Here is a 53,400-nt window from a genome sequence, read left to right on the forward strand (position 1 = left end):
CCTGAACTCCTCCTTTAGCTTGTTTACGTCCTCGCCCTCATGAATCCTCAGGAGGAGCTTTTTAAGCTGCTCTTTTTTATATTCACGGTTGTTCAGTAACTCAGTCATCTTTATCACCCTCATGACAGATGTCATAGGTGGCGCTTATAAGTATTTCTGGACATATTTGAGCATAGAAAACTGAACAACTCTGACCAGCAAAGCTTATATGTCGAGTGTCATACATTCGAAAGGTGAGCGAAAATGATGCTCGATGTTAGGGGTTTGAAACCACCCCAACCAGCGGTTATGATCCTCGAGAGTCTCGGGAAGCTCAAGGTTGGTGATACCCTTGAGGTGATAGGTGACAGGCCCTTTGTTGACCTGATTCCCAAGTTAGAGGAGGCAGGATACAACATTGAAGTTGGAGAAGTCGGCGGTTTCTTCGTCCTCAAAGTTACGAAGACCGAAAGCTCAAAGGAGCTTAAGATGGAAGTTAAAGAGTGCGACGATAACTTGGATGAGATAACAGAAGACACCAACGTGGCCAAGCTCCTCAAGGCATATCCTCAATCCCTTGAGATACTCGTCAAGTATGGCTTCTCTCCGCTCCAGAACCCGGTAATGAGGAAAACCTTAGCCCGGACGGTGACCCTTAGGCAAGCCAAAAAGCTTCTCGGTATGAGCGACGAGAAGTTCGAGGAGATGATGGAAGAACTTAAAAAACTGGAGAAGAGAGATTAATCGAGCTCTTCTACCAGAGCCGCCCCTTCTTCAATCTTTATCCCTCTGTTGAGCATATCCTTTAGATCCTTTTCTGGGTCTCCGATAAGCCTAAGGTCAAACTGCTTCCTCAGGATTTCGAAGACAGCCGGGGTAAGGAACTCCGGCGGTTTTGGACCGATGTAGATACCCTTTATTCCGAGGTAGAGCAAGGAGTAGAGGATGGCTATCGCCTTCTGCTCCATCCAGCTGAGAACTATGCTGACCGGGAGCGAGTTCACGTCCGTTCCAAGCTCGCTCGCCAGGGCCACGGCTATCTCGATTATGGAGTAGACGTTGTTGCACTGGCCGAAGTCGAGGAAGCGCGGGATTCCGTCGATGGTGCCGTAGTTCCTTGCGTTGTAGCGGAACTTGCCGCAGGCGGCGGAGAGTATTATGGCATCTTCCGGAATCAGCTCGGTGAGCCTCTCGTAGTACCCCATGCCCTTGTGTGGCGTGTCACAGCCGCCAACCACGAATATGTGCCTTATCCTGCCCTCCTGGATCAGCTCTATCAGCTTGTCCTTCATCGCCAGCACGTTGGTGTGGTGGAAGCCCGTGAGGAGCTTTCCTCCATCTATTTTCTCCATCTTCGGCGTTTCAAGGGCGCGCTTGATAAGCGGCTCGAAGTTGTAGTCCTCGATGTGAGGAACTCCCTCAAGGCCGGCTATTCCAACTGTGAATATTCTGTCCGCGTAGGCCTTTGTCGGCTGCTGCACACAGTTGCTCGTGCCCAGTATGACCCCCGGAAACTCCGCGAACTCCTTCCTCTGATAGAGCCACGAGCCACCCCAGTTGCCGTAGAGAGACTTGAACTTCCTCAGCTCTGGATATGCATGAGCGGGAAACATTTCGGCGTGGGTGTACACCTTAATTTCATCTTCCAGCCCCATCTCCTTTATCTGCCTCAGGAGCTCGTAGAGTGCCTTGTAGCTGTGGCCGGTGACTAATATACCATGTCCCTCAGCAGTTCCAGCGGGGACCTCCACCGGCTCCGGCCTGCCGAAGGTCTCCACATAGGCTCTGTCTAGGAGCTTCATGGCCTCTAGGTGAATCCTTCCATTCTCAAGGATGAGTCCAAGGAAGCGGTTTTTGTCGAAATTGACGTTCGTCAGGGTAGAGTATAGTGCCTCGGCAAGGAAATGGCCAATCTCTGGATTGTCATAGCCAACCTCGAGCGCGTGGTAGTAGTAGGCGGCGGTGCCCTTTATTCCATAGAGCAACGCTTCCTGAAGGGAGTTTAAGTCCGGATCTTTCCCGCACACGCCTCTAACGGTACAACCACCACTCAGACTCATCGAACACTGGTTGCAGAGCATCCCAACACCTCCAGACAACTTCATCACAATCCCCTCCTATGACACTTGTCATATGCTTCGAATTATAAATGAAGATACCTTCATAAAAAGTTTGTGGTTTCTTAACCTAAAAGCCAATATTTGCATAGCTAGAAAGAAAATATTTGAAATATATATTGTACTAGTTGTTACATTATGTTCTATTTTATGAATTAAATGTTTCCAACTTCTCCCCTATCTCAGAGCATATATGACATTTGTCATTATATTGTAACTTCCAAAGAATCACAAGTTATGACAAAGAAAATGTTCGTTTAATCCAACCAGAGGATTGACCAAAATTCGACCAAAAATCTTAAATATTCCATACGTCATATAGGGATCCATGAAAACGAATGCTTTCGAAGTTGCTTCACGCTATGTTTATCCCTCACTGAGGCGCAGACTTGTAGAGATACTTAGGGAGAAGGGACTTAAGCAGACACAGATAGCGGAGCTTTTGCACATTACCCAGTCCGCAGTTTCTCGCTATCTACGGATGGACAGGGGAGGTTTAATAGACGTCGTCCAGTTCCAGGACATAGATGAGGACCTCAAAAATCTCGCCGAGGAGATAATTCGGAAGAGGCCTACCGAGTACGAAATCCACTCAAGGCTAGTTCAAATCTCGCTGGAGATGCTGAGCAAAGGTTACGTCTGTTCTTTCCACTCCCAAATTGACTCCGAGTTGAGCTCTGCCCAGTGCAGGGTCTGCCTGGAGCTGTTCGGTTAGCCGAAAGTTTACAGCCGAGACTAACACAACATTTAATATGTTTCGACGTGTATCTTAACTGGGTGATTCTCATGAAAAGGGCACTTGTAACCCTCACTCCACCCGAGAGCAAAAGGTTGATAGCCAAAGCGGTAGTGGCCATGGAAGAAGTCCAGCACGCCCTTAAGCACGGCTTTGTCTACATCGCGACCGGAACAACCGCAGCTTATATAGCCGAGGAACTCCTCGGGGAGAAAATCGAAAAGGAGAAGTGGACCGTTGGGATAATAAGCAAAGGCAGAACGTGCGTTACCCCCAAGGATACCTGGCCGAAGCATCTCGTCCTCTACAAGGGGAAGCCCTTTGAGGGCGAGCCGATAGAAGCCCTGAAAGAGATGGGACCAAAGGACGTCTTCATCAAGGGCGGAAATGCGATAGACGTAAACTGGAATGTGGCCGTCTTTGCCGCCGCCCCAGACGGAGGAACCATAGGTAAGACTTTCGGCTGGACGATAACCAAAGGAGTCTTTACGATAACGCCCATAAGCCTGGAGAAGTTCGTACCCACTCCAGTCGAAGAGAGCGCCAAGCTCACTGGCATATATTCCTTCGACTGGGGTACAGGCCTCTACGCGGCTCTCGTTCCAATCCCCCATGCTCACCCGGTGACGGAAGTTGAGGCATACAGAATACTTGCCGACGTTGAGGCAATACCAATCGCTGCCGGAGGCGCCGGTGGAGCCGAGGGCAGCGTAACGCTCGTTCTTGAAGGAGAGGACGAGGCCATGGAAAAAGCCAAGGAGATAACGAAGGCCGTGAAGGGTGAGCCCTACCTCAAGCCATACACAGAGGACTGTGCCGTCTGTCCCTTCGCGAAGATATGTGGGTTAGGAAGCGGAGCTTTCTGAGGTGAATCCTGATGAAGCGGGCCCTCGCTTTGGTTCTTTTAATTCTCCTTTTGGCTCCACTCGTTCTTGCCGACGAGTACGAAGGGGAAGAAGACGAATACGAGGCTGGCTACACCGCCTTCGCCGTAGTCGGTGTGGCGATGATTGCTACTGGAGTAGTTTATTACTCCCTAACCAAGCGGAAACTTCTGATAATTCACAAGAAAGCGAGCGAGTGGGGCTTCGAGATAAAGCCTGAGCAGCCTTACGTGACGGTGTTTGGGCCGATTTATCCCCTCACCATACACCATGCCCTCACGATAACAGGTACTCTTTTGGTGTTCGTTCACTTCTTCTCGTGCGATAATTACTCAGGTCTCGCTGGAATAACCGGTCTCAGCATGGCCATAACACTTGTTCTGCTGAACGTCAGCGGCTTTGTTGGACGCTATATTCACGGAAAAGTAACAATAGCTGCAAAGAAACACGACAGTACCATGGCCAAGAAGTTCGTCAAGATACTGGGGAACTGGAAGAAGGTTCACATTGCACTGGCGATAATATTCGCTATACTGCTCCTCATTCACCTCAACGCCGTTGATTGAAGCTTTTTTCAAGAATTTCTTTTTAAGCCCCCTTTTCTACATCTTTATTGGGGGGTGAGTTATGGACGAGCTGGAGATGATTAGGAGAAAAAAGATGCTCGAGCTGATGAAGAGGACTGGAATGATAGAGGTCAAGCCAAAGGGACCGAAGGTCGTCATTGAGGTTATTACCGCCCCAGGCTGTCCCTACTGTCCAATAGCAGTCCAGATGGCAAGGGAGCTCGAGAGGAAGTATAACGGCGTCGTTGCAAGAGAGCTGAGTGTTGCAACGCCAGAAGGACAGAGAAAGGCTATGGAGCACAACATCCTAGGAACTCCCACCATACTGATAAACAACAGAGTGGAGTTTATAGGCGTGCCGAACTTTGGGGAGTTCGAGAGAAAAGTAAGGATGCTGCTAGGCCTACAGTGAGGCCCCCGTGAGAACCCATATCCCTATAGCTATAAGCAGTATCCCTGCTATCACGGACAGCTCCCTGCTGTGCCTCACCATCGCCTGGGAGAAGTGCTTACTTTCTGTGACGCTTCCCATCGCCAGCAGTATGACCACCAGCGGGAGCACGAAGACGAGGTTGTAGAGCGCAAGCAGGAGAAAAGCGAGCGTTTTTCCGCTCTTTGAGATTATTATCGCATAGACGAGATAGCTCCCGGCAGAGCAAGGGAGGAGAGTCGTCGACACTATAACACCGAGGGTAAAAGCTCCTAAGAGTGTCGCGTCGCTGCTGAATATCTTCTTCCTGAGGCCGCTCTTGCCAAAAACCCTAGACTTCTCCATTAACCCAGTGACGATAGTGTAGAGGCCAAAGATTATGGCTGCAACACCGGCAACCCAGAGAGGCAGGCGACCAGCGAAGTATAAAAGGCCAACGCCCAGGAGATAATATGAGATGTAAACGGCTGTTATGAATGATGCCCCAATAATATAGAGCCTTCTCCTCGAAATCTCTCTAACAGAGAGTGCTATGAGAAGCATAGTGTATATCACGAAGGTGCAGGGATTTATGGAGTCGCTCATCGCGAGCGTGAAGAACTGGGGGATGAAGTGAGTTAAACCGAGTGCCCAGAGTGCTAAGGAGCTTATCCCAAAGGAAGTTAGTAGGATGATAGCCAGCGCTTTTACTTCACTCCTCATGGTAGTCACTCCATCCCATAACTTTTTGTGGATTTCTAAAACTAAAAGTTGAGAACAAAAGGTCAGTACCTTCTTCTCAGGAGAACAATGGGAACTATCACGAGAACGGCCATTATTCCCGGACCGCACACTTTGTCGTTGTTTTCGCTTGTGCTTGTGGTTTCATCTCCAGACGGCGTGGAGGTTGTAATCTCTGAAGTCTCAGTTGTATCGGCCTCGGGAAGCCTGTGCTCAACATATATAGTCTGGAGCTTCTGTATGATTGTCTCGTTCTTAATGATGTAAGCCTGGCCGGCAACAAAGAGGATAAGCCCGTTGTTCTCCATGGCAGCCTCTATTATCTTGGGCGTCGCCGAGACGTTAAACTCTCCCTCGATTATAGCGTAAAGAGTTCCGTTGTAGGTTATTGCTATCGCAGGAACTCCCATAATGCCAGTGTATTTGTACTGCTCGCCGAAGAGCTTCTGGTTCTCCTCATTGTTCACGAGTTCGTAATAGGTCAGACTTTCGGGGCCATAGATTTCTGGGATGAGCTTTTTCATGTTCTGGCAGTGCGGGCAGGTGCTCATGCCATACATGTAAAAGTGAACTTTGTTTGAATCTATCTGGGTTTCGGCCACTGCGTAGGAGAGCAGCGAAACTGTCAGGAGGAAAAGCAACAGTAAAGCAGTCCTCTTCATTTTCTCACCTGTCAGATAATTCTCGCGGAAGGTTATAAACCTTGGCCGCGGAAAGCTTAAATCTTCCAAAGCCCAAAAATTGTGGGGATAATCATGCAGGAGTGGTATCGCTCTCGGGCGCTCTATGAGGCGGTCCTCAAGCTTGTTGATTCCGGAAACTTCGAAGAAGCCGTCAAGATGACGGAAGATATACCCGACAAAGGCATCAGAGCGAAGGCCCTCTCACGCATTGCCGTCGTGCTGGCAAAGAGGGGGGCCGATTATAGGGAAGTCCTGGAAAGGGCCATAAAATCTGCCCTCGATATAGACAACCATGACGAAAGCACCAAGGCTTTAATGAGTCTCGCCTTTGAGTTTCTGAACCTTGACAAACCCGAGGAGGCCATGAAAATAGCCAACTACATAACTGACCTTTCAAACCGCTCGAAGATACAGGCTGAAGTTGCGCTAACCCTTGCCAAAGCAGGTAAGATCTCCGATGCAATGGAAATTATCAACAGTATCCTTGATGAAGACGTTAAAACATGGGCAATGTCTCGGCTCGCGAGCCAGCTTTAGCTTAGACTTGCCTATTTCGGACATTCTATTCCCGGGTTTTAACATGTATACATCCACAAGGCTTTTTTAGGCTCACCCGTTTCCCGTTCGGGTGAGAAAAATGAACGGTGGAGAGATAATAGGACTCCTAGGAATGCTACTGCTGGTCAGCTCGTGGTTGCCTCAAACCATCGAGACCGTGAAGAAAAAGCACTGTCCGTTGAACCTGAAGTTTATCATAATCTACGTCGTAGCGGCAACACTGCTGACAATATACTCTTACATAATAGGGGACTGGATATTCTTCACCTTGAACTTCCTGTCTGCACTTCAGAGTGCCATAAACCTCGCGGTGAAACTGCTCTACCCGTGACCTTTATTTTCTCTCGTAGAGTCCAACAAGTTCCCCACACTGGATAACATGTCCGTCCATGGATTTTTCCAATTCTTTCCTGCTCACTCCGGGGTTGAGATTCAGCTTTCTGTCAAGGATATAGACCTTAAAGTGATAATGGTGAATACCATGCCCCTTCGGTGGGCATGGGCCACCATAACCTATTTTCCCAAAGTCGTTCATACCTTGCATCACGTGAATCGGCTGCTCAACATTTCCCCGTGACGGGATTCCCCTCGGTATCTCCCCAAGTGGCGGAATGTTCCAAGCTACCCAGTGAGTAAAAGTTCCATCCGGAGCATCTGGATCATCAACTATTATAGCTACACTTTCGGCTTTCGGGTCTATATAACCGATAAAAATCGGCGGGTTCAGGTTCTCCCCATCGCAAGTAAACTCAACGGGAATGAATTTCCCGTCATGGAATATGGATCCTATCTCAAAAGTCTTCTCAAACGACATATCTGCACCTCCTTTCGAAGACAGGCACTCACCGCGAGCACCGTGAGGGTCACCAGCAAGCTACCTACTTCTATGGAAAGATATACGTTCTCATCCGTAAAAACGTTTCTTAGCAAAGATTTTAATGGTGGATTCCTCAAGTTCAATGATGAACCATGAGGGTGCTGTGGGAGAAAGAATTGAGCATTGATGGAATAGTCGTCTCGCCTAGGCCTGTCTGGAAATGTAGGGCATGTCCAATGTATGGCAAAAGGCCAAGCTGTCCGCCCCATGTTCCGGATTGGAGGGAAGCTAAGGACTGGGTTAGCTCCTTCAGACAGGCGCTCATCATCAAGTTTGAGATTGATTACAACAACTTTGAGGCTGAAAAAAGGAAAGCCCTTCTCTACCTTCTCAAGCGCGAAGAAGAGCTCTTCAAGGAGGGCAAGATGTACGCAATGGCACTCTTCCCGGGCAGCTGCAACCTCTGTGACGACTGCCCCTTTGAGAGGGGAGAGCCCTGCAGGGTGCCAACGAAAGTGAGACCGTCGGTAGATGCTATCGGCATAGAGATCAGCAGGCTCGTGGAGATAGACTTCTCCGAAAGCGTTTTGTACGGGATGCTGTTAGTTGAGTGAGGTGGAAGCATGGAGAATGAGAAAGGCTTCCCTCGAATGAAGTGGGGAGTGTCTATCCTGATGTCCCTTGTTTATTCCTTTGGAGCGGCCTGGTTCTACTACCTGCCCGCCAAGGGCGAGCCGCTGATAGATGTCACATTCGGGGAACTCCTGCTCCACTTCCTCGTTCTGGTTTTCCTCCTCTGGATTGTCGCGATCCCGGGCATAAAAGAGAAAGATAAGACCGCGGATTTGGTTCTCCTTACAGTACTGACACTCCCAGCGGGTGTTTTCGCAGCTCTGCTCATTCTCTTTATCCTCGGAGGCCTCGGGATAGAAACCTACGGCGTAGAGTATTTCATCCTCCCGCTTGTGCCATTCACTCTCGCCCATAAAGCCGTTGAGGGGAAGATAACCCTTAGACCATTCCTGATGGCGTTCGTCTACGGAGTAATCGCCTTCGCATGGGGGAATTTTGCATGATAAATCCGAGAAAGATAGCCTACGTAACTTTGCTCGGTCGCTCGGAATGGGCGCTCGTAAACACCTACTATGCCGTCGTTTCAAGGAACAGGAAGCCGAGAAAGGTCTTCATCTTCACGGAGGAAGTCTACCGAAAAAAGCTGCCCAAAGTGGTGGAGGCCATAAAGACTATCTCGCAGGCCTACAACTTCAACCCTGAGATAGAGACCGTCGTGATACCCAACAACAGCTTTCTCGAGGCGGATAAGAAGTTCAAGGAGCTCTTTCAGAGGCTTGAGGAGGAGGGATACACTATCGGGCTCGACATAACCTCGGGAAGGAAGGCCCTCGCAACGGCAGCGGTGGTTCAGATAAGGGACTTTCCGGTCGACAGGATAATTTACATGGCCCTGCTGGATATGGATTTTCCGGACAGGCCCTACATGATGATCCCGAAGCACATGCAGCGCCTCAAGAACTTCCTCGGTGATGGGAATGTCGTCGAGCTATGAAATAATCGAGAAGCCTGAGCTTCAGGTGCTCATCAATATCTTGCCAGAGATAGTGGTAAGCTACCCCCTCTACGAACTTCCCCTATTCAGGGCAGAACCAAGCGAGAAAGGATACGAACTGGACGTTTTGGTCGACCGCCATGAGTTCAACGATGCCGTTCCCGAGCACCTCTCCTACGAACTGCCGACATACAGCGACTTCTACGAGGCATTCATCTCGGCTGGAATCCTGCGCTATGACAACATAAACGAGTTCATGAAGAGCCTCGAGCTTTACAAGTACCTCCGCAAAGGGGTTGCCTTCGCTCCCGACACTAATCTCTTCTACCACCGCTTTATCTCGGGCTTCCGGCCGCTCGACGGCTACCAGATAGTCGTCGCAGAGGGTGTGCAGAAGGAGATAGAGAACTCAATGAACTACAAATACCGCCACGGTCAGCTGAGCGAGATGAGGAAAGCAGTCAAGAACGCCCACCTGCTCAAAGAGTTCAGCAACCGGCGCGTCAAGAAGTCTCGAAAGGCTGCATACATTGCCCTAAAAGAGTTTGAGAGGCTGAAAGACAGGATAATCATAGCAGAAAGCGTCAATGAGCTCGCCCACAACAACGACGAGATCATTATCAAGTCCCTCAAGCGCTACGACGAGATGACACCGACCCTCCTCGTCTTCCTGACGGCGGACATAGCGATAACGGATGTGGCCAAGATAGAAGGGCTGGAGTACTTCCTCTTCGAATACCCGACGGCAGCGCTCGGGAGGCACGAGGTCTCTGCCTACCAGCTGAGGACACTCATCTTCAACCTCGCCGCTGTTTTTGGCGTCGTCGAGGTAAACGGGGTTACAATCTTTGGTGAGTTTGGCGGCAAGCGGGGGCTCAACGAGCTGAAGGTAATCTTCCCGGAGCAGAACAGAACTTACCACGAGTTCATGTTCCACCTCAAGCTGTGCAGGAGGCTCATAGAGATAATGGGGGAGAAGAGAAGATAAGGAATCACTGGAGCATTCCTTCCAGCTTCTCGACGAACTCTATGCTCCTTCTGAGGTCGGCGAAGTACTCTTTAGCTTTTTCTACGTGTTCCCTCTCCACCCTTCCACCCCTCGCTAAGACGCTGGAGGGAGCGAGCAGTTGAACGGCATAGCGCAGGCTGGTCTTCTCGCCAAGCTCTGCTAGGTACTCTATCGCCTCCTCGCTTATGTCAATCTTCTCTTCCCTCGCACGAATCTTGACTATCTCGCGGATTTCGTTCCTCTTGTAGGGCTCGGTGTTGATTATAAGCAGCCTGTCGAGCATGTCTATCGGTATGCCGTGCGGGGCCTCGAGGTCCGTTCCTCTAATCTTCGTCCTTCCGCGGTTGGTGGCCAGTATCAGTATCGGTGCCAGCTCGCTCTCCATAGCCCTAGCCAAGAACGAGAAGGCCTCAATGTCGAGCATGTGAACCTCATCGATGAAGAGCACTCCCGGGACAAGCGTCGCCTTGCCGTCCTCAATCCACTTTTTGACCATCTCGTCGACCTTCTCCCTTATCTCGTCGCTTATCTCTGCCCCAGAGCTAAAGAGCAGTCCGAAAATGTTTCCCCTCGCGTTCGCAACATCGAGGTCGTGGAGTGTGACGGTGTAGGTGAACTCCTTTATCTTGAGCACCGGGCCGCTCGGCAGGTTGACCCTCCTCTTGAAGAAGATGCCTTCCTCCTCTTTAACCGTTCCGAGCTTTGAAATCCTGCCGGTCTCGGCGTCTATCTGTATGACGTCGCCCTCTTCAACGCCCAGATCCATGAGCTGGTAGGCTATCTCCCTGCCGGCCCTTATAGTCTTCTCGTCGTCCTTCGTGCGGAGCGTTATTATCACGCTCTCGGGAATCTCCACGTACGGGTTGAACGGATGCCTCGTCTTTCTGACTTCAATCTCCTTGACTTCACCCTCGTAAACCTTCCTTTCCTCGCTGATTCTAACGCCTATGGCCCTCCTCAGGGCCTGCTTGAGGAACTCGGTCTTCTTGACCTCGGCGGAGTAAATCTCGCTTCCGGCCATCTGGACGAAGGGGACATCCTCGCCGAGCTCCCTCGCTATTCCCATGGCTATTGCCGTCTTACCGCTTCCGGTCGGACCAACGAGGAGGATTCCCTTCCCGGCTAGCTTTCCGCGCTTGATGAGCTCGACGGCAATTCCAGCAGCTTCTCTCGCTTTAACCTGCCCCACCATACCGTCGGCCATGAACTTCGCCTTTCCGTTCTCGTCGAGGCCAAGGCCCCTTATATGGGAGTGCATGCCGACCCTCTCGAAGGAAACCTTCGCGACCTCCTCGATGACCGGCATGCTTTCACCTCCTCTAATTAATCTTCCCGTCGGTTACTAAAATAGTGGGGATTTAAAAATTTGACGGCTTAGAAGTGGGCCTTCAGGAAGCGCCTTATCGTACCAAAAGCCTCTTCCTCCGGAGCGAAATCCTCAGCGACTTCGCTCAAAAGCCTGTGCTCGCTGGCCTTCCCGTGGAAGCGGAAGGCTCGCTTTAAGGACGGCCACGCTCCGAAGAGCGCCGCTGCCATGGAGCCAAGAACTGCAGTGGCTCCATAGGGCATGAAGAACCTCCCAAAGAAGAAGCCCGATGCGAGGAGACCGAATCCGAGGAGGGCATTAACAATTCTCTTCGTGAAGGAGATGGGAAACTCCGCATAGGGAATTCTGCCGTCGGCGCCATCAACATACGCGCGATAGGTGAAGGGGCCGTACTTGTACTTCAGCTTCCAGATGGGATAGTAAACGAGGCCATCAAACTGGAGCTCGAAAGTCGGCATGCCCATGCTCACGCTTCTCCAGTGGAAATAGCGTTTGGCTTCCATCTTCAGCAGCTCGCGTATCTCCCTCTTCAGCCTCTTTTCAGCATCCCCCTCATTAAGGGTCTTCTCGACAAGCCTTCCCCTCACCTTTCTATCAAAGTAGCGCCTGCCCCTCGTCGGCAACGGGTAGTTAATAAGCTCGTCAAAGCCATCAGCGGCTGGAACGGTAACGTAGTTAAAGAACTCAACTCGCCCATCGGCCGTCGAGAGTCCACCGCTGTGGGCAAGCCCTTCGGCTTTCACAAAGAAGACGTAGAAGGGAATGTACAACAGTTCTCGCTCCAGGATTCTTGCCTTCCACTCGACGTCATTGGGCGAGAGCCTCTGGAGTCTGATGAACGAGCTTAAAGGCCTCGAGGGGTCTTCGACCTTTAGGTCGTAGGTGAAGGTCTTAGCTTCACCGAGCTTGATTTGGAAGCCGCAGTAGGGGCAGGTGACTATTCCAGCTTCCTCACTCTCAAACTCCGCTCCGCAGTTAGGACATTTGACCTTCATTTCTCAACCCTCACATCGCGCGCCATCTTCCTTCCGTACCCCCTCGCAAGCTCGTAGCCAAAGTAAGCCCCAAGACCCGGAAGGACCAGCATACCCAGAGCACCCTGTCTGGCGTGGGCAACCACGTCCCAGTAAGCTAAGTTTCCGTAGAACATGGAGAAGAAAGCCGCAATTCCAACCCCCAATAGGGCCGTGGCCAAGTAAGCCACCTTACGCCATATCCTGACGGGCTCCAGCGCTATAACTTCCCGCCCCTTGCCGCCGTCATAGGCCACGAAATACGTTCCACCCTCTAAGTCGTAGTAGACCTTCCAGAGCGGGTAGAAGACAAGGGCAACTTCTTCGACATCACCGCCAAAAGTGAAAGCCTTCAGAGGCTTGTCCTTGGGAACGTGTCTTTCCTTTGCAAAGTCAGATGCCCTGTCAAGCAACGCTGCTCTAGCCTGCTCCTTGCCAAAATCGGTGTTCAGGAACTCCAGCTTAAGACCCTCCCACTTCTCGGGCGTTAATTCTTTGATCGGTCTGACCTCCATCATATATTTGAGTGTGTTTCTGAGCTCCTTGAACGTAATGTATCCGCCGCGCTCGAATTTCTCTGCCAATGCCTCGACGGCTATGTCGTAAACGCTTCTCCTGGCAGGAATACAGACGACTGAATCGTCCTCGAACTCGTGGTACTTCACGACTTTCCTCTTTTTGTTGCCCTTTCTTTCGTAGTCCACGAAGCGGACGTACCCTCTTCCCTCCACCTTGCCGAACCAGAGGGGAACGTAAACTCCCTCAACCTTCGCAATCTTTATCTTTCTCCGGAGTCCGAGGAAGTCTTTGTCCTTCTCAATCCTCTCCCAGAATAGGCGCAGGATTTCCTTCTTTGGAAGGCTCTCCACGAAGAAGACGTTATCCTCTGCGAAGACTTCATCATAGGCGTTCGGATAGCCGCAGTAGGGGCAGACGACTATTATATCCTCCGGCGTCGTCTCGAGCGGGGCGCCGCAGTGCTCGCACTTGAGGACCTCGATTATTACCACCAGAGATTGGGAGGAAGTTAAAGGTTAAAAGTTTTTGGCTCAGGCCGTCGATCCCGGGCATCACTCACCCTAAAGGCCAATGTCATCATCGCCGGTGGAAGTTCGCGAGCGGACTTAAAAACTCACCTAAGTTTGAGGGCAAAGTACAGTGAAGCAACGCCTGTGATTATGCTCGCTGCGAGGATGAAGGTACCGATGGTTCTTACGAGATATGCATCCTCCTGAAGGGCGAGCCAGCCGAGGAGAAAGCCTGCCAAAACGAGCGAAATTAAGGAGAGCTCCGATTTCCAGAGGAAACCTATTCCGAGGAAAAGACCAGCGAGCAGGTAGAGCGGGTTCCCATAGTTCAGGAAGAGGAGAATGGGCAGCGCCAAACCTGCCCATGGGACTATCTTACCTCCCCTCTCGTCGCGGTTGATATAAACTGAGCCGACTATGAGGGTTAGGAGCGATAGAACAGCGCTTACCTGGGAAGCTGTCGGATTGGAGTTCTGAGTGTACATGGAGATGAGCACAAAAACTGCCGAAAGCCCCACGAGCGCGAGGGCCTTTCTCATGCCCCCACCTCACAAGACGTTGAGATACTTGTGCACCTGGAAGCTCAGCCCAACGTTCTCCCGACCCATTATCAGAGCCGCCTCGCGGTAGAACTCCATCAGTTTTAGCTGGGAGATGTCAATCGGCTCCCTCGGCTGGATCACAAGTGGTGCGAGGCCTTTCAGGAGAGAGGCGTACCAGCGGACATTCTCTATCTTTGTGTCCTTTGTCACCACGAGCTTGGCGTAGGTCTCTGCGCCGGCTTCCTTCAGGATTCTGATGCTCTCTACCTCACGGAGAACGAGAGCTTTCCAGTCGGCCGTAGCTTTAGCGGTCTCGTCCTTTATGTCGACGCTGGCGTAGTCCGTAAGATGAGCTACTTCCTTAATCAGCTCTGGAAGGCCGCCGTGGGTCTCAAGGAAGTTTGAAAAGCCGAGCTCGTGCATCCTCTCCATGAGGGCCTTGAGTGGCCGGACCTGAAGCGCTGGCTCGCCGCCAGTGTAGCTTATCGAGTGTATATCCCCCGTATCGAGCCGCAGGATGGCATCGACTACCTCATTCAAGCTCGCAGGGTTAGGTTTGTACTCGAATTTTCCGGTGAAAGGCTCGACCTCGTAGCGCCACCGCAATACCTTGGAAGCATCTATGAACTCCCTGCTGTCACACCAAATGCAGTTCAGGTCACAGCCTGCGAATCGGACAAATATCTGCCTCCGTCCAAAGGCAGAACCCTCAACGCTCCCTCCTTCCCCCTGCCAGCTGTTGAACACCTCTGCCATTATGAGTTTCATTCCGACACCTCACTGAGGTCTATTCCTTTCACCTTATCGCTCACGTAACCCTCGAGTATCTCAATCCTCACGCTCCTATCCTCGCCAGTGAGGTCAGCCATGAGCTGGACTCCTCTCGCGTAGTCCCAGAGGCGCCTCTTGGCCTCCTCGGCTACGCTTTCGGCCATGACTATTATCTCCTTGACATTCTCACTGCTCGCTATCTCTATGACCTTTCTCGCATCCTCTTCAGTGAAGACGCCCCTCTTTTTGAAGAGCACAGCCACCACCTCTATTCTGCAATTGCATAATTACATAATTCTGTAATCATTGAATCAAATATACTTCATGAGCATTTGAACAGCTTCCTCGAATATTTCCCGGTCCTTCCCGTCAAGAACGCTCTCGAGGTAATGGAGGCTCACAAGGTTGAGGATTACGTAGGCCGTGTCCCTGTCAAGGCCAAGATCGTAGGCTTCGTAGATGACAATGTTCCTACCAAGAGCCTCGTTCAGCATCTCCACGAAGTAGGCAATGTCCTCCACGCGGAGCTCGTCCCACTTGCTCTCCATCTCGTCGAAGTAGCGCTCCATGACGCGCAGAGTTTCAAGGTCGAGTCTCAGGGTGCCCTCAAAGTAGGGGAATTCGCCGACGCGGAATATCTTAATGCCTTCCTCGTCCTGAATTCCTATATAGTCCCAGAGGAGAATGCCCTCTATCGGGTTGTGGCCGTACTTGCTCGCTAGATAGGTAAAGCGCTCCATTATCTCCGTCATGTCGTCGAGAAACTCTTCCTCATCGCGAAAGTGAACTATCTTGCTGATCGTTCCACCCATACTTTCACCTAACCGAGGTTGGTGTAAGTGTTATAAGGCTTTATGCTAAAGTTGGAACGCCCGAGGAGTATTGGGTTGCGATGACCTCGGGACCCCCAGGGGGCCGACACTCCCAAAGGCCCCCTTTCGATACAAACTTCGCCTGCGCGAAGTTTGATCAAGGTTCGTGATTCTTGAATTGCCAAGTCCAATGAAAAAAGTGTATTTCCTCTCGAAATTCCTGTTCTGAATTCAAAACCTCTTAAAACCGCGTAATTTGCAGGGATTCACTCCATTGGCACCCTGCGGGCGCCTCAAAAAGAGCAGATCCATTTTAAGAGCACAACCCAACACAGTTTTTAACTCTTGAATTACATTCTTTGCTTGTGAAATACGTTTTACCGGACGCAACATTGAAAGGAATCACGAACTTTTGATGAAGCTTTTTCCAAAAGCTTCCTGATGAAACGTTGTTTGGCAAAGTTCCACGCGAAAGGTTTATTAGGGAGAAGTCCGCTCGGTGTCCAGGTATATGCAAAGGTTTATAAAATGTCCCCGGAAAAACCCTTCAGTCGTGAAAATTGCTGATAATTAGGGGTGATGCTCATGGGAAGGACTACTAAGGTCGGTTCAGCCGGAAGGTTCGGTCCGAGGTACGGTCTCAAGATCAGAAGAAGGGTCGCGGCCGTTGAGGCCAAGATGAAGCAGAAGCACGTCTGCCCGGTCTGCGGGAGGAAGGCAGTCAGAAGGATAAGCACCGGCATATGGCAGTGCCAGAAGTGCGGTGCCACCTTTGCCGGCGGCGCCTACCTGCCGGTTACCCCGGCTGGAAAGGTCGTCAAGCGTGTTACGGCCTCCAAGGCCTGACCTCTTTCCTTTGCTTAGTTTAGGGTGATAACTATGGTGATGGCCGTTTACCGCTGTGCGAAATGCGGGAAGGAGGTCGAGCTCGACCTCGAGAACACCAGAGAGGTTCGCTGCCCCTACTGCGGCAGCAAGATACTCTACAAGCCCAGGCCCAGGGTGGCCAGGCGCATAAAGGCAATCTGATTCTTTCAAATTTCGAAAGGCTTTTATCCAATCAACCGAGTTTTGAGTGAGGGCCATGATGCTGATAACGACTTCACACAGACCCACCAGAAGAACGAGGAGCTTCGGGCACGACCTGGAGAGGGTGTTCCCCAACTCTCTCTACCTGACGAGGGGTAAGAAGACCATCCAGGACCTTCTCATGGAGGCCTACGACAGGAACTATGAGAGGCTCCTTATTGTCAACGTCTGGAAGGGCAACCCGCTAAAGATGACCTTCATCAAGGTCGACCCCGACGACTGGGGCTATCTCGGCTACCTCTACCTCCACGGCATAAAGCTCCAGCGCGAGATAGGCTTCAGGAACATAAGGCCCATACGCGAGGAGATGCCCTTCATCGTCACCACCGCCAAACGCGTCGGCCTCGATCACGTCGCCTTTGCGCAGGCTTTCGCCGAGCTGACTGGCGGGAAGTTCATTCCCAGAAAGGAGCGTTCCCTTCTCGGTATAGCTGACAAATACAACACAGATGTCCTTGGTGTCATTGAAAGGCATCCGCGCGGAATGGCGGTCAACTTCTATCGCCTCGACGTGACGAAGGAGAGGGCAGTTGGCCCGCTCATAAGCGTCAAGATATGGATAATGGAGGACGGCCGGAGATGGGACTACAAGGAGGCCCTAGGAATAAAGAGGAAACCTGGCCAATCGAGGGAGTGATAGAGCTCTCCTTTCCCGACGAGGAGACGGCTAAGATAGTTTATGAGAGTGTCCTTTACGAGCACGAGAGCGTGCCGTATAGAAGGAGCAAAATCTATTTTCTCCTCGAGGGAAATAGAATCATTATCCACTTTCTTGCGAGGGACAACTCGGCTTTGAGGGGAACCCTCAACTCATACCTTCGCTGGATTAAGGTCGCGATGGATTCTCTGGAAGTTTAGCCTAAACTATTTAAAGCCCCGCCCTTATTCTAACCCGGCATTACGATTACGGAGGTGTTTGTCATGCAGAACATCCCGCCGCAGGTTCAGGCTATGTTGGGGCAGCTTGAGGGCTACCAGCAGCAGCTCCAGCTCGTCATCCAGCAGAAGCAAAAGGTCCAGCTCGAGCTCACCGAGGCAAAGAAGGCTCTGGAAGAAATCGAGAAGGTTGAGGAGGGAACCGTCATCTACAAGACCGTTGGGACGCTCATCGTTAAGACCGACAAGGCCAAGGCTCTCGAGGAGCTGAAGGAGAAAGTCGAGACCCTCGAAGTTAGGCTCAACGCCCTCGAGAGGCAGGAGAAGAAGCTCAACGAAAAGCTCAAGGAGCTCACCCAGAAGATACAGACTGCTCTAAGGCCGACCGCCGGCTGATCTCTTCTCTTTCCTTTGGGGTGGTAGCGATGGACAAGGGAAGCAGCGGAAAGAGGGTTATCCACATAGGTCTCCCAGAGCTGAGCGAAGAGCAGCTCATCAAGATAGGCGAACTGGCCCAGGAGACGATAATAGACTACGTCTTCGACCACCTCACGAGGAGCGAGGTCAAGGACATCGAGGTCACGATGAGGATAAACAGGGAGGAGACCCTCGACCTTGAGATTGAGGTTTATCTAGAGGTTCCAATCTTCGTCAAGGTGGACGTTGATAAGCTCATCGACGAGGCCGTCGAGAGGGCCTACGAAGTTGTTGAGAGGAAGCTGAGGGAGATAGCCAATGAAAGGGAAAATCAAGCTTAAGCGCTTCCTGCAGAGCTCAAGGGACAAGTCCTTCCTCCTGCTCTGCCACCACAACGCTGACCCGGACTCCCTCGGCTCGGCAATAGCCTTTGCCCTCTACCTTAAATCCACTGGAATAGAGGATGTCAGAATCGGTGTTGCTCAAAGCATATCCTCATACACCAAAAGGCTTCTGACTCTTTCTCCTGTCCCTATCGAGAAGGATCCACAGGTTCGTGAGGACGTCGTGGTGATATTCGACACATCCTCCATGGAGCAGCTCGAACCTATTGAAATTCCCAAGGACAAGTTCATAATCGTGATAGACCACCACACCGAGAAGGAGAATCCGATAAGGGCCGATATAATGATTGTTGATTCCTCAAGAACTTCGACCGCTGAAATCGTTTGGGAGCTTTTTAAATATCTCGGCTTTTATGACGAGACCTCAGCTAAGGCCCTCCTGGCGGGAATAGTCACCGACACCGCGACGTTCCGATATTCCAATGCTAAAACCTTCAAAGCCGTGAGCGAGATTCTGGAAAGGTTCCCAATTCAGATGGGCGAGATATTCCAGCTTGTTGCCCCGGTTAGCGATGAGAACATTGACCAGGCCAAGAGGATGGCCGTGTTAAAGGCCTGTCAGAGGCTGGAGATAAGGAAATTCCGGAAGTATATAATCGCTGTCTCCAAGGTTTCGGCCTACGAGTCCCTAGCATGCAAGACATTTATCCAGCTCGGGGCAGATATAGCAATAGTTGGAAGCGAGAAGAAGGGCGTTAGAATTTCTGCGAGAGCGAAGGAGAGCCTCGTGAAGAAGGGCCTACACCTAGGTAAGATCATGGAGAAAGTCGGTCCGATTATAGAGGGTTCCGGTGGCGGTCACGCCGGGGCCGCGGGAGCCAACGGCAAAGCCAACCTCGATGAGGGAATTAAGCTGATTTTGAAGGAGATTGAGAAGTTTTTGAGGGAAAGAGGGTAACTCCATTTAGTGCTTATTGGATGTGTTTTCCCTATTTGGGCACATGTACCTAAGTGTCCACTCTTTTACTTGGGCTTCTTTTGGTTTGTTCTCTCTGTAAAACTAAACTCTGAAAAAATTTATACTCGGAAAAAAGGAAGAAAATTTACTTATAATAAATGGAAAAGTTTATAAGAGTGAGTTGTCCAAGTGAGAATGCAGAACTTTGTAGGGGGTGTCAACTTGAAGTGGAAACCATTGTTGGGGATCCTGTTAGGACTGTTAGTAATATCCAGCATGGCTACGGCCTCCTTAGAGGAGCCCGCATCTCCTAAGACAATGGAATCAATAGAACCTCCAACGAACTTTAAGAATATCGTTTTGACAAAAGTTTTTTCCGGAAAAGATGCGTCACTGGAGGCAATGAACTTCCTTGCCAGATATCGTGGACGGCTCACTCTTGAAGTAGATCTCAGAAATCTTGAAAACATTACTTTCATAGGTATATCACTAAGACCCACCAAAAATGGATATTACATTCCCGCATATTATATTGTGGACAAGAGCGCTCCTATGAGCAGGCAAGAGTTCCAAAAGAGGTTCGATGAGATCACTGCAACCTTGGCCAAGGAGCCTCTCATAATGCCGGGAGATGTTCTAAATGTGGAACCTAAAGTTAATTGGGAATATGCTGGGAGAATAGATTATGTGACATCTCATGTCACAAGAAATGGAAGGACTGGCACAATACAACAGACTGGATGGTACTACTATTACTTTGTAGACAATTACAGAGTAGAATATTATGCAAAGATTAAAATCCGTGGGGACATGAACTCTAAGGATGTGGCACTCAAAGAACTAAACCTTCACGTTGATAGGAATGGATATACCCATGAAACTCTTGGCGATTTCTTGCCTGATGGTCATATAGGGCCCACAACGAGCTACTCTGAGTCACTCATGATTGAAGTCGACTCCGGAAAAACTCTAAGGATATCAGCCCATGGAGGATACACAAAAGATACCAACGATGGGATATACTTTAGGGGAGATACCCACACATTAAACCCCAATGATTACGTGGACTTTCACTTCTATGACTTCAAGCGTAACATAAGGTTCTTCCCAGACCCTCCCGCATGGGGCGAGTCCTTTTACATGTACCTAGCAGTTACTATGAGTGCAAGTTACAAAAATATCAAGTATGGAGTACTGAGGCAGAAACTTAGTGGGTCATTCTACTTTAATGGACAACATATAACTGTAAAATCAGCCCCAACAGTGGATATAGTAGTCTATATAAAACCAAATCCCAAGAGCGTCTGGTACATCAGAAGATGAGTATTTTCTAGTTCTCTTTTATTCTCTTTATATTTAATTAATTTTAGAGATGTCCTTGTAGTGTCCAAATATACCTCGTGATATTCCAAGTGGTGAAATGTGCTAGGAAACATTTAAAATAGTCATTTTATCAGTGAATCTAAGGTGATTAAATTGGCTAAGTGTCCACTCTGTGGGACAACCTTAAACTGGGCCGAGCTCATCGAGCAGATGCTCCCTATAGATGACGCTCAGGCCATTTTCAAGGACAAGGAGCGCTTTATGGGGGCCTTTGAGAGCTTCGTCTTCAAGTGTCCAAACTGCGGGGAGGAATTCTACGGGGGAAACCTTCCACGGAAGGAAGCTGAAAAGGTCTTCGACCTTCTCAACGAGTTCAAAGGCTCAATAGACTGGGAAAACAGGAGGGTAAGGCTCAGGCTAAACAGTCTTCTGGCCCTTGACATGATGCTGGAGCAGTGGGACAAAAAAGTAAAGGGTTAGCGATACTCTTTTTTACTTTGGTTCCACATCTTTTAGCGGTCGGTGGTTCTTGTGGCGGAGGTGGTGGAGCTTCACATATCGAAGGGGGATTACAAAGGCGCCCTCAAGAGCGCGTTGAGGATAGATACTCCAATAAAGAGACTCGTTGCTCTCACGGAGATTCTGACGGCTTTTCCAAGGGACGAAGTCCTTGCCAACATGCTTGACACCCTGGAATCCATAAGCGCTACTCCCGAGAGGGCACTGGCCTACTCGCTCCTCGGTAGGGCCCTCTACACCCTCGACAAGGACAGAGACGCCGAGGCTTACTTCGAACGGGCCCTCGCACTGGCAAACTCCATAGGCTCCACGAGGATAAGGGGGGACGTCTTCGCAGGGATAGCGAGGAATCTCGTCCTTTCCGATAGATACAAAGACGCCTTGGAGCTTTTTAAAAGGGCCGTCGAGCTCCTTCAGACCTCGAGGGGACTGTCCTCTGCCGCGATCTCATCGTTGATAAGGATAGCAAGGCTCATAGAGAAGAGCGCGGATGAGATTCCTAATCCGATAGCCATCGAGTTCTACGAGCTGGCGAGGGATGTTTACTCGTCCATCTGGTTCAAGCTCCAGGCGAAACATCTCGAGGAAAAAATAGAGCTCGTAAGGGACGTCCTCAAGCGCGGCAAGGCTGCAGTTGAGGAGCTTCTTGAGAAGGGTGAAGTCGAGCTGGCGATAGAAATGATGCGCTTCCTCCCGCTGGAGAGTCGGGCCATTTCGATGCTCGAGCTTGCCTACTGGCTCTTCCTCCACGAGCAGCCGAGACTCGGGAGGAGGGTCTTCGACGACGCCTTTGAGATAATCTTCGTGGGCAAGTTCAGGCCGACAGATGTTGAGCTGGAGCGCATCGCAAGGAGGTTCCTTCGCATAGGCTTCCTCGAGGAGCCGCTGATAATCGCGGGGGTCATTCGAGACGATAAAAAGGCCTCAGAGCTCCTCGGTGAGATTGCGCTTTCCTACGCACGCTGGGGAGACAAAGCGAAGGCCCGTTCTATAGCTGAGGGAATAAGGGACGAAAGCGTTAAGAACCGCGTTCTGAAAGCTCTGGAGGGTGAAGAAGATGTGGGACACGAGCAAGGACTACCGCTTACTGGTGGCGGAGAAGAGCGTGGAGCTGTTCCTGAAGACGATTGAGGGAGCAAAGTTCAAGGGCAAGTGGGACAAGAAGAAGGCCATCCAGCTTGCCAAGGAGATGATCCCCGAGATACAGGCCATGCGCTACTCCTATATCGAGCCGAAGGAACTCATAGAGACTCCGCAGATGCAGGCTCTGAAGGAGAAGGCCAACGGCATAATCGAGGCTCTTGGTGGAGACGACTGGCACCACAAGTTCCTCAGCCTGGCCGACAAGAGCGAGCGCGAGAAGGTTGAGGAGGCTGTAGCAAAAATCAGGTTTTTCCTAAACACTATCCTCAACCTTGACAAGCGCCTAGCATTAGGTAAGATAAACGATCCGGTCATAGCGGTGGACATAAAGGTCGGCGAGGTCATGAGCGTCGGGAAGCACCCCAACGCGGACAGGCTTTTGGTTACGAACGTCAACATCGGCGAGAGGGCAATAACTGTGGTCACCAACGACCTCACCGTTAAGGAGGGCAACCGCGTTGCCGTTGCCCTGCTCCCGCCGGCGAACTTCCGCGGAATAGTCAGCGAGGGAATGTTCCTCGGCGCTGGTGAAGGCGTCCTCAAGGACGTGAAGGGAGAAATAGGCGGCCTGCCGAAGGGAATTCCGCTTGAGGCCTTCAACGAGACGAGGAACCTTGTAGAGGCGTTTTTGAAGGGGTGAGATTTAGCTTTTGTTTTGTTGTATTCATTAATGCAGTGGATTACTCTTCTTTCTTTTGACCCGTTCACTTCATAAAACCCAATTCTGAATAAATTTATACTTGAAAAAAGAAGGAAGACATTTTACGAATAGTAAAAGGAAAAGCTTATATATCACAACGTACATAAATGTTGTGGAAATTATTAGGATGTGAACCATATGAGATGGAGGTATCTGATAGCAGTCCTTTTGGGACTGCTGATGATTGGAGTGACAGCAGTAACCACCACAGCATTGCCGCAAGATACCCCAGGCATATCAGCTGAGATCACTCCTCAGATTGCGGGAAAAGTTGCTCTGACTTATGTTGAGTGGATATCAAAAAACATCCCCCCCGTATAAAGAATGGGAAGGCTCGGAAGTGTCAAAGACACCTCAGCCCTATTATTTACCCGATGGCAGTAAAGTTGCATACGAATTCACAGTCCTTAAAAATGGTAAGGTAGTAGGATACTTGATGATAAGTACCAGAAAAGATCTTCCGCCAGTTCTTGAATTTGGAAAGTCTAAGCCTCCAAGCATGAACATTGAGAAAGTTAATGCCAGGTACAGGGTTAAAAGACTCTTGTATCTTGGAGCACTCCTTTATGTTGCAGATATCGGAAACGGTAAGGCAGTACACCTTAGAGACATGAGACTCATGAACTATCCCCTGAAAGTGACTTTCAACGTGAATCGTAAAGCAGCTGAAGCATCATGGGAAGGCATTCTGAAAAACGTGAACAACGATGTGTTTTCAAAGTCCGATGTTGGGATTGAGTCCTCGACGCCCGTTGTCTCAGACTGGGGGTACATATGGGGAGTCCCTTCTTGGACCTCAGATGATGCTGGAAATGCTAACATTCAGTATCCAGACAACGTTGGGGACCTTCCTGATCCATGGGACACATGGGATGGCTGTACTCCGATAGCAGCATCAATGGTTCTCGGGTATTACATAAGTTATCCTGACAAAGAAAGTATAATTGACATTCTTCACCACACAATGAATACGAATGATGATGGGGTTACTATGTGGTGGGGATATATCGATGATGGAATTGACAACTTTGCAGAGGAGTATCATAGGATATCTGGACAAACCATTCCCTACGACTTCGACGGAAGCAACGACTATTATGTTTCAATGGATGATGTAAAACGCCAAATCAAAACATATGGACGCCCCTTTGTTCTGTCTATTAATGGGGGCCCCTATGGATTAACTACAGGCCACAGTGTTGCAGTCGTAGGGTTTACAGAGTGGAAAAACTTGGAGAGCGGTGCCACGTGGATGTACCTGACAATTCACAACACGTGGTACAATGGAGAGGAAGGCGTGGATAGTATCCTGTTTGGAGATTGGACAATTGCAGTTGCAACCTACGTAACGGCGAATAGTTAGGGGATAGTCCATGAAAGACTCTGACATCATTGTAATACTACTTTACGGGATTTTTCTCTTTATTTCATCTTTATATTTTATCCTCGCAGGCTCGGCCCTTGTTGACAACCTTGGGATTAATAGGCACGTACCTTACCCATTGACCCCCGTTATTGTGACATTTATCTCATCCCTCATGTTTACGGTCCTGTCCTCGGTGCCTCTGGTGTTCACAAAGAGAAAAGGCATAAGAAAAGCCGTTTTCATGCTGTTTTCGGCGAGTTTTGCTTTCTATTCAATTATCGTCTGGTTCTTTCTAGGTTTCAAATAATCTCCTGAAAAATCCGAAGGTGGTTTAGACGAAGACGGAAAACATAGGTATGGTAATTGCATACGGAGTCTTTCTCCTTGTTTCCTCCCCCTTCCTTCTCTACGGGAGCTATGCATTTGTTGACGGCTTTGGAATTGATAAACATTTACCCAGTGGTTTAACCACCCTGCTCATACTTTTCCTTCCTGCTGTGGCCTTCACGCTTCTGGGCTTGGCGCCGTTAGTTGTCCTAAAGAATGATACAAAGGAGATCAAAAAAGTAGCCGTTATATTGTTCATGGCAAGTTTTACCTTCAACGTTCTATTGCTATTTCTTGGCTTCATGGTTGCGGGGTGAATCGGTTGGGATGAGAAAGGAAAATCTAAACTCCAATCCTCTTCCTCACCGTCTCAAGGGCCCTTTCCGCATCGCTCTTGAACTCCGGATAGCCAAGCTCTTCCATCGTCTCAGGTAGCGGGACGCCAAGCTCCTCGTGCCAGCCTCTCAGCCTGTAGAACTCCCTTCTGGCCTCAAGAAAGTCGTTGTAATCAATGAAGGCCGCGTTGCCTTCCGCTGGCCCCTCTGGCTCGGGCTCCCACCAGCGCGGCGGTATGGTGTCGTCGTACGGCGGCGTGACCCAGTCGAGGGCGTCGTGGATTCTGGCGATGCTCTCCACCGCTTGGGCAACTTTCCTCAGCCTCTCGACCGTCCACTCCTCGCCGGTGACGATGCTGTAGAGCCTCGCTAGGTCTTCCATCTTGTAGGGCACGAACTTACAGACGCCAAGCATGTCGGTGATGTAGCTCTCATCCCTGCCCTCGATAAGGGATGGCACGAGCTCCTTAGCTGGCTCCTGGTTGGGCAGCTGATGCGGTCTCGGCCAGCCCCTCAGGTGGCTCGCTCCGACGTCGGCTGTGGCGTAGCTGAGCGCGTAGGTTCTCCTTCCGCGCGGGTCCCAGGCGGGTGACTCCATGCCCTTGACGTGGACTGCAAACTCGCAGCCCCTTCCGAGCCTTTCGCAGGCACGCTTTACTCCATCGGCAAGGATCGCACCGATGCCCTTCCTCTCGGCCATGAGCCTGAGAAGTCTTTCTTCGGCCTCTTCGTCGCCCCAGCCTTTGACGGGGAAGCCTATCTCGTCCTCGCCGATTAGGCCCCTCTCGACCATCTCGAAAAGCCAGGCTATGGTATTTCCAGCGGCGATGCTGTCCAGCCCAAGGTTGTTAGCGAGCCAGTTGAAGTACGCAACAGCGGGGAAGTTGAAGACTCCCGTTGCTGCTCCGAGCATGGCTATGCTCTCGTATTCTGGCTTGACGCGTATCTTCCTCCCCTTGTATTCTACCTCGACGTAGCGAGCGCACTTTATCGGACAGCTCTTGCCGTGCACGAACCATTCCGGCTCGATCTCGTACTTCTTGACCTCGTCACCCGCTAATTTACTCGCCAGCTCGTCCGGGATGTAAGGTTTCGAGAAGTTGTAGGCAGGACTCATTCCGAGGCTCGCCGAGCTCCTGAGGGCATCGGTGGTTCCGTAGTTCCTCGTGTGCTCGTACTTCGGATTGGTGGCGAACTCGTTGTAAAAGCTCTCCCAGAGCTTCTTGTACTCCTCCGGATTGGCCACCTTCGGCTTCTCGCCGGGCTCAACTACAACGGCCTTGAGGTTCTTGCTGCCCATGACCGCGCCAAGACCGCCCCTTCCACTGGCCCTCTCGGTGTCGTAGATTATGTTCGCTATCCTGGCAGTTTTTTCTCCAGCCGGCCCTATCATGGCCATGCTGGCTTTTGGGTGCTCCTTCCAGATTTCCTTAGCAACTTCGTAGGCTCCTCTGCCCCACAGGCCTTTGGCGTCCCTTATCTCAACCTCGCCGTCATGGATGTGGAGGTAGACTGGCTCTTCCGCCTTCCCCTCAATTACCAGGGCGTCGAAGTGGCCCTTGAGCTTGGGCCCGAAGGCGTCCCCACCGCTGGAGTCGCTTATTAACCCAGTCTCTGGGCTCTTGCTCACGGCTATGACCTTACTCGAGCCCGGAACTAAGCCCGTCATTCCTCCTGGAGCGAAGACAAGCTTGTTCGCCGGGCTGAGCGGATCGGTTCCCGGCGGAACCTCACGGTAGATGATGTAGTAGCCAAGCCCCTTTCCTCCTATGAACTTCCTGATCGTCTCGTCGTCAAGCTTCTCGTAGGTTACCTTACCTTTGCTCAGGTTCACCCGTGCTATCCTGTTGTGGTAGCCATACATCAGACGCACCTCCGGGCTTTTTCACGGTCTTCCTTCGAGAGCCTCCAGCCCATGGCTCCAAAGTTCTCTTCAAGGTGGGCTTTACTCCCGGCCTTCGGGATGGCTATGACGTTATCCTCCCAGATGAGATAGTTCAGCGCGACCTGAGCGGCGGTTTTGCCGTATCTCTCACCGATTTTTGCCAGGCACTCGTTCCTCGCGAGGGAACCCTTCTCGAGCGGCGTGTAGGCTATCAGGGCAATCTTTTCTTTCTTCATATAGTCGAGCAGACCGCTTGTCTCTGGCCAGCGGTCTCTGAGGGAGTACTTCACCTCGTTGGCGACTATCTCGTACTTTTTCATGACTTCCTGGGAGCGCTTGAGAAGTTCAAGGTCGAAGTTGCTCACTCCTATGTAGCGGATTAATCCTTCATCAACGAGCTCCTCCAAGGCATGAAGCGTCTCCCTGATTTTCTCAAAGCTGTCGCTGGGCCAGTGGAGAAGGTAGAGGTCTATGTGGGTACCAAGCCTTCTGGCACTCGCTCTGGCGGCCTTCTTCGCGCTTTCGTATCCGAAGTGCGTCGGCCATACTTTGCTGATGATAAATATATCGTCCCGCTCAAACTCCCTTATCGCTTCTCTCACTAGCTCCTCGCTGTGACCGGCACCGTAGAACTCCGCCGTGTCGATGAGGTTGATGCCCAGCTCGAGACCATGCTTGAGAGCTTCGATGCTCTCCTTATCTCGCGAGTAATCAGGGCTCTCGTAGCCGCCGATGCCCCACGTACCTATGCCTATAGCAGTGACCCTGTCACTTCCTATCCTCTTGAGGTCGTTAAAAACCGGAACTCTCTTCACACTATCACCTATTTTGGGGGTTCGTCCCGGAATCTTATTAAGTTTTTTATTTGAACGTTAAAATGAAGTTCGTTTCAAGCGACACGGAAGAGAAAAGAGGAAAAGAGTTCAGGCTCCGAACTTCTCGGAGCGGTTCATGAGATCCATCATCATAGACACTATGTCGTGTCCCTTCACCCTGCCTATTCCACCGCGCATGCACTCGCGCTCGCCGAAGGCCTCAGTGTGGTCGGCCCTGACGCCACCGCCGGCGATAAGGAGCGGAACCGGGTCGCCGCTATGATTCATAACCTCACATGGAGTCGAGTGGTCGCCGGTTATTGCTATGACAACCTCCTCGAGATCGATGTTGTCGATGATGTAGCCTATCATCTCGTCGGCCTTCTCTACCATTTGAGCCTTGAGCTTCGGGTTGTTGTCGTGGCCGGCAGCATCGGTAGGTTTGAAGTGGAGGAACACGAAGTCGTAGTCCTTGAGGAGTTCAACGACCTTCTTGGCTTTGGCCATCGCATCGGTGTTGTATTCCCCGGTCGCCCCTTCGGGCGTGTATATGTCAAAGCCTATCGCCCTTGCAACGCCCTTGACGAGGGAAACGGCAACGACTGCCGCGGCCTTAACCTTCCACTGCTCAGTGAACTTCATCGGTATGTTCGGATAAGTTCCCGCGCCCCTGACGAGGAGGTAGTTCGCTACCGGCTTGCCCTCCTTCCTCCTCTTCTCGTTTATCGGGTGCTTCTCGAGAACCTCGTGGGCCTGCCTTACGAACTCCTCGAGGATTTCTGCCACCTTCTTGCTCTCATCATCCTCGTAGCTGAACTCATGAGGCGGCTTTCCAGCCTCGTGGGGGTCGTTCTCGCCGACTCTATAGCCGGCGGCCATGCCCTTGAGCACAAGAACGGCCCTGTGGCCGGTCGCCCCAACGAAGATGAAGTCAACAGGCAGTTTGACGTTCTCCTGAATGGCCCTGGCGAGCTCGTGGGCTTCCTCTGTGCTTATTCTTCCGGCCCTTCTGTCGGTGATGATGCCGTTCTCGATGGTGGCGAAGTTAACCCTGAAGGCGAGGTCGTTCTCGTCAAGGTCGAGGCCGACTCCCAGCGCCTCGAGGAAACCCCTGCCGCGGTAGACCTTATATGGATCGTAGCCAAATATCGAGAGGTGAGCGGTGTCGCTGCCGGCTGGCTGGCCCGGCTTTATCGGATCCTGCTGGCCAAGGATTCCCATCTTGGCGAGCCTGTCCATGTTAGGCGTATTCGCGTACTCGAGTGGGGTCTTTCCACCGAACTCTTTGATTGGTCGGTCTCCAAGACCATCGAGGATTATCAGAAGTCCCTTCCTTTTCATGTCTATCACCAGAGGTGGTTGGTGGCCAACCGTTAAAAGCTTTGTCAGATGTTTCTGAACCTCGAAAGGTATTTCAGATTGTTCAAAAAAGCTTTTAACCCCGCCCCGTTTCTCCCACTGGAGGTGAGAGAATGAAAGTGCTCTGGGCACCCTGGAGGATAGAGTACATACGCTCACCCAAATACGACGGATGCATATTCTGCGACTTCCCGAAGGAGAACCGCGACAGGGAGAGACTCATACTCTACCGCGGAAAGCACAGCTTCATAATAATGAACAACTACCCCTACAATCCGGGTCACGTCATGATCGCTCCCTACAGGCATGTCGGAAAGTGGGAAGAGCTAACAGATGAGGAGCTCCTCGAGATTATGAAGCTCTCCCAGATCATGATAAAGGCCCTGAAGAAAGCTATGGATCCCCACGGTTTCAACATGGGCGTGAACATTGGCCACGTTGCAGGGGCGGGCATAGATGACCACGTGCACCTCCACATCGTGCCGAGGTGGAACGGTGATACGAACTTCATGCCCGTCATAGCTGACACTAAAGTAATTCCGGAGTCACTCGAAGAAGCCTACGACGAACTGAAGAAAGCTCTGGAAGAAGTTCTAAGAGAAGAAGAAAAGCCCTAAAGCCTTTTCACCTTTATTTTGAACTTTTCACGGAGAGGTAGTCCCTCAAAGAGTTCAGACGTGAGCTCCAGTACGGGAACCTCAGCTTCTATCGTCGTCTCCATTCCTTGGGCGTCCCTGACCGCAAGCTGTACAAGATAGCCATTTTTCACCGTTGCCGATAGTATCGTCCCGTCCTCCGATACTCCCTCAATGGTAAAATCCTGCCCTTGCAGTTCCCACGAAATCCTTTTTATTAAAGCGGGGGCTGTTTCAGGAGTTATATGCTCTACAATACCTTCCTCCCCGGCTATTGTCATCACTGGACAGGCCGCCTGAGCATTGCAGAAGTCACGTATAGCCTCGGCTATGCCCCTGGCAAAGGTCTCCAGGGGCTTTCCCATGAACATCTCGCCAAAGCCCGACCAGCTGGCCGTGATCTTAAGTTTGTTCCCAATCATCTCGAAAGTAACGGTGAGTACTCCCTTATCGCCGGTGAAGGTATATACTGCACCCATTTTCCGGAATCCAACGGCAAGCTTGAACTCGTAGCCGAAGTCGAAGATAAAGCGTGGTACCTTGAACCTGACGGTATCCCCGCTGATGCTCTCGAAGTATGGGAAGAACGGAAGCGTCTTTTCAGGCTCGCTGAGGATTACTTCGAGACTCTCCCATGGATGGAGTATTTCTACTTCCCAGCTTTTCGTTTTCACCGTGTCCTCACCGAGGATTCGTAGAGAAGAAGGCTAAAAAGGATTTCTTAAACCGTTGGTTTGGAACCCGTCAACGACTGCATACACAAAAAGAAATGGAAAAATCAGCTTTCCTCTACGATATAGATGGGAACCTTACCGTGTGGGATACCCGCCCGTCTGCCGTACCACTCGCTGAGGACACGGTGAAGCACCACAAGAAGGAGCACCGCTATCGCCAGTAGCACCCAGCCGTTCCTTAGTCCGGCGGCGAAGAGCAGAAGCATCACTGCACCAACGACACCCGCGGTGAGGGCGTAGGGTATCTGAGTGTTCACATGGTCGATATGGTCGCAGCCAGAGAACATCGAGCTCATGATGGTTGTGTCACTGATCGGGGAGCAGTGGTCACCAAATACTCCACCCGCAAAGACTGAGGCAATGCTGGCGTAAACAATCGGGCCAAAGCTTCCGCTGAGCTGGTAGGAGAGCGGAACCGCTATAGGCATCATTATCGCGAAGGTTCCCCAGCTCGTTCCAGTCGTGAACGATATGAACGCTGCCACCACAAAGATGACGAAGGGAACCAGTCCAGGGGAGAGCACGTTTGAGGCCACCCTGACTATGTAGTCAGCAGTTCCAACGGCGTCGCAGGCACTCTTGATGCTCCACGCGAGGATGAGTATCATCATGGCGAAATGCATCTGCTTTATTCCTGCGACCAAGGTGTGCTCGACATCTTCAAGGGTCATTATCCTCATAGCCAAGACGAGCGCCATTGCAACTATGACCATTGAGAACGAACCCCACACGAGGGCCCACGTCGAGTCTGCATTCGACAGAACCTCCTGGAATCCTCCCTCTGCATAGGCAGCACTTCCACCTCCGGTAATCCACAGGCCGAGGAAGGTCATGAGAATCAGTGCTAGGACGGGTAGTATGAATACCCAGACGCTTTCCTTGCCCCCTATAGGCATTCCAACATCGACCTCGGTGGTCATCATCGGCTGGGCGCCGTCGCGGAGCACTTTACCCTCCTTTCTGGCTCTGTACTCGGCCTTCAACATCGGACCGTAGTGCCTGTGGGTAGCTGCTACGAGGTAGACAAGGATGACCGCGAGGATTGGATAAAACCTGTAAGGCCAGCTCGCGAACCAGGCCGAGTAAGCGCTTATGTTTTCGCCCACACTTGCTATGGCGTCCTTTAGGAGTCCAAGCTCGTAGCCTATCCACGTTGAAACCACGGCCAGAACTGCCACCGGGGCGGCGGTGGAATCGTCAGCGTAAGCCAGGAACTCCCTCGAAACTCTTGCCCTGTCAGTGATGGGCCTCATGGTGTTTCCGACAATGATTGTGTTCGTGTAGTCGTCGAAGAATATTATGGTACCAAAGATAGCCGCCATCAATGAAGCGGCCCTGCTGGTCTTGACCTTCCGAGTTACGGCTTTGGCGATGGCGTTCATTCCACCCGCTTTGTATATAAGTGCGACACCGGCACCAATGAGTGCGTCGAACAACAGTATTCTAGTGTTCCACAGATCGGTCATGACCTGGCCGTCTTCTTCCCATGCTGAAGCTATGTTGAAGACTATCCACTTCAGTGTCTCAGTGGTTGCACCTATTGGATCTCCACCTGCAACCAGAAGTCCACCTACCCACACTCCAAAAAACAAAGCGAATAGGACCCTTTTGGTGAGTATTGCCAAGCCTATAGCCACCAGAGGCGGCAAGAGTGAGAGCACTCCAAAGTCTGACATGGCTATCCCCCCTTACAGTGCCAACAACCATCCTCTATCCTGCAAGTCCTGAAACGGAAGCACTCGAGGAATAATCGAAACGTTTTTATGTTTTCTGTAACAAATATTTCAAAATAGTCAAGTTTTGTTATATTTGAAACAGTTTATTTAGAACGATTTACCGCATCCTTCTTATCAGCTCTTCGAGAATTTGGTATGCCCTTGGGGCGTCTTTTCGGTCAATTACAAAGATCGTGTCTTTGTAGCAGGAAATCACTTGAGTTATATTTATCCCGTTTGATGAGAGTGCTGATGTCATGAAGGCCACTACACCAGGAGTTTCAATTATTCTCCCTGGACTTATTATGGTGAGTGCCGTTTGATCCCTCAGTATGCTGACGGTTTCTCCCACCAAGTGACACACTTTTTCCTCATCTTCACTTGCAATAACGATTGTAAATGTTTCTCTCCCTTGGGTTAGTTGGAAGAATCGTGACTCACTCATTATCTCGGAGATATCTTTTATAACTCCAGTAATGCGCTCCTTTGAAACCGTTATCACGCTCACGTCTGACTGTAACTCTATGATGCTGTTCCCGATAACCTCCCTAACCCTGCCTTCCAAGAGGGATTTTTCTTTTTTGAGCTCTTCGCCGAGTCTTATCAGTGCCATTTTAATGGCAGGAATCGAAGAATCCAGATCAAGCTCCTCAGCAAGGAGTCTCGCAAGGGCGCTATAGTTAACAATTCCCAAGCTCATGCACTCCCTCACAAAGGGCCTCCTCATTATCTCTTCCCGTATAACGTCGGTTATACTCCTCCTCTCATCACTCATAAGCTTCACCCACCAAGAGCTGACCCTGTAAAAGAAATTTAACGGGGGTTTCACCCCAGAGCCACTTCTTTCCACTTCTCTCTCGTCCTCTTCCAGCAGCCTGGCGGCATGAGCTCTCCTTCAGGACAGTAACCAAGCTGAACGCACCTCGGCCCGAGCTTGGCCCACCTGATTATCGGCCTCAGCTCTTCGTTCTTGGCGATCTCTTCCAGCATCTTCCAGGCGACATCCCTTATCTCCCACTGGGCCCGCTCACAGGCTCTAAGGCCGAGGAAGTGCTTTAGCTCGCGAAGGTTCATGGTTACGACGATTTTGGTCCTCACCGCCTGGGGAAGGATGAAGCGCGCGTCCTCCTGGTGGACCCCAGCTTTGTAGGTTTCCTCGTATAGTTGAATCGTCTCCCTCATAAGTTTCTTCCATTTCTCGTAGAGTTCTGGGTTTTTCTTAACGCTTTCCGGGATAACAAAGGTCTCTTCAACATCCCTGGGATTTATCTTGATGTACCTCATAGACTGCTGGGTGTAGCTAGCTATCCTGTGGCGGACAAGCTGATGGCTGCACACACGAGAACAGCCCTCTATCGCGAACGTAAGAACCGCGTGTTCAAGAATCGACTCGTGACCATAGCCGAGAATCCTCGGGAGATGCATCTCAACGTCTTTTTCGCCCAGTCTCTCGAAAGCTTCCGTCTCCCATTCGTCCCAGTAGCTTATCAGTGCTGCCCAGGTGACAGTTTCGAGGGGTTTTTTTGTATAATTGACGAGCCTGACCTTGATTCCACTGCTCATGAGTGCCACCGAAGGTAAAACCGCTTCAGGTTTATTAGGTTTACCCGAGAGGATACTGGAATCAAAGTATTAAGAAAAAGGAAATCATAGGGCCATGGTAGTCTCCTTCCCAGGAACCTCATCCGGGAGGGAGAAGAAGGCCACAACCTCAAGGATGGCTGCTATGACTATCAGCAGGGCTCCTATCATTATCAGCAGCAGGATTGCACCGGCTATGTAGAGAAGTGCCACAGTGTGGAACATGCCAACACCGGTTTCCTCTGCTATCATGTCGTAGCTCTGCTTCATGAACCAGACTCCGACGATCATCAGGACAACCGCTATTATGCCGCCTATACCGAACGATGCCATGCCAATCTTCTCGTGACCGCTCATCATTGGGATGAACGCTATGAACAGTATTATGCCGGCTATTATGTTTAAGATCGCCGCCCAGAGGTACTTGCTGAATATCTCCTCGTTCCCCGTGGCCTCGGATATATTCTTCACGGCCAGCAGCTTCAGTATGAAGCCTATAAAGCCAAGTCCCACGATACCCAGCAGGGCGCCAACCCCACCGAGAATTTTGGCATTGCTAAGCTCCCCCATGAGCTACACCTCAAGGTATCTGTGGTTTCAATCTTATAAAAGGCTTTCTACTTTGAACCATAAATTTTTGGACACATTTCCATCGGAAAGACACCGATGGCATAAGTAATCCATTGATGTCCATTACGTTTGGAAAGCTCCCGAGCGTTAATGCTCAAAAGATTTCAGCCGGAAGCAGATTTATTCGACGAAAGGGTTATTAAAACCGAGCGCCAGCTTTAAGCGGTGATGCACATGGTGGTTAGCCTAGCCGGAAGAGACCTTCTCTGCCTCCAGGACTTTACGAGGGAGGAGATTGAGACCATTCTCAAGACGGCCGAAATGATGAAGATCTGGAACAAGATTGGAAAGCCGCACCGCGTTCTCGAGGGCAAAACTCTCGCTATGATATTCCAGAAGCCCTCGACCAGGACGAGGATTTCCTTCGAGGTTGGAATCTACCAGCTCGGCGGTTACGGTCTCTACCTCAACGCCAACGACCTCCAGCTGAGGAGAGGCGAGACCATAGCCGACACCGCGCGCGTTCTCAGCCGCTATGTGGATGGAATAATGGCCCGTGTTTTCGACCACCAGGACGTCGTTGACCTCGCCAAGTATGCCGACGTTCCGGTCATCAACGGTCTGAGCGACTTCTCCCACCCGTGCCAGGCTCTCGCCGACTACCAGACTATACTCGAAAAGAAGGGCAGGATTCAGGGACTTAAGGTCGTCTACGTCGGCGACGGAAACAACGTCGCCCACTCCCTCATGATAGCAGGAACCAAGCTCGGTGCCCACGTCGTTGTGGCAACGCCAGAAGGCTATGAGCCGGATCCGAAGGTCATTAAGTGGGCCGAGCAGAACGCGGCCGAGAGCGGCGGCTCGTTTGAGCTCCTCCACGACCCGGTCAAGGCCGTTAAGGACGCCGACGTTATCTACACTGACGTCTGGGCTTCAATGGGTCAGGAGGCCGAGGCTGAGGAGAGAAGGAAGATATTCAAGCCCTTCCAGGTGAACAAGGACCTCGTCAAGCACGCCAAGCCGGACTACATCTTCATGCACTGCCTCCCGGCCCACAGGGGCGATGAGGTTACCGACGACGTCATCGACAGCCCGAACAGTGTCGTCTTCGACGAGGCCGAGAACAGGCTCCACGCCCAGAAGGCGGTTATGGCCCTCGTGATGGGCGGGATAAAGGTTTGAGTGACTTTTTACTTTCACCTTTCTGTTCTTTCTGGTTTCGCGATTTCATTCCTGCGATCACTTGCAGTGAAGTAAAACATCATCTAAGTAACATAATGTCGATTATATAATCATGATTATCTAAAAGCTGAACACTATCCTCTCTGGGATTTAGCCGATTTCGAAAGCTGATGAATCGAAAGGATTTTATTTGATGTGGAAGTAATATTCGGAGTGTTCAACTTTAGCGTTTGCCCGTAGCTCCTCCGCTGAGAGTATCAACGCAGTAAAGGGGATGATTGAATGTCCCTGATGCAGCCGTCTGTATGGGTACTGCTTCCGTCCAAATTGTGGCTGATTCACGCGCTGTTGCTGTCATTCCTGCCCGTGCTGTGGATTGCTCATGGGGATAAAAAGATAACAAAAAACCCGAAAAGAATTCACAGGAGATTAGCAGCGGTAATAAAACTACATCTGAGAGCCAAGGGCATTGATCTGCAGCCACAAGGGTTCATAGTAGACAAATATGGCGGCTAGCCAATATACGTGGTGGCAAAGGATGACGTTGAATTGGCGAAAATACTGATGTTCTTCGACTTGATCGCGGCAATAGCCAGGAAAAAGTTCCAGTTTGACGGACGAGTAGAGGGCATAATCCCTCCGACGCTTCATGTACACACCTTGCATGAGGATCTGGAACTTAAATTTAATTAGGAAATACTGGGAAAAAAGCTCAAAGAACGCAATAAGGCTCCGTTAACTCTTGAAGACATTATAAGCTCTGAAGAAACAATTGCCATGATTGAGGCAGAAATTCGTGAAAATTCTAAGAAAAGGGTACAACTCGAAGAAATTAAAGAAACAATACAAGAGTACATCCCATATATCAAAAAATAGCAGACGCTTCTCCACGTACCTTTGCATTCTACGAGAAAATTCTGGGCGTGGACTTACCAGAATTTGAAAGAGATATCAAAACGATCAATCCGAAGCTATACAGAGCGGTGGAAGAGTTTGCAGAAAAACTAAAACAGGATCTTGGAGAGCTGGAAAAAGATGAAGAAGCTCCCAAAGAGACGGTTCCTTTCAAGGGTCTCATGAACGCCAAGCTCGAAGTTCTCTCAATCCTCAACGGTATTGAGTTCGCTGGATTTTCTGAGGAGGCCAAAAGGAAAGCCATTGAAAAGCTGAACTCAAGGATTGCCGAGCTCTCTCGTGAAAGGCTCACGCTGGAGAACCTCCAGAGGCTCGGCCTCTACGCCTTTGCGCTTGAGATAATAAAAACCAGAAACTTCGAAAGGCTCAAGGAGGTGGAAAGGCTCTGAGAATAGTCGATTTATGAAAGCCCGTTTTCATAAAATGCGTGATTTGTGAAAATAGGCTTTCACAGATTAGGTCTTTTATGAAACTAAACTTTCACAAATCTTATAAGTTATGAAAGTATACTTTCACACATGGCGGTCAAGATAGTCAGGCTCGTGAGGTACAACCCCTGGTGGAAGGGAAAAGGTTGGGAGAAGGAGGACTACGACCTTTCAAAGGCGGAGGAGATAATCCCCAGGAAAGGGATTGAGATTAAAAAGGGTTCAGTAACCCTGATAAGGGGAATTAGGAGGGCCGGAAAGAGCTTCTACCTGAAGATACTCATCAGAGAGCTCATTGAGAATGGGATCGAACCGAGAAGGATAGTTTACATACCCTCTGACAGGTTCACAAAAAACGAAGTTAGGGGCTTCATAGATGAGCTGAGAATCAGGTATGGCGACCTGTACGTTTTCCTCGACGAGATAACCTACTTAAAAGACTGGAGGCTTCTCCTAAAAGAGCTCGGCGAGGAGGGAATCACAACCATAGCAACAGGCTCGAATCCCGTGGGGCTGAAGAGAGAGGCAGAGCTCTTACCTGGTCGGAGGATAGAGGGCAACGAGTACTACTTCAATCCGCTGGGCTTCCGCGAGTTCGCGATGTTCATAAACCCCAATCTGCCGGAGGTGTCCTTCAGGTACGATGAGCCGAATGCTGACGAAACGCTCCCATGGTACGAAGAAATCGAAGGCCTCTTCTACGCCTACCTCCAGACCGGCGGTTTTCCGGAGGCGGTCTTAGACTTCAAGGACTCCGGGAAAGTTAAAGAAGAGCGCTACGAGGAGATTATACGGCTCGTTTTGGGCGAGATAGCCAAGTCAGGTAAGAACGAGGAGATTGCAAGGGAGCTTCTGGAGGCTATTTTCAAGCTGAGGGGCAACAGGGTCGATTACGTAACCCTCGCCCGGGAAATCGGCGTCTCCCACCCAACGGTGAGGGATTACCTCTCGACGCTGGAGAGTGCAAGGGTCATCTACACCCTGGAGGCCTGGGACCTGGGAAAGAAGAGGCACGCCCACAGGAAGGCAAAGAAAATCGTCTTTCAGAGCCCCCTCATAGCCACCTCCTTGGCGGTTTACCTCGGTGAGGATCCCCTTGAATTCATAGAGGGCAACATCGAATGGCTCGTCGAGGGCACCGTGGCATCGCACTTGATATGGCACCTTGAAGAGCCCGTAATCCGTGAGAAGCATGCATTTGCCGGTTTCTACTACGACCAAACAAGGGAGTGCGACGTTGTGATAAAGGGAAGGGGAGGGTTCTTCGGGATAGAGGTCAAGTACGGCAGGGTGAAGCGAAAATCATACCTCTTCCCGGTGCTGTATCTCTCAAAGGACGAAACCGGAGAGGACACAGTCCCTGCATCGCTGTACCTCTATGGGCTGGAGAAGAGCAGAAGGTCAATATGATTTTAAACCCCCTCTCCCTATTCCCCACCATGCTCGAAAGACTCTTCAGCCTCGGCTACTCCAAGACCTTCGCGGAGCGCTATTACCAGCTCTGGGGTGAGAGGGCCCTAGCAATAGCGGAGGCCATGGAAAAGCCCCTTCCAAGATGCTTCCGCGTGAATACCCTTCGCGTTGAAATTCCAACGCTTACGAAGCTCCTCAACAAGAAGGGCTTTCAGTTCAGGCGCGTTCCGTGGGCTCGGGAAGGCTTCTGCCTCACGCGCGAGCCTTTCTCGATAACCTCTACGCCTGAATACCTGAGCGGTCTTCTCTACATTCAGGAGGCCAGCTCGATGTACCCCCCTGTGGCTTTAGACCCAAAGCCCGGAGAGGTTGTAGCAGACATGGCTGCTGCCCCCGGTGGAAAGACAAGCTATCTCGCTCAACTCATGAAGAACGAGGGTATCATTTACGCCTTTGATGTTGGGGAAGAGCGGTTGAAGGAGACACGTCTGAACCTCTCTCGCCTCGGGGTCACCAACACGATACTCATTCACAAGTCCTCGCTCCACATGGGTGAGCTTGGCATTGAGTTCGACAAAATCCTTCTCGATGCCCCATGCACAGGCTCCGGCACAATCCACAAAAACCCAGAGCGGAAGTCCAACAGAACTATGGAAGATATAAAGTTCTGTCAGGGACTGCAGATGCAGATGATTAAAGTCGCCCTTGAAAACCTCAAGCCGGGTGGAATACTCGTCTACTCAACCTGTTCCCTCGAGCCGGAAGAGAACGAGTTTGTGATCCAGTGGACTCTCGACAGCTTTGACGTCGAGCTTCTACCCCTCAGATACGGGGAGCCTGCCCTGATCAAGCCCTTCGGAGTCAAGCTGAGCGAAGAGATAAAGAAGGCAAGGCGCTTTTACCCTGACAGACATGGAACCAGCGGCTTCTTCGTGGCAAAGCTCAGGAAGCTTTAGGGAAAGTTTTTATCAGATATAGTCATAGAGATAAAGTAGCTAAACTAGGAGGGGTCATTGATGAAATTGAGAATCGATAGGTTTCTGGAATCTCTTACTCTAGGGGATACAATTTTAGTTAGATACCTCCCAACCGACCATCCGGAGCTCCTGTTTTACAGTGCCGTCAGGCACGCGCTTGAAAAGGAAGAGAACGTGATTATTGTAGATGCTTTCAGCACGTTCCACATTTTTACTACATTCCTTGCATTGAGTGGCAGGGACGTCGCTTTCTTGAAGGACATACCCACAGTTAGAATCGGGGGCATCGCCCAAGAGGGAAGAGTCGTATCAACCATCAATCCATTCAACGATGTATCTATCTTTGCTCGAGAGTTCGCCAGGAAAATTGAAGAGATTGCGACTCCGGAGACCAGGATTTTCTTCCTCGGGGCTGGAAAGCTCTTATCAATCTGGGAGAACAACCCCTACGACCTGAGCAGGTTCTTTATTGAGCTCCTCATGAAAACCCGTATCAAGAAGAGATTCTGCAGTGTTATCTTTGCCAATGTAGGGGTACTAAGACCCGAAACTTTCGAGAAGCTGGAGTTTTACCTCCCAATTATCCTTGAGCTCAAGGAGGGCGGAAAGAAAGCTGAGATCCTTAAGCATCTTCGTCTGGAGTTCGTTGGTTCGGAGGTGGTACCATGAAAGCTCTGGAAGATTTTGTGAGGTCGTTCGAAATGGGAGAAACTGTAACCGTCGAGCTGTCATCATGTTCACCACTTCATCTTATTTTCTATAGTGCCCTTAAGTCCGCGCAGGAAGAGGGTATGAACGTTCTGATCCTAGATGGGTTTGACCGACTGGCAATCATTGTTCAAGACCTTAAGAGCGTTGGCATTGATGTCGATCTAGACAATCTTGATGTCATAAAAGGTGGGGGAACGCTAAGAACAGGAAACATAATAGCACACATTGATGTGTCCCACGATGAAAGGGTTTACATTAGAAAGTACCGGGATACGTTCCGCAGGTACCTCAGTTCTCATTCTAAAACTGTGTTGCTTGTCCTCGGGTTGGAAGAGTTCATTGTGAAGAGCAGCGCCGGAATTAGGGATGAGATGTTCTTTATGGATCTTCTCAGATCCTTCCTCAACGTCCCCCAGAGAATCGCAGTTTATTTCATCAACCCCAGCCTGATCAGCGAGCGTGCACGAGCTCAGGTAGAGGAGCTCTCCACGAGGGTTATCTCGGTGGAGTGCTCCAACGGCATATTGGTAAAAATCAAGAAGAGCATAAAACCCGAGGAACAGGGAGTCGAGATACTTGTGCCCATGGACTATGTTACCGAGTCAGTACCTCATCAAGGACCTTAAGCCTTCCCCTAACTTCATCGCTTAGCAGGGATTCGAGCTCTTCCCTCGCTTTTTTTGCGAGTTCGAACTTCTCCAAGCCCTTTGAAACACTTACCCAGCTTATCTTCCTACCCTCGAAAAAGACATCTATGTCGCACAGCCTCTGGTAGCCCACGTACTCAAGCCCCTTCAGTAGGAACTTCACCCTGAGAGGGTCTTCCCACGTCAGCAGCTTGAGCTTGTAGATCGGAACGCGCATAAACGGCCTCGGGTAGTCCCAGTCCCAGCCCTCCGCAACTATGAATCCCAGGTCGAGGTCTTCTATGACCATCATGAGCCTCTCTATGTTCCCATTGTAGCGCTTGTCTGTGTCGTAGATTTTTATTGTGATATCTTTCCACTCTGGCATTAACTTCATTAGCAGTACCGGAGCGTCTATGCTGAGCTCGCGATAAACGCTGAGAAAGTCCTTCTTTATGAGAACGGCCCCCTTTATGTCCTCCGGCCCTATTGGGGAGTTGAGCTTCTTCTCAGTTACTGCTATTATCGTATCCCCCGCTTCCCCCTTGTCGAGTGCCGTTTTGATGTCCATTATCTCCCCATTGTATTTCTCCGCGAGCAGTTTAAGGCCTTCTTTAACGTTGGCAGGTACGCGTATCATTATCATGGTACTCTCTATGTGGACTTTCTCCACTGGGAGAGCTCGGTTTATGACCTCGCCCAAGACAACAGAAGCGTGTCTGTCGATGAGAAAAGCCGTCTCCAGCGGAATCGTCTCCTTCTTCCACTCGTCTGTGACGAAGACTACGGTCTCAAACTCATTGCTCTCGCGTATCGCATCCTCGGTGGATATCTCTTCAACGCCAAAAATCTCACCGAGACGGGACTTTACAGCCCCTACGTCTTTGGTTCTTAAAAAGACTATCAAGGGCCCAAAACGCAGGAACCTCATCACATACCCCTCCAGAGTTTGTAGCCCCTATCAAAATCTGTTCCCGATGGATACTTCACCCGGTAAATCCTTCTACTCGGAAGCAAGACAAAGTTAACCCCAAGAACACCGTTCAAGCCCCTCTCAATCAGCTTGAAGTTGTGACCGTAGAGCCTAAAGTCAGCTTCAAGGCTGACGACGTCTTTCCAAGTATGACCCAGGGCAAAGCGGAAACCCTCTATCTCCACAATGCTCCCCGGTTCGACGATACTTTCGCCGAAAAACTCGCGCACTATCCCCTGATCGTCTTCGTTGCCGAGAACAACGTAGATTACTGCATCAGAACCCTTTAAAATTCGTGCGAGCTTTCTAAGCGCCTCCCGATAGAGAGGCTTCAGCTCGGGCCTTCTCTCGAGCTTTATGTTGTCCGCAAAATCTCCAGTGTGGATCAGGTAGTTCGGTTTCGTCTTCTCGATGAGCTCTTCGATGAAGCGGTAGGAACTCTCCGGAGTGTCGCTTACGTGCATAACCTTGACTTCGTCGGATGACGCGAGCAGCTCCAGTACCTTTTTCCGGAAGGTTGGGAGTCTGATGGGCATCTTAGGAATTAGGAGCAGGGCTTATATATAACTTCGCCAAGGTTCTCTCGGGTGTTACCATGAAGGTTCTCGTTCTTGGAGCTGGAAACGTTGGGAGGGCAATAGCCTGGGATTTAAGAGACGAGTTCGAGGTCTGGGTAGGGGACAGGAGTGAGGAGAGGCTGAACTCCGTTAAAGACTTCGCCGAGACTGTAAAAATAGATGCCTCGAACTTCGATTCCCTCGTGGAAACCATGAAGAGCTTTGAGCTCGTCGTTGGAGCTCTGCCCGGGAGGTTTGGCTACTCCTCGGTCAAGGCCGCCATAAAGGCGGGCGTTGACATGGTGGACGTCTCCTTCATGCCCGAGAACCCGCTGGAACTACGCGAGGAGGCAGAGAAAGCACAGGTTACAGTCATTTTTGATGCGGGCTTTGCTCCGGGTTTGAGCCACATACTGATGGGAAGAATATGGCAGGAGATAGACGAGCTTAAGGAGGGCTACATCTACGTCGGCGGTCTTCCCAAGGAGCCCCGCCCACCGCTGTATTACAGAATTACATGGTCACCGAAAGATCTAATTGAAGAATACACGAGGCCGGCAAGAGTGATAAGAAACGGAAATGTTACGGCAGTTGACCCGTTCGAGAAGATCGAGAGAGTAACCGTTGGTGACTTCGAGTTTGAGGCTTTCGTGAGTGACGGTCTGCGCTCTTTATTAGAGAGCGTTAAAGCTGAAAAGCTCGAAGAGTGGACACTCCGCTGGCCGGGACACCTAGAAAAGATGAAAGTTTTAAGGGAACTGGGCTTTTTCAAGCCGGAGCACATAGACAAGACACTGGAAGTTATAACTCCCCTGATGACCTATGAGAGCCCGGACTTCTCGATAATGCAGGTCGTTGGAAGGGGAATCCTCGACGGCAAAAAGAAGGAAATCGGCTACATCCTCTACGACGAGGAGAAGAATGGATTCACGTCCATGGCCCGGGTCACAGGCTTTACCGCGGCGATAGTAGCGCGCCTCGTCGCCGAGAAGGGCTGCATCTTTGGTGTCATACCCCCAGAGATACTCGGAATGCGCATAGACACCTTCACGCGGATCACTGAGGAGCTCGCCGAGAGGGGAATAACGCTGGAGAGGTGGGAGAATGCTCCACCTGGTGATAGCTGACTCTGAGCTGGAGCTGGCTCCAAAGTTGATAGTTGATCACCCGGCGATAGTCAACTACGCCAAGAGGAGGAACAAGAAGCCAGAGGAAGTACTCCTGGACAGCACTTACCATCACTCGGCGCTCAAGAAGCTCGAAGACGGCGAGAGGCGCGGGAGACCAGATATAGTGCACGTCTGCCTCCTCAACGCGCTCGAGAGCATAGCGAACAAGGAGGGCAAGCTCCGCGTCTACGTCCACACGAGGAACGACGAGGTGATTTACATCAAGCCAGAGACAAGGATTCCGAGGAACTACAACCGCTTCGTTGGTCTGATGGAAAGTCTCTTCAAGAACGGTGTTGTGCCTGAGGGACTTGAGCTGCTCCGTATGGAGGAGAAGAGCCTGGCTGAGCTCATCGACGAAATAAAACCGGACGGAGTCTTCGTCATGCACGAGAACGGGGAGTCCATGAAGCCTCAGGAGTTTGGAAAGGTCCTTGCAGGACTCCAGAGTCCGCTGGTGGTTGTCGGAGGATTTCCCCACGGAGACTTCAGGAGTGAAATTCCCGGAAAGAAGATAAGCTTTTACAAAGCTCCATTGATGGCATGGACAGTTGTGAACGAGATAATCATCAACTTTGAGCATTGGGTTCTCTGAAAAGGGTAGAAGAGCGACATAATGTTTTTATATTTTGCCGATGTTTAGTTCTTTTAGGCCTCTTGAAACAACTCCAACTAGAAACTATCTCCGCGGGGGTGTAATTCGATGAGGAAAATAAGCGTCCTTATGGCGTTCTTAATAACGGGCTACGTTCTTGGGATATGGAACTTCCTTGTTTTGCCTAAATACTATATAACCTTCGGAGTGAAGGGTTTTCTGATCTCGCTAATTCCAATGCTGATAGCGCTGTTCTTGATTTACAGCGAAGCTGAGAGCACCAAGCGGACGAGGTACCTCATCTACGAGCTGTTTTTTAAGATAGCGAGAACCCCAGCGCTGATCTTCACCCTGGTGATGTTTCTTCTGATAATGCTCGGCATAACTACCTACTACTCCGCCTACAGCCTCGTGTACATCTTTGGAATCGGAGCAAAATACGTCCCAGTTATTGCAGTTGGTACAATCATACTCTCCGTAATTCTTCTCCTGATGGCGAAGAGCAAAACCCTTGAGTTCATCTCGGTTGTGTCTATCCTCTTCGTGCTATTCGCCATAGCCTCCGCAATCCTTGTTAGGAACCAGGCTCTCAACACCGTCACCGCCCCGCAGGCCGTCCAGTATATGAAGATGGCAGTGTCATCGATAACTTCATTTGACCAGTCCCTGACATTCAGAGGAGTCCTCTACATGCTCGTTTCCGTGCTTGTTTCCTTTGGCCTTGGTGCTGGAGTCTACTACGTGATAGGAAGTTTCACTCCTGAAGAGCTCGACCTCAAGAAGGTTCTTGGCATAGTGTTCATACTTCAGATAATCCTCAGCTTCGCGGCCGCATTTACCGTCGCCTACTCCCTCGGTGCGGCCTATCAGGGATTTGGAAAGGCCTTCCAGAACCCAAACATCCCCGCGGAAGAGTCTATGAACCTTTATCTCAAGTTCCAGGATCTTAAAGAGTATGCCATCAACAGCGAGAAGAGCCCGATGGATTCCATTGAGGTCTTCTACTCCATTCCGGAGGTTCTCAGGGGCAACATAGCCCACGCCGACAGGTTAATCTATCTCCTCATGCTCTCGCTGTACTTCGCTGGCCTGACTACGATAATAGTCCTCATTGAGATGGGCAGTCAGATACTCTCTGAGGTCATGCAGTTGGACAGGAGCAAAAGCCTCACGTTTGTAGCCGTCCTCGGCATGATACTAGCCGGCGTCATGGTGGTGGGGGACATCAGGACGATGTTCCTCGTTGTGCCCTTCAGCGTCGGGGCGCTCATAGCTGCAGTAGAGGCTTACCCGCTCCTCGCATCGGAGCTGACCCGCAACAACGGAATAGTGGCTGCAGTTATAGGAGTGCTCTTCCTCGCCGGCCTGATGACCCTTTACTACGCCATCAGAGCACCAGCCATCACCGTGAAGATAGGTGCACTTCTTGGCCTCGTCCTCTTCGTTCCGGTGTTTATGAACACCATGCTGCTGAAGAGCAGGCGCTGAGGTCTTTTCCCTTATTCAAAAATTTTTTAAAGACCCTTCCTAATCCCCCTTAGAACGCTTATGGAGGTCTGAAAAATGGGAGACAAGACCAAGGTTCAGGTTAGCAAGCTCAAGCCGGGAAGGTACATCCTCATCGATGGAGAGCCCTGCAGAATCGGCAACATAACCGTTTCCTCACCGGGCAAGCACGGTTCAGCCAAGGCCAGGATCGAGGCCGTTGGCATCTTTGACGGCAAGGTCAGGAGCATCGTTAAGCCCACCAGCGCTGAAGTTGACGTTCCGATCATTGACAAGAGGACCGCCCAGATCATTGCCATGACTCCAGACACCGTCCAGATTATGGACATGGAAACCTACGAGCTCTACGACGTCCCGATCGAGACCGGCGTCGCTGACGAGATCAAGAACCAGCTCAAGGAGGGCATCAACGTCGAGTACTGGGAGACTCTTGGCAGGATCAAGATCATGAAGATAAAGGGCGAGTGATTCTCTTCTCGTCTTTCCTTCCATTTCTGCGCAACCTTTTAAACAGCTTATTTAATTCTCTCCGGAGGTGAGGGTATGGACTTCCTCTACACTTACGAAACACTCAAGCTCGAATTTCCCCTCTTTGAGCCCGAAGAAGCAAAATTCGTACTCCTCGGTGTCCCCTTCGATGGAACCACGAGCTTCAAGCCGGGAACAAGATTCGGGCCCACACTCATAAGGCACGCCACGCTCAACCTCGAGAGCTACATCCTTGACTATAACATAGACATAGCCGAGCTTCCAATAGCTGATATAGGAGATATCGCAGTCATAGCAGGTGATGCAAAAAAAACTGCCGAGCGCGTTAGGGAGACCATCGAGGAGCTGAAAAGAGTGAATCCGGAAGCGATACCGATAACCCTCGGCGGTGAACATTCAATAACCCTTGGTCCAGTGAAAGCGCTGAATCCGGCAAGCTACGTTGTCTTCGATGCTCACCTCGACCTTCGCGACCAGTACGAAGACAACCCCTACAGCCACGCCTGCGTCGCCAGAAGAATAAGCGAACTCGGCGTCAAGGAGACAATGTTTGGCATAAGGAGCGGGACAAAGGAGGAAGTCGAGTACGCCGAAGAGAACGGCATCGCCTGGGTTCACGCCAGGGACTACGATTTCGATGCATTCGTCGAACTCGTGAAGCCCCTGCCGGAGCCGGTTTACCTATCCATCGATATCGACGTTTTCGACCTCTCGCTCGTTCCATCAACCGGAACCCCCGAAGCTGGCGGCTTGGCCTTCTGGGACATCATCGAGGCTATCGAGTGGCTGGCAGAAAACAAGAAAATTGCTGGCTTCGATATCATGGAAGTCGCCGGAACCGAACTGGGGGATGTAACTGCACTCACAGCGGCAAAGCTGCTCTTCTACTTCATTGGGGCTATGGGGAAGGGGCTATAGGGTTAGGAGGAAGGCCTGTAGCCGGCCTCCCTCATCTCTTTCTCAATGCTCCTTACCTCGAGAAGCCGTTTCCTGAGGAAGGGAACCCAGAGCGTTTCCACAATGACAGAGGCGAGCACGGTTATTATGGTGGCACTGAGGATTATTTCGCCCCACTGGACGAGCTGTGGATTGTTGTACGTAATTCCGAGCGTCAGCGGAAAGCTCGCCAAGGCCGCAGGAACAACACCTCTTGGGCCCTCAAGTGCTATGAACAAGTACTCCTTGAAACTGCGCCACCTAAGTATTGGGAGTGTGGCCAGAGGTCTGGCAATTAGCATTAAACCCAAAGCCACTGCGAGACCCGGCAGCAGGTGGGAAGTTATTATCGTCGGATCGAGGCTCGCGCCAAGGAGTGTGAAAATGAATATTGTGAATATCGTCGCCAGGCTTTCGTTGAAGTGAACCTCCCTCTCGACGGCGCGCATGATCCTCTTGACGGTTCCCGGATCATCTCTGAAGAAAACCTTGTGATTGCCCAGGACTATGCCAGTAACGGTTGCCACGAGGTAGCCCGAGGCCTGGGCAAACTCACCAAGGAGGAAGCCGCCGAAGGCCAGTGCCAGAGAGAATATAATGACCTCGGGAAAGTTCATTACCCTTGCCCTCTTGAGGATGTTGTAGCCCACCATTCCAAGGACCACGCCAATGGCTATTGACATGAACATCTGGTAGAAGAAAAATAGCACCGTCGCGGGATAAATGCCAACGTAGCCAGCTATGCCCTCAAGAACCTTGGCACTCGAGGCCTCGGGAACGAGCAGGGCAACGGCAACAGAAGTGAGCACGATACCAAGCGGATCGTTGAAGATGGATTCCGTGACTATTATGGTCTCGATGTCTTCCCTAACGCGGTACTGCCTGAAGAGGGGTATGAGCGTCGCCGGGTCAGTTGCCCCAATTATTGCCCCGAAGAGGAAACCGACAACAAGGGGAACGTCAAATACCCAAGAGAAGAAAAGCGCGGCGATAAGGGCGGTTATCAAAAGCCCCAGAGTGTCGAGGGTTATTATAGTGCCAAAGTTCCGTTTGAGCATCCTCCAGCTGAGGGTATGTCCTTCCGTAAACAGTATCATCACGAGACCGAAGACACGGATGTAGCTGAACAGCTCGTGGGCAAGAGTTCTGTTGAGCAGCCCGAGGAGCGGCCCGACCAATATCCCGAAGAAGATGAAAAGCGGGATGTATGAGATGTTGAACTTCTTGCTTATCAGCAGGGACACGAGGCCTATGCTCAGAACCACGAAGAAAACGTAGGCCAGGATATCCACGCTGGGAATTAGGACGTTCGATGCTCCCGTCATTCTGTATTCCTCCCGTATAGTTCTGACTCGCTCCCTGAATTAATTAAAGTCTGTTCTGTACATTTGATAGCCCATCATTCTAGGCAAGTGTTATTCTATGTACATACCCTCCAGCCCGCGATAGTATGCCCTATATATGTCTTTTTTGGTAATAACACCTATAAGTTTCATATTCTCAAAGTTCTCCACAACAGGGAGGAGGTTTTGATCAGATTCAAGAAGCTTCTCCAGGGCATCTTGGGCCGTTTCCATTGGACAAGTAACAGCATAGTTTTTACGCAGAAACCTCTTGACCGGAAGTGCTTTAAGCTTCGTCGACTTTCCAAGGATGTCTTTAACACCAATTACTCCAACGACCCTGTGCCCATCGTTCACAACAGGGAAGCAGTCGTGGCCGGTTTTTGCTATCAGCTTTTCCACCTTGAAGAGAGTCTCATTCTCATGGACGTAGACCGGGATGGATGTCATTATCTCGCCGACGGAGATCGTCTCTAGGATAACTGGCTTGCCAGTCTTTATGTGGAGGCCCTTTCTCTCAAGCTTGAGTGTGTAAACAGATGATCCCCTGAGAAAGGCTCTGGCAACAAGGAAGCTGAGTGTGGAAGAGAGCATTATCGGAGGCAGTATAGTGTAGCTCTTCGTCATCTCAGTTATCATGATGATTTGAGTAAGCGGCGCCTGGGTTATCGCGCTGAAGAAGGCCGCCATTCCCGCAAGGGCGTAGGACGATGGATGAACCGGCAGGGAGGGACAAAGATTCTGAACAAGTATTCCAAAGGCCGAGCCAAACATGGTTCCGATGTAGAGGCTCGGGGCGAAGATACCACCGCTGTAGCCGCTCGCTATGGAGAAGGTCGTCGCGGCCATCTTAACGAGACCGAGGGCTATGAGCATGGTGAGGGTCAGTTCGCCAAGCATAGCCAAGTCCATCCCTTTATAGCCAACCCCAAAGATGCCATAGTTTGGGAAGAACATGCCCATAACTCCAACTGCCATTCCACCGAGGAAAAGCCTGCCCTCAACCGGAAGTCTGCTTCCCTCGAACTTGTCTATGAGGGTGTAGAGGACCCTGATATAAGCAACGCCCATAAGTCCAAAGAGTATGCCAAGGGCAAAGAAAAAGAACAGCTCCGAGACATGATAGCTAAGCCCGGAGGGGATGGTTATCCCCGATGCGCTTCCAAGGATTAGAAGTGTCACCGCGTTGCCGACGATTGCGGAAAGAAATATAGGAACGAGGTTTATTGAGAAAGCCCCCATGTATATAACCTCAAGGGCAAACATCGCACCGGCGAGGGGAGTGTTGAATGTCCCGGCTATTCCGGCGGCGAGACCACAGGTGGTGAGCAGCTTTTTCTTTTCCGGCGGAAGCTTGAGGAGCTGGGTAACACCAGAGGACATGGCGGCACCTATGAAGGCGATGGGCCCTTCCCTTCCGAGGCTTGCACCTGTGCCTATGGAGATTGATGTGGCGATTATCTTCAGAAAGGCGAATTTTCCCCCGATGTTGCCGCTTCTGAATATGACCGCCTCAATGACCTCAGGAACGCCGTTGCCCTTTATGTTCGGCGCATAGCGAACAAGGGGGGCTATAAGGAGGCCTCCCAAGGCCGGGAGGAAAATGTAGCCGAGGTTGTAGCCGCGGTATTCATAGGTGATTAGCGGAAGGAGAAAAGAGAAGAAAAGCTTTCCTACGGATGCCACCATGAGCCTGAAGAGCACGGCGCCTATACCACCGGCTAATCCAGCCAGGGCTGCCAGTACTAGGACTGTGACCCACTTCCTGACGTAGCGCCGGCTCTCCCAGTCCATGGTTATCCTCGTGGAAGTTTTCAGCCGAAGAATGCCCCCATCATGTCCATCTGTTCTTCCGAGAAGCCCTTGACCTTGAACTCGGGCATCTTATCTTTCAGCTCTTCGTACTCTTCCTTCGTTATCTCCTCGGCCTTTCCGTCCTTCACACGATAGAAGATTCCGTAGTCCTCGTCGCGGTAGGCAACGAGAAACTCGTCAGCTTCAATGTCATCGAAGGCAACGAAGATGACATTTCCACCGGTGTACGGCTTCTTGCACTTGAAGGGGAAGCTGGCGGAGTTTAGCATGGCATCACCGAGCATCTGATTGGCCTTCTCGCCGTTTATCTCGGTCCAGAACTTCCTCCCCTCGAAGTCTCCCTCGACGATGATAAAAAACCTCTTACCGTCGAGCTCGACTATCGGAACTCCCTTTTTCTGGAGTATCTTGAACAGCTCGCCGATGGTCTCGGCGTTTCTCAGAGAGGCAACGAATCCTTCGACTTTCATAGTTTCCACCGATTGAACCTATGGAGAAGCCGTTATAAAGCTTTAACCCCCTCAACCTTTGGTTGATGCTCATGCTCGTCGATGGAGACCTTCACATTCACTCGAGGTACTCGAAAGCGGTCTCGAAGTTAATGACCATTCCGATGCTGGCAGAGAATGCACGCTTCAAAGGACTCGGTCTTGTGGGCACGGGAGACATCTTGAACCCCAAGTGGGAAGAGGAGCTTCTGAAGTACACCGAAAAGATTGATGAGGGGACCTACGAGAGAAAGGGAATCCGCTTTCTGCTAACGACAGAGATCGAGGACAATAAGAGAGTCCATCACGTTCTCATCTTTCCGAGCATCGATGCCGTTTGCGAGATGCAGGAGGCGCTGAGACCATATTCAAACGACATCGACACCGAGGGAAGGCCACACCTCAACCTTTCGGCTGCTGAAATAGCTGACATTGCGAACGAGCTCGATGTTCTAATCGGCCCAGCCCATGCTTTTACCCCATGGACAGCACTGTACAAGGAGTACAACAGCCTGAAGGAGGCCTATCAGGGGGCCAAAATCCACTTCCTCGAGCTCGGCCTTTCCGCCGATTCTGAGATGGCAGATAGAATAAAAGCCCATCACGGACTCACCTACCTCAGCAATTCAGATGCCCACTCCCCGATGCCACACCGACTCGGGAGAGAGTTCAACCGCTTCAATATCAAAGAGGCAACCTTTGAGGAGGTCAGGAAAGCCATCTTGAAGCGCGGAGGGAGAAGAATAGTCCTCAATGCCGGGCTTGACCCGAGGCTCGGAAAGTACCATCTAACCGCCTGTTCTCGCTGCTACGCCAAGTATTCACCAGAGGAAGCCAAAGCCTTCAAATGGAAGTGCCCCAAGTGTGGCGGGAGGATAAAGAAGGGTGTCCACGACAGAATTCTCGAGCTGGCGGATACAGAAGAAAGGCCCAAAGACAGGCCGCCCTACCTGAGACTTGCCCCTCTGGCTGAGATAATAGCGATGGTAATCGGCAAAGGTGTTGAGACAAAGGCCGTGAAGGCCATCTGGGAGCGCTTTTTGAAGGAGTTCGGAAGCGAGATTAAAGTCCTCGTTGACGTGCCTATCGAGAGTCTCGCGGAGGTTCACGAGGAGGTGGCAAAAGCGGTCTGGGCCTACAGGAAGGGCAAGCTGATAGTGATTCCCGGCGGAGGCGGAAAGTACGGAGAGATAAGACTGCCTGAGGAAATAAGAAAGGCTAGAATAGACGAGCTGGAGAGCGTTGAGGTGAAAGTGCCGAAGGAAGAATACAAGCCAAAGCAGACTTCGCTGATGAAATTTTTCAAACACTGACTTCCTCCCCGCCCTGAAGGGCGAGGCTCTCAAGAGAAAAAGTAATAGGAAATCAAAGCATAAAGAGGGGCTTTATCAGAACCGCGACTACTGGAACGGCAACGTTATCATCGATGACTTTCTGATACTCGGCGAGCATCAGTATGCCAGACCAAGCAAACTTCATGACAACGTTCAGATCAGGCAGCATTACAAAGGCTATGATAAGGGCGCTGAGGATGTACCCCACGCTGCCGATCCAGTGCTTCCTGAGCTTGACGTTGAAGCCGTTCTTTTTGAAATAGTAGAACCTGAGCACACCAGTGATACCATCGCTGATGGCTATCACGAGCATTATCGCGGAGGCGTAGTTGACATCCATAAAGACCGCCATGGCGCTGAACATGATGCAGTAAAAGACCTCGCCGTAGTTGTCTCTTATCTGATACCAGCTGAGCTCCTTTTTCATTATATGAGTTATGAGCTGGACGATAGCAAAGACCATAACGGCCCCAGCAAGTTCAATGCCAGAAACAAGGCCTTCCCTGAACATGAGGATTGCCGGAACACTGCTGAAGTGGATTATCTTCCTGTTTACCCACGCATAGTCTTCTCCCAGCTTTTTCGTCAACGCTATCGCCAGCACGGGAAAGAACACCGCAAGTAGCAGATATTTTAACATCTTATTCCCCTCCGCAGTTGGGTGAATTAATCAAATTATCACAATTTCATTTATAAATTTCTCGCTTTGTCTAGCAAACCTTCGACGGATGCCGAAGGCAATTCTAATAACTATTCCATCTGAACCTTGGTGTGATGTCCATGGAGCGCGAAATCATCGAACTCTTCATGAAATATCTCAAAAAGCAAGGTGATCTGCCACTCGGCGATGATGCAGGGGCACTGAGGATCGGTGATGAATGGCTGGTGGCGACAAATGACATGCTCGTGAGGAAGACGGACGTTCCGGATATAATGACGCCCGAGCAGGTTGGCTTTAAGGCCGTGACGATGAACGTGAGTGACATCGCGGCTATGGGAGCGAGACCAATAGGCTTCCTTTTCTCTTTAGGTGTTCCCCGAGGCTTTGATGGGTTATATCTTGAGGGAGTGGCGAAGGGAATAGGAAAGGCCCTTGAGTTCTACGAGATTCCCGTCCTAAGCGCCGATACCAACGAGGCAGATGATCTGATAATAGATGGAATTGCACTCGGAAGAACCAGGCATCTGTTAACAAGGAGCGGAGCAAAGCCGGGAGACTTAGTCTGTATCACAGGGGATATCGGCAGGCCACTGGCAGGACTCCTCGTATGGAAGAACGATCTCGACGTTTCGCTCTCGACGAAAGAGATTCTATACAAGAAGCTCCTCGAACCGCGTGCAAGAGTAAAGGAGGGGATTAAAATAGGAAATTACGCAAACGCTGCCATAGACATCAGTGACGGCCTTGCCAAGGAGCTCCATCTCGTAGCAGAGATGAGCGGCGTTAGGATAGAGGTGGATGCCTCAAAGCTCCCCATAATGGAGGAGGTTTTTGAAGTGGCCGAACTGCTCGGGAGGGATCCCCTTGAAATAGCCCTTGCAAGCGGGGAGGAGTTTGAGCTGGTTTTCACTATTCCTCCGAAATACACTGAGGAACTGAGTTTCGACTTCACAGTCATAGGTACAGTCCATAAAGGAGCCGGAGTGTTCATTACCACTGAGGAAAAACGGATGGAGGTTCCTCCTATAGGCT

Annotated in this window: 67 protein-coding genes (2 of these 67 running past the window's edge); 41 read left to right on the forward strand and 26 right to left on the reverse strand. The window is 50.8% G+C overall.

The window, feature by feature from the left end:
- Positions 1-108: the beginning of a DUF438 domain-containing protein gene (locus tag E3E32_RS03655; RefSeq protein ID WP_167730242.1), read on the reverse strand. 1,233 nt of this gene lie to the left of the window's left edge; only the first 108 of its 1,341 coding nucleotides appear in the window; the start codon lies at positions 106-108; its stop codon lies off the left edge, out of view.
- Positions 109-243: 135 nt separating this feature from the next.
- Here E3E32_RS03655 and E3E32_RS03660 point away from each other — a divergent pair, with 135 nt between their 5' ends.
- A complete protein-coding gene (locus tag E3E32_RS03660; protein WP_167730244.1) occupies positions 244-723 on the forward strand; it encodes a DUF1858 domain-containing protein in 480 nt (159 codons plus the stop codon).
- On the opposite strand, the gene hcp is transcribed toward E3E32_RS03660, so the two are convergent.
- Positions 720-2,084, reverse strand: coding sequence for a hydroxylamine reductase (hcp, locus tag E3E32_RS03665; RefSeq protein ID WP_240910559.1), 1,365 nt, complete (start codon positions 2,082-2,084; stop codon positions 720-722). The genes E3E32_RS03660 and hcp overlap by 4 nt on opposite strands.
- 340 nt (positions 2,085-2,424) lie before the next feature.
- Between hcp and E3E32_RS03670 the strand changes: the two genes are divergently transcribed.
- The 4 genes from E3E32_RS03670 (at position 2,425) to E3E32_RS03685 (ending at position 4,694) form a co-directional block, all read left to right on the forward strand.
- On the forward strand, positions 2,425-2,811 hold the full coding sequence (locus E3E32_RS03670; RefSeq protein WP_167730246.1) for a transcriptional regulator: 387 nt from the start codon (positions 2,425-2,427) through the stop codon (positions 2,809-2,811).
- A gap of 71 nt (positions 2,812-2,882) precedes the next feature.
- Positions 2,883-3,698: a hypothetical protein gene (locus E3E32_RS03675; RefSeq protein ID WP_167730958.1), complete on the forward strand. Its 816-nt coding sequence runs from the start codon at positions 2,883-2,885 to the stop codon at positions 3,696-3,698.
- 11 nt (positions 3,699-3,709) lie between these two features.
- Positions 3,710-4,282: a hypothetical protein gene (locus tag E3E32_RS03680; RefSeq protein WP_167730249.1), complete on the forward strand. Its 573-nt coding sequence runs from the start codon at positions 3,710-3,712 to the stop codon at positions 4,280-4,282.
- A gap of 61 nt (positions 4,283-4,343) precedes the next feature.
- Positions 4,344-4,694 carry a thioredoxin family protein gene (locus E3E32_RS03685; protein ID WP_167730250.1) on the forward strand — a complete coding sequence of 117 codons (351 nt, stop codon included), beginning with the start codon at positions 4,344-4,346 and terminating at the stop codon, positions 4,692-4,694.
- On the opposite strand, the gene E3E32_RS03690 is transcribed toward E3E32_RS03685, so the two are convergent.
- A complete protein-coding gene (locus E3E32_RS03690; protein WP_167730252.1) occupies positions 4,686-5,414 on the reverse strand; it encodes a cytochrome c biogenesis CcdA family protein in 729 nt (242 codons plus the stop codon). The genes E3E32_RS03685 and E3E32_RS03690 overlap by 9 nt on opposite strands.
- Before the next feature lie 62 nt (positions 5,415-5,476).
- Positions 5,477-6,094, reverse strand: coding sequence for a CGP-CTERM sorting domain-containing protein (locus E3E32_RS03695; protein ID WP_167730254.1), 618 nt, complete (start codon positions 6,092-6,094; stop codon positions 5,477-5,479).
- Positions 6,095-6,187: 93 nt separating this feature from the next.
- Between E3E32_RS03695 and E3E32_RS03700 the strand changes: the two genes are divergently transcribed.
- A complete protein-coding gene (locus tag E3E32_RS03700) occupies positions 6,188-6,652 on the forward strand; it encodes a hypothetical protein (protein WP_167730959.1) in 465 nt (154 codons plus the stop codon).
- Between the two features lie 100 nt (positions 6,653-6,752).
- Positions 6,753-7,004: a PQ-loop domain-containing transporter gene (locus tag E3E32_RS03705; protein ID WP_167730960.1), complete on the forward strand. Its 252-nt coding sequence runs from the start codon at positions 6,753-6,755 to the stop codon at positions 7,002-7,004.
- A gap of 3 nt (positions 7,005-7,007) precedes the next feature.
- On the opposite strand, the gene E3E32_RS03710 is transcribed toward E3E32_RS03705, so the two are convergent.
- Positions 7,008-7,487, reverse strand: coding sequence for a YbhB/YbcL family Raf kinase inhibitor-like protein (locus E3E32_RS03710; protein WP_167730256.1), 480 nt, complete (start codon positions 7,485-7,487; stop codon positions 7,008-7,010).
- Positions 7,488-7,642: 155 nt separating this feature from the next.
- Between E3E32_RS03710 and E3E32_RS03715 the strand changes: the two genes are divergently transcribed.
- From E3E32_RS03715 to E3E32_RS03730, 4 genes are read left to right on the forward strand one after another with little or no spacing between them, the layout of a single operon-like run.
- A complete protein-coding gene (locus E3E32_RS03715) occupies positions 7,643-8,104 on the forward strand; it encodes a DUF2284 domain-containing protein (RefSeq protein WP_167730258.1) in 462 nt (153 codons plus the stop codon).
- 9 nt (positions 8,105-8,113) lie between these two features.
- Positions 8,114-8,566: a hypothetical protein gene (locus tag E3E32_RS03720; protein WP_240910560.1), complete on the forward strand. Its 453-nt coding sequence runs from the start codon at positions 8,114-8,116 to the stop codon at positions 8,564-8,566.
- Positions 8,563-9,057 carry a hypothetical protein gene (locus E3E32_RS03725; protein WP_167730259.1) on the forward strand — a complete coding sequence of 165 codons (495 nt, stop codon included), beginning with the start codon at positions 8,563-8,565 and terminating at the stop codon, positions 9,055-9,057. The genes E3E32_RS03720 and E3E32_RS03725 overlap by 4 nt, the downstream gene beginning before the upstream one ends.
- Positions 9,041-10,045, forward strand: coding sequence for a PIN domain-containing protein (locus E3E32_RS03730; protein ID WP_167730962.1), 1,005 nt, complete (start codon positions 9,041-9,043; stop codon positions 10,043-10,045). The genes E3E32_RS03725 and E3E32_RS03730 overlap by 17 nt, the downstream gene beginning before the upstream one ends.
- A 4-nt stretch (positions 10,046-10,049) precedes the next feature.
- Here the strand turns inward: E3E32_RS03730 and E3E32_RS03735 are convergent, their stop codons facing one another.
- The 7 genes from E3E32_RS03735 to E3E32_RS03765 all read right to left on the reverse strand — a co-directional run bounded on the left by E3E32_RS03735 (position 10,050) and on the right by E3E32_RS03765 (position 15,559).
- Positions 10,050-11,372 carry a RuvB-like helicase gene (locus tag E3E32_RS03735; protein WP_167730261.1) on the reverse strand — a complete coding sequence of 441 codons (1,323 nt, stop codon included), beginning with the start codon at positions 11,370-11,372 and terminating at the stop codon, positions 10,050-10,052.
- Between the two features lie 68 nt (positions 11,373-11,440).
- Complete coding sequence (locus tag E3E32_RS03740; protein WP_167730263.1) at positions 11,441-12,388, reverse strand: hypothetical protein; 948 nt, start codon at positions 12,386-12,388, stop codon at positions 11,441-11,443.
- On the reverse strand, positions 12,385-13,416 hold the full coding sequence (locus E3E32_RS03745) for a hypothetical protein (protein WP_167730265.1): 1,032 nt from the start codon (positions 13,414-13,416) through the stop codon (positions 12,385-12,387). Before E3E32_RS03745 ends, E3E32_RS03740 begins: the two co-directional genes overlap by 4 nt.
- A 122-nt stretch (positions 13,417-13,538) precedes the next feature.
- Complete coding sequence (locus tag E3E32_RS03750) at positions 13,539-13,973, reverse strand: hypothetical protein (RefSeq protein WP_167730267.1); 435 nt, start codon at positions 13,971-13,973, stop codon at positions 13,539-13,541.
- Positions 13,974-13,982: 9 nt separating this feature from the next.
- Positions 13,983-14,744, reverse strand: a complete 762-nt coding sequence (locus E3E32_RS03755) for a 7-carboxy-7-deazaguanine synthase QueE (RefSeq protein ID WP_167730269.1) — start codon at positions 14,742-14,744, stop codon at positions 13,983-13,985.
- Positions 14,741-15,004 (reverse strand): hypothetical protein, encoded by a 264-nt coding sequence (locus E3E32_RS03760; RefSeq protein ID WP_167730963.1) that lies wholly within the window; start codon positions 15,002-15,004, stop codon positions 14,741-14,743. Before E3E32_RS03760 ends, E3E32_RS03755 begins: the two co-directional genes overlap by 4 nt.
- Positions 15,005-15,058: 54 nt before the next feature.
- Positions 15,059-15,559, reverse strand: coding sequence for a hypothetical protein (locus E3E32_RS03765; RefSeq protein ID WP_167730271.1), 501 nt, complete (start codon positions 15,557-15,559; stop codon positions 15,059-15,061).
- Between the two features lie 585 nt (positions 15,560-16,144).
- Between E3E32_RS03765 and E3E32_RS03770 the strand changes: the two genes are divergently transcribed.
- The 14 genes from E3E32_RS03770 to E3E32_RS03830 all read left to right on the forward strand — a co-directional run bounded on the left by E3E32_RS03770 (position 16,145) and on the right by E3E32_RS03830 (position 24,938).
- Positions 16,145-16,405, forward strand: coding sequence for a 50S ribosomal protein L37ae (locus E3E32_RS03770; protein WP_167730964.1), 261 nt, complete (start codon positions 16,145-16,147; stop codon positions 16,403-16,405).
- 33 nt (positions 16,406-16,438) lie between these two features.
- Positions 16,439-16,588: a DNA-directed RNA polymerase subunit P gene (locus tag E3E32_RS03775; protein ID WP_167730273.1), complete on the forward strand. Its 150-nt coding sequence runs from the start codon at positions 16,439-16,441 to the stop codon at positions 16,586-16,588.
- 55 nt (positions 16,589-16,643) lie between these two features.
- Positions 16,644-17,285, forward strand: a complete 642-nt coding sequence (locus tag E3E32_RS03780; RefSeq protein ID WP_167730965.1) for a ribosomal biogenesis protein — start codon at positions 16,644-16,646, stop codon at positions 17,283-17,285.
- The gene (pcc1, locus tag E3E32_RS03785) at positions 17,228-17,506 is read left to right on the forward strand and encodes a KEOPS complex subunit Pcc1 (RefSeq protein ID WP_167730275.1); all 279 of its coding nucleotides are present in this window, start codon (positions 17,228-17,230) and stop codon (positions 17,504-17,506) included. The genes E3E32_RS03780 and pcc1 overlap by 58 nt, the downstream gene beginning before the upstream one ends.
- 63 nt (positions 17,507-17,569) lie before the next feature.
- A complete protein-coding gene (locus E3E32_RS03790; protein WP_012571408.1) occupies positions 17,570-17,920 on the forward strand; it encodes a prefoldin subunit beta in 351 nt (116 codons plus the stop codon).
- A 29-nt stretch (positions 17,921-17,949) separates the two neighbouring features.
- Complete coding sequence (locus E3E32_RS03795) at positions 17,950-18,282, forward strand: DUF3194 domain-containing protein (RefSeq protein ID WP_167730276.1); 333 nt, start codon at positions 17,950-17,952, stop codon at positions 18,280-18,282.
- Complete coding sequence (locus E3E32_RS03800; RefSeq protein WP_167730278.1) at positions 18,260-19,243, forward strand: bifunctional oligoribonuclease/PAP phosphatase NrnA; 984 nt, start codon at positions 18,260-18,262, stop codon at positions 19,241-19,243. The genes E3E32_RS03795 and E3E32_RS03800 overlap by 23 nt, the downstream gene beginning before the upstream one ends.
- 189 nt (positions 19,244-19,432) lie before the next feature.
- Positions 19,433-20,566 (forward strand): hypothetical protein, encoded by a 1,134-nt coding sequence (locus tag E3E32_RS03805; RefSeq protein WP_167730280.1) that lies wholly within the window; start codon positions 19,433-19,435, stop codon positions 20,564-20,566.
- A gap of 153 nt (positions 20,567-20,719) precedes the next feature.
- Positions 20,720-21,046, forward strand: a complete 327-nt coding sequence (locus E3E32_RS03810) for a hypothetical protein (RefSeq protein ID WP_167730282.1) — start codon at positions 20,720-20,722, stop codon at positions 21,044-21,046.
- Positions 21,047-21,109: 63 nt separating this feature from the next.
- Positions 21,110-22,216, forward strand: coding sequence for a tetratricopeptide repeat protein (locus E3E32_RS03815; protein ID WP_370456352.1), 1,107 nt, complete (start codon positions 21,110-21,112; stop codon positions 22,214-22,216).
- Complete coding sequence (locus tag E3E32_RS03820) at positions 22,143-22,868, forward strand: tRNA-binding protein (RefSeq protein WP_167730966.1); 726 nt, start codon at positions 22,143-22,145, stop codon at positions 22,866-22,868. The genes E3E32_RS03815 and E3E32_RS03820 overlap by 74 nt, the downstream gene beginning before the upstream one ends.
- 198 nt (positions 22,869-23,066) lie before the next feature.
- The gene (locus E3E32_RS10065) at positions 23,067-23,249 is read left to right on the forward strand and encodes a hypothetical protein (RefSeq protein WP_206205247.1); all 183 of its coding nucleotides are present in this window, start codon (positions 23,067-23,069) and stop codon (positions 23,247-23,249) included.
- A 115-nt stretch (positions 23,250-23,364) separates the two neighbouring features.
- Complete coding sequence (locus tag E3E32_RS03825) at positions 23,365-24,291, forward strand: C39 family peptidase (protein ID WP_167730286.1); 927 nt, start codon at positions 23,365-23,367, stop codon at positions 24,289-24,291.
- A 359-nt stretch (positions 24,292-24,650) separates the two neighbouring features.
- Positions 24,651-24,938: a hypothetical protein gene (locus E3E32_RS03830; RefSeq protein ID WP_167730288.1), complete on the forward strand. Its 288-nt coding sequence runs from the start codon at positions 24,651-24,653 to the stop codon at positions 24,936-24,938.
- Positions 24,939-24,963: 25 nt separating this feature from the next.
- Here the strand turns inward: E3E32_RS03830 and E3E32_RS03835 are convergent, their stop codons facing one another.
- The 3 genes from E3E32_RS03835 to E3E32_RS03845 form a co-directional block, all read right to left on the reverse strand.
- Complete coding sequence (locus tag E3E32_RS03835) at positions 24,964-26,820, reverse strand: aldehyde ferredoxin oxidoreductase family protein (protein WP_167730290.1); 1,857 nt, start codon at positions 26,818-26,820, stop codon at positions 24,964-24,966.
- Complete coding sequence (locus tag E3E32_RS03840; protein WP_167730292.1) at positions 26,820-27,656, reverse strand: aldo/keto reductase; 837 nt, start codon at positions 27,654-27,656, stop codon at positions 26,820-26,822. The genes E3E32_RS03835 and E3E32_RS03840 overlap by 1 nt, the downstream gene beginning before the upstream one ends.
- Before the next feature lie 108 nt (positions 27,657-27,764).
- Positions 27,765-28,997 (reverse strand): 2,3-bisphosphoglycerate-independent phosphoglycerate mutase, encoded by a 1,233-nt coding sequence (locus E3E32_RS03845; RefSeq protein WP_167730967.1) that lies wholly within the window; start codon positions 28,995-28,997, stop codon positions 27,765-27,767.
- A 131-nt stretch (positions 28,998-29,128) separates the two neighbouring features.
- Here E3E32_RS03845 and E3E32_RS03850 point away from each other — a divergent pair, with 131 nt between their 5' ends.
- Positions 29,129-29,632 carry an HIT domain-containing protein gene (locus tag E3E32_RS03850; protein ID WP_167730294.1) on the forward strand — a complete coding sequence of 168 codons (504 nt, stop codon included), beginning with the start codon at positions 29,129-29,131 and terminating at the stop codon, positions 29,630-29,632.
- Here E3E32_RS03850 and E3E32_RS03855 read toward each other — a convergent pair.
- From E3E32_RS03855 to E3E32_RS03875, 5 genes are all read right to left on the reverse strand, one after another.
- A complete protein-coding gene (locus E3E32_RS03855; RefSeq protein ID WP_167730296.1) occupies positions 29,629-30,324 on the reverse strand; it encodes a hypothetical protein in 696 nt (231 codons plus the stop codon). The two genes, E3E32_RS03850 and E3E32_RS03855, sit on opposite strands and share 4 nt — an antisense overlap.
- A gap of 104 nt (positions 30,325-30,428) precedes the next feature.
- Positions 30,429-32,060, reverse strand: a complete 1,632-nt coding sequence (locus E3E32_RS03860) for a Na+/H+ antiporter NhaC family protein (protein WP_167730298.1) — start codon at positions 32,058-32,060, stop codon at positions 30,429-30,431.
- Between the two features lie 157 nt (positions 32,061-32,217).
- Positions 32,218-32,874 (reverse strand): ACT domain-containing protein, encoded by a 657-nt coding sequence (locus E3E32_RS03865; protein WP_167730300.1) that lies wholly within the window; start codon positions 32,872-32,874, stop codon positions 32,218-32,220.
- Positions 32,875-32,924: 50 nt separating this feature from the next.
- Complete coding sequence (gene thyX, locus E3E32_RS03870) at positions 32,925-33,662, reverse strand: FAD-dependent thymidylate synthase (RefSeq protein WP_167730968.1); 738 nt, start codon at positions 33,660-33,662, stop codon at positions 32,925-32,927.
- An 84-nt stretch (positions 33,663-33,746) separates the two neighbouring features.
- The gene (locus E3E32_RS03875) at positions 33,747-34,250 is read right to left on the reverse strand and encodes a DUF996 domain-containing protein (protein ID WP_167730302.1); all 504 of its coding nucleotides are present in this window, start codon (positions 34,248-34,250) and stop codon (positions 33,747-33,749) included.
- Between the two features lie 234 nt (positions 34,251-34,484).
- On the opposite strand from E3E32_RS03875, the gene argF reads away from it, so the two are divergent.
- The 8 genes from argF (at position 34,485) to E3E32_RS03915 (ending at position 40,502) form a co-directional block, all read left to right on the forward strand.
- Entirely contained in the window at positions 34,485-35,432 is a 948-nt protein-coding gene (gene argF / locus E3E32_RS03880) for an ornithine carbamoyltransferase (RefSeq protein WP_167730969.1), read from the forward strand.
- 282 nt (positions 35,433-35,714) lie between these two features.
- The gene (locus tag E3E32_RS03885; protein ID WP_167730303.1) at positions 35,715-35,948 is read left to right on the forward strand and encodes a hypothetical protein; all 234 of its coding nucleotides are present in this window, start codon (positions 35,715-35,717) and stop codon (positions 35,946-35,948) included.
- Between the two features lie 12 nt (positions 35,949-35,960).
- Positions 35,961-36,125: a hypothetical protein gene (locus E3E32_RS03890; protein ID WP_167730305.1), complete on the forward strand. Its 165-nt coding sequence runs from the start codon at positions 35,961-35,963 to the stop codon at positions 36,123-36,125.
- Positions 36,126-36,415: 290 nt separating this feature from the next.
- Entirely contained in the window at positions 36,416-36,736 is a 321-nt protein-coding gene (locus tag E3E32_RS03895; protein ID WP_167730307.1) for a hypothetical protein, read from the forward strand.
- 129 nt (positions 36,737-36,865) lie between these two features.
- Positions 36,866-38,185: an ATP-binding protein gene (locus tag E3E32_RS03900; protein WP_167730309.1), complete on the forward strand. Its 1,320-nt coding sequence runs from the start codon at positions 36,866-36,868 to the stop codon at positions 38,183-38,185.
- Between the two features lie 29 nt (positions 38,186-38,214).
- Complete coding sequence (locus E3E32_RS03905; RefSeq protein WP_167730311.1) at positions 38,215-39,144, forward strand: RsmB/NOP family class I SAM-dependent RNA methyltransferase; 930 nt, start codon at positions 38,215-38,217, stop codon at positions 39,142-39,144.
- Between the two features lie 60 nt (positions 39,145-39,204).
- A complete protein-coding gene (locus E3E32_RS03910; RefSeq protein ID WP_167730313.1) occupies positions 39,205-39,834 on the forward strand; it encodes a DUF257 family protein in 630 nt (209 codons plus the stop codon).
- Positions 39,831-40,502, forward strand: a complete 672-nt coding sequence (locus E3E32_RS03915) for a DUF257 family protein (protein WP_167730315.1) — start codon at positions 39,831-39,833, stop codon at positions 40,500-40,502. The genes E3E32_RS03910 and E3E32_RS03915 overlap by 4 nt, the downstream gene beginning before the upstream one ends.
- Here the strand turns inward: E3E32_RS03915 and E3E32_RS03920 are convergent.
- Together E3E32_RS03920 and E3E32_RS03925 are read right to left on the reverse strand one after the other, a co-directional pair.
- Positions 40,471-41,433 (reverse strand): hypothetical protein, encoded by a 963-nt coding sequence (locus E3E32_RS03920; RefSeq protein ID WP_167730316.1) that lies wholly within the window; start codon positions 41,431-41,433, stop codon positions 40,471-40,473. The two genes, E3E32_RS03915 and E3E32_RS03920, sit on opposite strands and share 32 nt — an antisense overlap.
- On the reverse strand, positions 41,433-42,011 hold the full coding sequence (locus E3E32_RS03925) for a metallophosphoesterase (RefSeq protein WP_167730318.1): 579 nt from the start codon (positions 42,009-42,011) through the stop codon (positions 41,433-41,435). Before E3E32_RS03925 ends, E3E32_RS03920 begins: the two co-directional genes overlap by 1 nt.
- Before the next feature lie 59 nt (positions 42,012-42,070).
- On the opposite strand from E3E32_RS03925, the gene E3E32_RS03930 reads away from it, so the two are divergent.
- The 5 genes from E3E32_RS03930 to speB all read left to right on the forward strand — a co-directional run bounded on the left by E3E32_RS03930 (position 42,071) and on the right by speB (position 46,709).
- Positions 42,071-43,159, forward strand: a complete 1,089-nt coding sequence (locus E3E32_RS03930; protein WP_167730319.1) for a saccharopine dehydrogenase family protein — start codon at positions 42,071-42,073, stop codon at positions 43,157-43,159.
- Positions 43,137-43,796, forward strand: coding sequence for a 16S rRNA methyltransferase (locus tag E3E32_RS03935; protein ID WP_167730321.1), 660 nt, complete (start codon positions 43,137-43,139; stop codon positions 43,794-43,796). The genes E3E32_RS03930 and E3E32_RS03935 overlap by 23 nt, the downstream gene beginning before the upstream one ends.
- Before the next feature lie 108 nt (positions 43,797-43,904).
- Positions 43,905-45,284 (forward strand): sodium-dependent transporter, encoded by a 1,380-nt coding sequence (locus E3E32_RS03940; protein ID WP_167730323.1) that lies wholly within the window; start codon positions 43,905-43,907, stop codon positions 45,282-45,284.
- Between the two features lie 75 nt (positions 45,285-45,359).
- Positions 45,360-45,770 (forward strand): translation initiation factor IF-5A, encoded by a 411-nt coding sequence (locus E3E32_RS03945; RefSeq protein ID WP_167730325.1) that lies wholly within the window; start codon positions 45,360-45,362, stop codon positions 45,768-45,770.
- 75 nt (positions 45,771-45,845) lie between these two features.
- On the forward strand, positions 45,846-46,709 hold the full coding sequence (gene speB, locus E3E32_RS03950) for an agmatinase (protein ID WP_167730327.1): 864 nt from the start codon (positions 45,846-45,848) through the stop codon (positions 46,707-46,709).
- Between the two features lie 2 nt (positions 46,710-46,711).
- Here the strand turns inward: speB and E3E32_RS03955 are convergent, their stop codons facing one another.
- The 3 genes from E3E32_RS03955 to E3E32_RS03965 form a co-directional block, all read right to left on the reverse strand.
- Positions 46,712-48,052: a sodium:proton antiporter gene (locus E3E32_RS03955; RefSeq protein ID WP_167730329.1), complete on the reverse strand. Its 1,341-nt coding sequence runs from the start codon at positions 48,050-48,052 to the stop codon at positions 46,712-46,714.
- Between the two features lie 90 nt (positions 48,053-48,142).
- Positions 48,143-49,864 carry a chloride channel protein gene (locus E3E32_RS03960; RefSeq protein ID WP_167730331.1) on the reverse strand — a complete coding sequence of 574 codons (1,722 nt, stop codon included), beginning with the start codon at positions 49,862-49,864 and terminating at the stop codon, positions 48,143-48,145.
- 20 nt (positions 49,865-49,884) lie between these two features.
- Complete coding sequence (locus E3E32_RS03965; protein WP_167730970.1) at positions 49,885-50,355, reverse strand: hypothetical protein; 471 nt, start codon at positions 50,353-50,355, stop codon at positions 49,885-49,887.
- Between the two features lie 71 nt (positions 50,356-50,426).
- On the opposite strand from E3E32_RS03965, the gene E3E32_RS03970 reads away from it, so the two are divergent.
- A complete protein-coding gene (locus E3E32_RS03970) occupies positions 50,427-51,686 on the forward strand; it encodes a TIGR00375 family protein (protein WP_167730971.1) in 1,260 nt (419 codons plus the stop codon).
- 52 nt (positions 51,687-51,738) lie between these two features.
- Here E3E32_RS03970 and E3E32_RS03975 read toward each other — a convergent pair whose 3' ends face one another.
- Positions 51,739-52,347: a hypothetical protein gene (locus E3E32_RS03975; protein ID WP_167730333.1), complete on the reverse strand. Its 609-nt coding sequence runs from the start codon at positions 52,345-52,347 to the stop codon at positions 51,739-51,741.
- Positions 52,348-52,487: 140 nt separating this feature from the next.
- Between E3E32_RS03975 and E3E32_RS03980 the strand changes: the two genes are divergently transcribed.
- Positions 52,488-53,400 carry the 5' portion of a thiamine-phosphate kinase gene (locus tag E3E32_RS03980; protein ID WP_167730972.1) on the forward strand. It continues 23 nt past the right edge of the window, so the window shows 913 of its 936 coding nt (coding positions 1-913); the start codon lies at positions 52,488-52,490; its stop codon lies beyond the right edge, outside the window.

This window comes from Thermococcus sp. GR6, assembly GCF_012027415.1.
Taxonomy (GTDB): domain Archaea; phylum Methanobacteriota_B; class Thermococci; order Thermococcales; family Thermococcaceae; genus Thermococcus; species Thermococcus onnurineus.

What these genes read in the sequence shown, in the direction of transcription:
- E3E32_RS03660 (WP_167730244.1), top strand. Translation starts at nt 244, where the DNA reads ATGATGCTCGATGTTAGGGGTTTGAAACCACCCCAACCAGCGGTTATG.
- hcp (WP_240910559.1), bottom strand. Translation starts at nt 2,084, where the DNA reads ATGAAGTTGTCTGGAGGTGTTGGGATGCTCTGCAACCAGTGTTCGATG.
- E3E32_RS03670 (WP_167730246.1), top strand. Translation starts at nt 2,425, where the DNA reads ATGAAAACGAATGCTTTCGAAGTTGCTTCACGCTATGTTTATCCCTCA.
- E3E32_RS03675 (WP_167730958.1), top strand. Translation starts at nt 2,883, where the DNA reads ATGAAAAGGGCACTTGTAACCCTCACTCCACCCGAGAGCAAAAGGTTG.
- E3E32_RS03680 (WP_167730249.1), top strand. Translation starts at nt 3,710, where the DNA reads ATGAAGCGGGCCCTCGCTTTGGTTCTTTTAATTCTCCTTTTGGCTCCA.
- E3E32_RS03685 (WP_167730250.1), top strand. Translation starts at nt 4,344, where the DNA reads ATGGACGAGCTGGAGATGATTAGGAGAAAAAAGATGCTCGAGCTGATG.
- E3E32_RS03690 (WP_167730252.1), bottom strand. Translation starts at nt 5,414, where the DNA reads ATGAGGAGTGAAGTAAAAGCGCTGGCTATCATCCTACTAACTTCCTTT.
- E3E32_RS03695 (WP_167730254.1), bottom strand. Translation starts at nt 6,094, where the DNA reads ATGAAGAGGACTGCTTTACTGTTGCTTTTCCTCCTGACAGTTTCGCTG.
- E3E32_RS03700 (WP_167730959.1), top strand. Translation starts at nt 6,188, where the DNA reads ATGCAGGAGTGGTATCGCTCTCGGGCGCTCTATGAGGCGGTCCTCAAG.
- E3E32_RS03705 (WP_167730960.1), top strand. Translation starts at nt 6,753, where the DNA reads ATGAACGGTGGAGAGATAATAGGACTCCTAGGAATGCTACTGCTGGTC.
- E3E32_RS03710 (WP_167730256.1), bottom strand. Translation starts at nt 7,487, where the DNA reads ATGTCGTTTGAGAAGACTTTTGAGATAGGATCCATATTCCATGACGGG.
- E3E32_RS03715 (WP_167730258.1), top strand. Translation starts at nt 7,643, where the DNA reads ATGAGGGTGCTGTGGGAGAAAGAATTGAGCATTGATGGAATAGTCGTC.
- E3E32_RS03720 (WP_240910560.1), top strand. Translation starts at nt 8,114, where the DNA reads ATGGAGAATGAGAAAGGCTTCCCTCGAATGAAGTGGGGAGTGTCTATC.
- E3E32_RS03725 (WP_167730259.1), top strand. Translation starts at nt 8,563, where the DNA reads ATGATAAATCCGAGAAAGATAGCCTACGTAACTTTGCTCGGTCGCTCG.
- E3E32_RS03730 (WP_167730962.1), top strand. Translation starts at nt 9,041, where the DNA reads ATGTCGTCGAGCTATGAAATAATCGAGAAGCCTGAGCTTCAGGTGCTC.
- E3E32_RS03735 (WP_167730261.1), bottom strand. Translation starts at nt 11,372, where the DNA reads ATGCCGGTCATCGAGGAGGTCGCGAAGGTTTCCTTCGAGAGGGTCGGC.
- E3E32_RS03740 (WP_167730263.1), bottom strand. Translation starts at nt 12,388, where the DNA reads ATGAAGGTCAAATGTCCTAACTGCGGAGCGGAGTTTGAGAGTGAGGAA.
- E3E32_RS03750 (WP_167730267.1), bottom strand. Translation starts at nt 13,973, where the DNA reads ATGAGAAAGGCCCTCGCGCTCGTGGGGCTTTCGGCAGTTTTTGTGCTC.
- E3E32_RS03755 (WP_167730269.1), bottom strand. Translation starts at nt 14,744, where the DNA reads ATGAAACTCATAATGGCAGAGGTGTTCAACAGCTGGCAGGGGGAAGGA.
- E3E32_RS03765 (WP_167730271.1), bottom strand. Translation starts at nt 15,559, where the DNA reads ATGGGTGGAACGATCAGCAAGATAGTTCACTTTCGCGATGAGGAAGAG.
- E3E32_RS03770 (WP_167730964.1), top strand. Translation starts at nt 16,145, where the DNA reads ATGGGAAGGACTACTAAGGTCGGTTCAGCCGGAAGGTTCGGTCCGAGG.
- E3E32_RS03775 (WP_167730273.1), top strand. Translation starts at nt 16,439, where the DNA reads ATGGTGATGGCCGTTTACCGCTGTGCGAAATGCGGGAAGGAGGTCGAG.
- E3E32_RS03780 (WP_167730965.1), top strand. Translation starts at nt 16,644, where the DNA reads ATGATGCTGATAACGACTTCACACAGACCCACCAGAAGAACGAGGAGC.
- pcc1 (WP_167730275.1), top strand. Translation starts at nt 17,228, where the DNA reads ATGGGACTACAAGGAGGCCCTAGGAATAAAGAGGAAACCTGGCCAATC.
- E3E32_RS03790 (WP_012571408.1), top strand. Translation starts at nt 17,570, where the DNA reads ATGCAGAACATCCCGCCGCAGGTTCAGGCTATGTTGGGGCAGCTTGAG.
- E3E32_RS03795 (WP_167730276.1), top strand. Translation starts at nt 17,950, where the DNA reads ATGGACAAGGGAAGCAGCGGAAAGAGGGTTATCCACATAGGTCTCCCA.
- E3E32_RS03800 (WP_167730278.1), top strand. Translation starts at nt 18,260, where the DNA reads ATGAAAGGGAAAATCAAGCTTAAGCGCTTCCTGCAGAGCTCAAGGGAC.
- E3E32_RS03820 (WP_167730966.1), top strand. Translation starts at nt 22,143, where the DNA reads ATGTGGGACACGAGCAAGGACTACCGCTTACTGGTGGCGGAGAAGAGC.
- E3E32_RS10065 (WP_206205247.1), top strand. Translation starts at nt 23,067, where the DNA reads ATGAGATGGAGGTATCTGATAGCAGTCCTTTTGGGACTGCTGATGATT.
- E3E32_RS03825 (WP_167730286.1), top strand. Translation starts at nt 23,365, where the DNA reads ATGATAAGTACCAGAAAAGATCTTCCGCCAGTTCTTGAATTTGGAAAG.
- E3E32_RS03830 (WP_167730288.1), top strand. Translation starts at nt 24,651, where the DNA reads ATGGTAATTGCATACGGAGTCTTTCTCCTTGTTTCCTCCCCCTTCCTT.
- E3E32_RS03835 (WP_167730290.1), bottom strand. Translation starts at nt 26,820, where the DNA reads ATGTATGGCTACCACAACAGGATAGCACGGGTGAACCTGAGCAAAGGT.
- E3E32_RS03845 (WP_167730967.1), bottom strand. Translation starts at nt 28,997, where the DNA reads ATGAAAAGGAAGGGACTTCTGATAATCCTCGATGGTCTTGGAGACCGA.
- E3E32_RS03850 (WP_167730294.1), top strand. Translation starts at nt 29,129, where the DNA reads ATGAAAGTGCTCTGGGCACCCTGGAGGATAGAGTACATACGCTCACCC.
- E3E32_RS03860 (WP_167730298.1), bottom strand. Translation starts at nt 32,060, where the DNA reads ATGTCAGACTTTGGAGTGCTCTCACTCTTGCCGCCTCTGGTGGCTATA.
- E3E32_RS03865 (WP_167730300.1), bottom strand. Translation starts at nt 32,874, where the DNA reads ATGAGTGATGAGAGGAGGAGTATAACCGACGTTATACGGGAAGAGATA.
- thyX (WP_167730968.1), bottom strand. Translation starts at nt 33,662, where the DNA reads ATGAGCAGTGGAATCAAGGTCAGGCTCGTCAATTATACAAAAAAACCC.
- E3E32_RS03875 (WP_167730302.1), bottom strand. Translation starts at nt 34,250, where the DNA reads ATGGGGGAGCTTAGCAATGCCAAAATTCTCGGTGGGGTTGGCGCCCTG.
- argF (WP_167730969.1), top strand. Translation starts at nt 34,485, where the DNA reads ATGGTGGTTAGCCTAGCCGGAAGAGACCTTCTCTGCCTCCAGGACTTT.
- E3E32_RS03885 (WP_167730303.1), top strand. Translation starts at nt 35,715, where the DNA reads ATGTCCCTGATGCAGCCGTCTGTATGGGTACTGCTTCCGTCCAAATTG.
- E3E32_RS03900 (WP_167730309.1), top strand. Translation starts at nt 36,866, where the DNA reads ATGGCGGTCAAGATAGTCAGGCTCGTGAGGTACAACCCCTGGTGGAAG.
- E3E32_RS03905 (WP_167730311.1), top strand. Translation starts at nt 38,215, where the DNA reads ATGCTCGAAAGACTCTTCAGCCTCGGCTACTCCAAGACCTTCGCGGAG.
- E3E32_RS03910 (WP_167730313.1), top strand. Translation starts at nt 39,205, where the DNA reads ATGAAATTGAGAATCGATAGGTTTCTGGAATCTCTTACTCTAGGGGAT.
- E3E32_RS03915 (WP_167730315.1), top strand. Translation starts at nt 39,831, where the DNA reads ATGAAAGCTCTGGAAGATTTTGTGAGGTCGTTCGAAATGGGAGAAACT.
- E3E32_RS03920 (WP_167730316.1), bottom strand. Translation starts at nt 41,433, where the DNA reads ATGAGGTTCCTGCGTTTTGGGCCCTTGATAGTCTTTTTAAGAACCAAA.
- E3E32_RS03925 (WP_167730318.1), bottom strand. Translation starts at nt 42,011, where the DNA reads ATGCCCATCAGACTCCCAACCTTCCGGAAAAAGGTACTGGAGCTGCTC.
- E3E32_RS03930 (WP_167730319.1), top strand. Translation starts at nt 42,071, where the DNA reads ATGAAGGTTCTCGTTCTTGGAGCTGGAAACGTTGGGAGGGCAATAGCC.
- E3E32_RS03935 (WP_167730321.1), top strand. Translation starts at nt 43,137, where the DNA reads ATGCTCCACCTGGTGATAGCTGACTCTGAGCTGGAGCTGGCTCCAAAG.
- E3E32_RS03940 (WP_167730323.1), top strand. Translation starts at nt 43,905, where the DNA reads ATGAGGAAAATAAGCGTCCTTATGGCGTTCTTAATAACGGGCTACGTT.
- E3E32_RS03945 (WP_167730325.1), top strand. Translation starts at nt 45,360, where the DNA reads ATGGGAGACAAGACCAAGGTTCAGGTTAGCAAGCTCAAGCCGGGAAGG.
- speB (WP_167730327.1), top strand. Translation starts at nt 45,846, where the DNA reads ATGGACTTCCTCTACACTTACGAAACACTCAAGCTCGAATTTCCCCTC.
- E3E32_RS03955 (WP_167730329.1), bottom strand. Translation starts at nt 48,052, where the DNA reads ATGACGGGAGCATCGAACGTCCTAATTCCCAGCGTGGATATCCTGGCC.
- E3E32_RS03960 (WP_167730331.1), bottom strand. Translation starts at nt 49,864, where the DNA reads ATGGACTGGGAGAGCCGGCGCTACGTCAGGAAGTGGGTCACAGTCCTA.
- E3E32_RS03965 (WP_167730970.1), bottom strand. Translation starts at nt 50,355, where the DNA reads ATGAAAGTCGAAGGATTCGTTGCCTCTCTGAGAAACGCCGAGACCATC.
- E3E32_RS03970 (WP_167730971.1), top strand. Translation starts at nt 50,427, where the DNA reads ATGCTCGTCGATGGAGACCTTCACATTCACTCGAGGTACTCGAAAGCG.
- E3E32_RS03975 (WP_167730333.1), bottom strand. Translation starts at nt 52,347, where the DNA reads ATGTTAAAATATCTGCTACTTGCGGTGTTCTTTCCCGTGCTGGCGATA.